Source organism: Streptomyces lasiicapitis (assembly GCF_014646335.1).
Classification (GTDB): Bacteria; Actinomycetota; Actinomycetes; order Streptomycetales; family Streptomycetaceae; genus Streptomyces; species Streptomyces lasiicapitis.
The window spans coordinates 173,015-230,685 of sequence record NZ_BMNG01000003.1 but is presented as its reverse complement, the minus strand read 5'-3'; the positions used below and the strand labels follow the sequence as shown (position 1 = coordinate 230,685).

37 protein-coding genes and 1 pseudogene (2 of these 38 running past the window's edge) are annotated in these 57,671 nt (G+C 70.4%); 14 read left to right on the top strand and 24 right to left on the bottom strand.

Annotated elements, in window-relative coordinates; genetic code table 11:
* Both IEY91_RS06795 and IEY91_RS06790 read right to left on the bottom strand, forming a co-directional pair.
* Window positions 1-7,493 carry the beginning of a non-ribosomal peptide synthetase gene (locus IEY91_RS06795; protein WP_189173232.1) on the bottom strand. It extends 8,908 nt beyond the left edge of the window, so the window shows 7,493 of its 16,401 coding nt (coding positions 1-7,493); the start codon lies at window positions 7,491-7,493; its stop codon lies off the left edge, out of view.
* Between the two features lies 1 nt (window position 7,494).
* Complete coding sequence (locus IEY91_RS06790; protein ID WP_189173231.1) at window positions 7,495-14,013, bottom strand: non-ribosomal peptide synthetase; 6,519 nt, start codon at window positions 14,011-14,013, stop codon at window positions 7,495-7,497.
* Window positions 14,014-14,752: 739 nt separating this feature from the next.
* On the opposite strand from IEY91_RS06790, the gene IEY91_RS06785 reads away from it, so the two are divergent.
* Complete coding sequence (locus tag IEY91_RS06785; protein WP_164319565.1) at window positions 14,753-15,148, top strand: TOBE domain-containing protein; 396 nt, start codon at window positions 14,753-14,755, stop codon at window positions 15,146-15,148.
* Between the two features lie 102 nt (window positions 15,149-15,250).
* On the opposite strand, the gene IEY91_RS06780 is transcribed toward IEY91_RS06785, so the two are convergent.
* Window positions 15,251-16,852, bottom strand: a complete 1,602-nt coding sequence (locus IEY91_RS06780) for a PucR family transcriptional regulator (protein WP_189173230.1) — start codon at window positions 16,850-16,852, stop codon at window positions 15,251-15,253.
* Window positions 16,853-17,136: 284 nt separating this feature from the next.
* Between IEY91_RS06780 and IEY91_RS06775 the strand changes: the two genes are divergently transcribed.
* Both IEY91_RS06775 and IEY91_RS06770 read left to right on the top strand, forming a co-directional pair.
* Window positions 17,137-18,021, top strand: a complete 885-nt coding sequence (locus tag IEY91_RS06775) for an FAD binding domain-containing protein (protein ID WP_189173229.1) — start codon at window positions 17,137-17,139, stop codon at window positions 18,019-18,021.
* Window positions 18,018-20,798: a molybdopterin-dependent oxidoreductase gene (locus IEY91_RS06770; protein ID WP_189173228.1), complete on the top strand. Its 2,781-nt coding sequence runs from the start codon at window positions 18,018-18,020 to the stop codon at window positions 20,796-20,798. Before IEY91_RS06775 ends, IEY91_RS06770 begins: the two co-directional genes overlap by 4 nt.
* A 39-nt stretch (window positions 20,799-20,837) precedes the next feature.
* Here IEY91_RS06770 and IEY91_RS06765 read toward each other — a convergent pair whose 3' ends face one another.
* A complete protein-coding gene (locus IEY91_RS06765; protein WP_189173227.1) occupies window positions 20,838-21,419 on the bottom strand; it encodes a TetR/AcrR family transcriptional regulator in 582 nt (193 codons plus the stop codon).
* A gap of 291 nt (window positions 21,420-21,710) precedes the next feature.
* On the opposite strand from IEY91_RS06765, the gene IEY91_RS06760 reads away from it, so the two are divergent.
* The 6 genes and pseudogenes from IEY91_RS06760 to IEY91_RS06745 all read left to right on the top strand — a co-directional run.
* The gene (locus tag IEY91_RS06760; protein ID WP_189173226.1) at window positions 21,711-22,808 is read left to right on the top strand and encodes an agmatine deiminase family protein; all 1,098 of its coding nucleotides are present in this window, start codon (window positions 21,711-21,713) and stop codon (window positions 22,806-22,808) included.
* A gap of 39 nt (window positions 22,809-22,847) precedes the next feature.
* Entirely contained in the window at window positions 22,848-23,138 is a 291-nt protein-coding gene (locus tag IEY91_RS42815) for a DUF4436 domain-containing protein (RefSeq protein WP_506005011.1), read from the top strand.
* Window positions 23,139-23,193: 55 nt separating this feature from the next.
* Complete coding sequence (locus tag IEY91_RS42810) at window positions 23,194-23,367, top strand: hypothetical protein (protein WP_491583899.1); 174 nt, start codon at window positions 23,194-23,196, stop codon at window positions 23,365-23,367.
* Between the two features lie 48 nt (window positions 23,368-23,415).
* Window positions 23,416-23,604, top strand: coding sequence for a DUF8686 domain-containing protein (locus IEY91_RS42805; RefSeq protein ID WP_491583900.1), 189 nt, complete (start codon window positions 23,416-23,418; stop codon window positions 23,602-23,604).
* Between the two features lie 81 nt (window positions 23,605-23,685).
* Window positions 23,686-24,000 (top strand): hypothetical protein, encoded by a 315-nt coding sequence (locus IEY91_RS06750; RefSeq protein WP_189173225.1) that lies wholly within the window; start codon window positions 23,686-23,688, stop codon window positions 23,998-24,000.
* Window positions 23,960-24,439: pseudogene (locus IEY91_RS06745) on the top strand (hypothetical protein); the annotation flags it as partial. The gene IEY91_RS06750 and the pseudogene IEY91_RS06745, both read left to right, overlap by 41 nt.
* 95 nt (window positions 24,440-24,534) lie before the next feature.
* Here the strand turns inward: IEY91_RS06745 and IEY91_RS06740 are convergent.
* The 5 genes from IEY91_RS06740 to IEY91_RS06720 form a co-directional block, all read right to left on the bottom strand.
* Complete coding sequence (locus IEY91_RS06740; protein ID WP_189173461.1) at window positions 24,535-30,627, bottom strand: hypothetical protein; 6,093 nt, start codon at window positions 30,625-30,627, stop codon at window positions 24,535-24,537.
* An 83-nt stretch (window positions 30,628-30,710) separates the two neighbouring features.
* Window positions 30,711-32,900 (bottom strand): hypothetical protein, encoded by a 2,190-nt coding sequence (locus tag IEY91_RS06735; protein ID WP_229696752.1) that lies wholly within the window; start codon window positions 32,898-32,900, stop codon window positions 30,711-30,713.
* Window positions 32,901-33,411: 511 nt separating this feature from the next.
* Window positions 33,412-34,743 (bottom strand): class I SAM-dependent RNA methyltransferase, encoded by a 1,332-nt coding sequence (locus tag IEY91_RS06730; protein ID WP_189173223.1) that lies wholly within the window; start codon window positions 34,741-34,743, stop codon window positions 33,412-33,414.
* A 180-nt stretch (window positions 34,744-34,923) separates the two neighbouring features.
* Window positions 34,924-36,981, bottom strand: a complete 2,058-nt coding sequence (locus tag IEY91_RS06725; protein ID WP_164319575.1) for an APC family permease — start codon at window positions 36,979-36,981, stop codon at window positions 34,924-34,926.
* Window positions 36,982-37,157: 176 nt separating this feature from the next.
* Window positions 37,158-39,437 carry an MMPL family transporter gene (locus IEY91_RS06720; protein ID WP_229696751.1) on the bottom strand — a complete coding sequence of 760 codons (2,280 nt, stop codon included), beginning with the start codon at window positions 39,435-39,437 and terminating at the stop codon, window positions 37,158-37,160.
* A 204-nt stretch (window positions 39,438-39,641) separates the two neighbouring features.
* Between IEY91_RS06720 and IEY91_RS06715 the strand changes: the two genes are divergently transcribed.
* The 4 genes from IEY91_RS06715 to IEY91_RS06700 all read left to right on the top strand — a co-directional run bounded on the left by IEY91_RS06715 (window position 39,642) and on the right by IEY91_RS06700 (window position 41,720).
* On the top strand, window positions 39,642-39,998 hold the full coding sequence (locus IEY91_RS06715) for an ArsR/SmtB family transcription factor (RefSeq protein WP_164319577.1): 357 nt from the start codon (window positions 39,642-39,644) through the stop codon (window positions 39,996-39,998).
* Window positions 39,995-40,234 carry a hypothetical protein gene (locus tag IEY91_RS06710; protein ID WP_189173222.1) on the top strand — a complete coding sequence of 80 codons (240 nt, stop codon included), beginning with the start codon at window positions 39,995-39,997 and terminating at the stop codon, window positions 40,232-40,234. Before IEY91_RS06715 ends, IEY91_RS06710 begins: the two co-directional genes overlap by 4 nt.
* Window positions 40,235-40,371: 137 nt before the next feature.
* Entirely contained in the window at window positions 40,372-41,040 is a 669-nt protein-coding gene (locus IEY91_RS06705; RefSeq protein WP_164319581.1) for a potassium channel family protein, read from the top strand.
* Window positions 41,040-41,720, top strand: coding sequence for a potassium channel family protein (locus tag IEY91_RS06700; protein ID WP_189173221.1), 681 nt, complete (start codon window positions 41,040-41,042; stop codon window positions 41,718-41,720). The genes IEY91_RS06705 and IEY91_RS06700 overlap by 1 nt, the downstream gene beginning before the upstream one ends.
* 87 nt (window positions 41,721-41,807) lie before the next feature.
* Here IEY91_RS06700 and IEY91_RS06695 read toward each other — a convergent pair whose 3' ends face one another.
* From IEY91_RS06695 to IEY91_RS06640, 12 genes are all read right to left on the bottom strand, one after another.
* Window positions 41,808-42,536, bottom strand: coding sequence for a DUF3159 domain-containing protein (locus tag IEY91_RS06695; RefSeq protein WP_189173220.1), 729 nt, complete (start codon window positions 42,534-42,536; stop codon window positions 41,808-41,810).
* Between the two features lie 3 nt (window positions 42,537-42,539).
* The gene (locus tag IEY91_RS06690) at window positions 42,540-42,938 is read right to left on the bottom strand and encodes an OB-fold nucleic acid binding domain-containing protein (protein WP_164319587.1); all 399 of its coding nucleotides are present in this window, start codon (window positions 42,936-42,938) and stop codon (window positions 42,540-42,542) included.
* Between the two features lie 69 nt (window positions 42,939-43,007).
* Window positions 43,008-43,691, bottom strand: coding sequence for a response regulator (locus tag IEY91_RS06685; RefSeq protein WP_164319589.1), 684 nt, complete (start codon window positions 43,689-43,691; stop codon window positions 43,008-43,010).
* Window positions 43,692-43,765: 74 nt separating this feature from the next.
* Window positions 43,766-46,312 (bottom strand): ATP-binding protein, encoded by a 2,547-nt coding sequence (locus tag IEY91_RS06680; protein ID WP_189173219.1) that lies wholly within the window; start codon window positions 46,310-46,312, stop codon window positions 43,766-43,768.
* Between the two features lie 222 nt (window positions 46,313-46,534).
* Window positions 46,535-47,752: an alginate lyase family protein gene (locus tag IEY91_RS06675; protein WP_189173218.1), complete on the bottom strand. Its 1,218-nt coding sequence runs from the start codon at window positions 47,750-47,752 to the stop codon at window positions 46,535-46,537.
* 162 nt (window positions 47,753-47,914) lie between these two features.
* The gene (locus IEY91_RS06670; protein WP_189173217.1) at window positions 47,915-48,628 is read right to left on the bottom strand and encodes a potassium-transporting ATPase subunit C; all 714 of its coding nucleotides are present in this window, start codon (window positions 48,626-48,628) and stop codon (window positions 47,915-47,917) included.
* 22 nt (window positions 48,629-48,650) lie between these two features.
* Entirely contained in the window at window positions 48,651-50,804 is a 2,154-nt protein-coding gene (gene kdpB / locus IEY91_RS06665) for a potassium-transporting ATPase subunit KdpB (RefSeq protein ID WP_189173216.1), read from the bottom strand.
* Window positions 50,801-52,465: a potassium-transporting ATPase subunit KdpA gene (gene kdpA / locus IEY91_RS06660; protein WP_164319600.1), complete on the bottom strand. Its 1,665-nt coding sequence runs from the start codon at window positions 52,463-52,465 to the stop codon at window positions 50,801-50,803. Before kdpA ends, kdpB begins: the two co-directional genes overlap by 4 nt.
* 8 nt (window positions 52,466-52,473) lie before the next feature.
* The gene (gene kdpF / locus IEY91_RS06655) at window positions 52,474-52,563 is read right to left on the bottom strand and encodes a K(+)-transporting ATPase subunit F (RefSeq protein WP_033264828.1); all 90 of its coding nucleotides are present in this window, start codon (window positions 52,561-52,563) and stop codon (window positions 52,474-52,476) included.
* Between the two features lie 339 nt (window positions 52,564-52,902).
* Window positions 52,903-53,691: a DUF3710 domain-containing protein gene (locus IEY91_RS06650; RefSeq protein ID WP_189173215.1), complete on the bottom strand. Its 789-nt coding sequence runs from the start codon at window positions 53,689-53,691 to the stop codon at window positions 52,903-52,905.
* A 2-nt stretch (window positions 53,692-53,693) separates the two neighbouring features.
* Window positions 53,694-54,224 carry a dUTP diphosphatase gene (gene dut / locus IEY91_RS06645; protein ID WP_229696750.1) on the bottom strand — a complete coding sequence of 177 codons (531 nt, stop codon included), beginning with the start codon at window positions 54,222-54,224 and terminating at the stop codon, window positions 53,694-53,696.
* Window positions 54,221-54,805 (bottom strand): PaaI family thioesterase, encoded by a 585-nt coding sequence (locus tag IEY91_RS06640; protein WP_164319605.1) that lies wholly within the window; start codon window positions 54,803-54,805, stop codon window positions 54,221-54,223. The genes dut and IEY91_RS06640 overlap by 4 nt, the downstream gene beginning before the upstream one ends.
* 58 nt (window positions 54,806-54,863) lie before the next feature.
* Between IEY91_RS06640 and IEY91_RS06635 the strand changes: the two genes are divergently transcribed.
* Entirely contained in the window at window positions 54,864-55,310 is a 447-nt protein-coding gene (locus tag IEY91_RS06635) for a DUF3093 domain-containing protein (RefSeq protein ID WP_164319608.1), read from the top strand.
* Window positions 55,311-55,348: 38 nt separating this feature from the next.
* On the opposite strand, the gene IEY91_RS06630 is transcribed toward IEY91_RS06635, so the two are convergent.
* The 3 genes from IEY91_RS06630 to IEY91_RS06620 all read right to left on the bottom strand — a co-directional run.
* Window positions 55,349-56,374, bottom strand: coding sequence for a hypothetical protein (locus IEY91_RS06630; protein WP_189173214.1), 1,026 nt, complete (start codon window positions 56,372-56,374; stop codon window positions 55,349-55,351).
* A gap of 11 nt (window positions 56,375-56,385) precedes the next feature.
* Complete coding sequence (locus tag IEY91_RS06625) at window positions 56,386-56,682, bottom strand: DUF4193 domain-containing protein (RefSeq protein ID WP_055544889.1); 297 nt, start codon at window positions 56,680-56,682, stop codon at window positions 56,386-56,388.
* Window positions 56,683-57,075: 393 nt separating this feature from the next.
* Window positions 57,076-57,671 carry the 3' end of a sensor histidine kinase gene (locus IEY91_RS06620; RefSeq protein ID WP_164319612.1) on the bottom strand. It continues 652 nt past the right edge of the window, so 596 of the gene's 1,248 nt are visible here — the last part of the coding sequence; its start codon lies beyond the right edge, outside the window; its stop codon occupies window positions 57,076-57,078.

The following is a 57,671-nucleotide window of genomic DNA, read 5'->3' as shown; positions in this document are numbered from 1 at the left end:
AAGGCCGAGGGCACCATGAACTCGGGCAGCTTGCCGGAGACGAACGCGCGCAGCTCGGCGACGTCCGGCTCGTCCGCGCCCGCGGGCACGACGTACGCCACCAGGCGCTTGTCGGAGGTCCCCTGCTGTGCGCGGGCGACGACCACGCCCTGGGCGACGGCCGGGTGTGCGGTCAGGGCCGCCTCGACCTCGCCGGGCTCGATGCGGAAGCCGCGCACCTTGACCTGAGAGTCGCCGCGGCCGACGTATTCGAGCTGGCCGTCGCTGTTCCAGCGGGCCAGGTCGCCGGTGCGGTACATCCGCGAACCCGCGGGGCCGTACGGGTCCGCGACGAAGCGGTCGGCGGTCAGGTCCGCGCGCCCGAAGTAGCCGCGGGCCACGTTCCCGGCGATGTACAGCTCGCCCACGACACCGACCGGGACGGGCGCGAGGCCCGAACCGAGCACGTAGGCACGCATGTTGCCGAGCGGGGCGCCGATGGGCGCGGAGCCCGCGCCCGTCCACTCCTGGCCTGCGGGCAGCGCGAAGGTGGTGGCGTAGAACGACTCGGTCTGGCCGTAGGCGTTGACCACGCGGACGCCCGGGATGGCCTCGCGCACCCGCTGCACCAGCGCGGCGGGCAGCGCCTCACCCGCGAACACCACGGAGTCCACGGCGAGTTCGCCGGTCACCTGGTCGAGCAGCTCGGCGAAGACCGACGGCACCGTGGAGACCACGCCGCCCGTCCAGCCGTTGCGCTCGCCGATGACGAGGACGTCGCGGACGACTTCGAGGGTGCCGCCCTGGGACAGCGTGGTGACGGCCTCGAAGACCGACACGTCGAAGTTCACGGAGGTGCCCGCGAGCATCCGCGTGGTGGAGTCGATGCCGACCGAGGCGGCCAGGCGCGTCACGCCGTTCACCACGTTGTGGTGGGTGATCGCCACGCCCTTGGGGGTGCCGGTCGAGCCGGACGTGTACATCACGTACGCGATGTGGTCGGGCTTGAGCGGGGCCTTGCGGTCGGCTTCGGTGAGCGGCGCGTCGGCGGCGGTGACGTCGAGGTCCACATCGCCCAGGAACAGGCTCGGTACGTCTGTCTCCGGCAGCACGCCGACCGTGTCGGCGTCCGTGAGGACCAGCGTCGGCCGGGCGTCGGACAGGATGTGCCCGAGACGCGAGCTCGGGTACTTCGGGTCGATCGGCAGGTAGGCGCCGCCCGCCTTGAGCACCGCGAGCAGGCCCACGATCAGGTCGGCGGAGCGCGGCAGGGCGAGACCGACCACCGACTCCGGGCCGACCTCGCGGGCGATGAGTTCCCGCGCGAGCTTGTCGGCGCGCGCGTTCAACTCCGTGTACGTGTACGACACGTCGCCGTACACCAGCGCGACCGCGTCGGGGCTCGCCGCGACCCGCTGCTCGAAGAGGCCCGGGACGGTGAGCGCGGGCGTCTCGGCGGCCGTGGCGTTGAGGCCGTACAGGACGTGCTCGCGCTCGTCGGCGTCCAGGATGTCGAGGTGTCCGACGGCGATCCGCGGGTCCTCGACGAGCTGGAGCAGCACGCGGCCGAGGCGGGCCGCGACGGCCTCGACGTCCGCGCGGTCGAAGAGGTGGTGCTGGTACTGCAGGGCGAGGCGCAGGTGCGGCTCGGCGTCGGCGGCGACGATCATCGGGTAGTGGGTGCCGGTGAGCGGGCTGATGCCCGTGACGGAGATGCCCGCCTCGGCGTACGCGTCGGTGATGCCGACGGAGTCCACCGGGTAGGAGTCGAACACCACGATGGTGTCGAACAGCGAGGTCACGCCGACGGCGTTCTGGATGTCGCTCAGACCGAAGTGCTGGTGGTCCAGGAGCGCGCCCTGCCGGCTCTGCAGGCCGGTGAGGACGTCGGTGAGGGAGTCGCCGGGCGCGCAGTCGACGCGCACCGGAAGGGTGTTGATGAACAGGCCGACGATGTGGTCGATGCCGGGCACGACCGGCGGGCGGCCGGAGACCGTGGCGCCGAACACGACGTCCTTGCGTCCGGTCAGCTCCGCGAGCAGCAGGCCCCAGGCGCCCTGGACGACGGTGTTCATCGTGATGCCGAGTTCACCGGCGCGGCGCGCGAGTTCACGCGCGGACTCCCCGGACAGCGGCACGTCGACCTGGCCGATGCCCTCCTGCCGGACGCCCGGCTTGGGGCTGGGCGCGAGCAGCGTGGGCTCGTCGACCCCGGCGAGCTCCTCGGTCCAGACGCGGGTGTCCTCGTCGCGGTCCTGCTGGCCGAGCCAGGCGAGGAACTCGCGGAAGCCGCGCACGCGCGCCAGCTCGGAAGCGTCGCCGTCGGAACCGTAGAGGCGAAGGAGGTCCTGCAGCAGCAGCGGCACGGACCAGCCGTCGAACAGGACGTGGTTGGCGGTGAACACCAGCTCGGAGCGGTCCCCGCCGAGCGTGATCAGGGTCATCCGCAGCATCGGCGGGTTGACCGGGTCGAAGTGCTTGGCGTGGTCGTCGGCGAGCAGCCGCTTCAGCGTGGCGGTGCGCTCGGCCTCGCCGAGGGAGCTCAAGTCGTGCTGCTCCCACGGCAGTTCGACCTCGTCGAGGACGAGGGAGACCTGGTTGCCCTCGGCGTCCGTGACGAACGCGGTGCGCAGGTTGGCGTACCGGTCGAGCAGGGCCTGCCCTGCCGCGCGCATACGGGCGGGCTCGACCTTGCCGGACAGGTGGAAGGTGAGCTGCATCTGGTACGCGTCGAAGGAGGCGTCCGCGAGCATCGTGTGGAAGAGCAGGCCGGACTGGGCGGCGGTGAGCGGCCACACGTCGGTGACGCCCGGGTAGCGGCGCTCCCACAGCTCCAGGTCGCCCTGGGTGACGTCGACGAGCGGCACGTCGGACGGCGTGAGGCCGCCCGCGTCCGGCCGGGCGACGTACTGGGCGAGGCCTTCGAGTGCCTGGCACCACAGGTCGGCGAGGTCCTGCACGTCGGCCTGCGCGAGGACGCCCGCGGGGAAGCCGATGCGGGCGTTGAGCTGCGGGCCCTCGTCGGAGTCGAGGACGAGCGCGTTCACGTCGAAGACCGACAGGGCGGGCATGTCCGCGTCGAGGTCGGCGAGGATGTCGGCCGTGCCCTCGGCCTGGCTGAAGCCGAGGCCGCGCAGGTGGTCGGGCATGTCCGTGGACGTGGAGAAGCGGCCCAGGTAGTTGAAGGCGACCTGGCCGGTGGAGTACCGGCGCAGGATCTCGGAGGCCTCCGGGTTGAGGTAACGCAGGAGGCCGTAGCCGAGGCCCTTGTCCGGGATGGCGAGGGACTGTTCCTTGACGGCCTTGACGGCGGCACCGGCGGCGGCGCCGCCCGCGAACGCCTCGTCGACGTCGATCCCGCCGATGTCGAGCCGCAGCGGGAACATGCTGGTGAACCAGCCCATGGTGCGGGACAGGTCCGCGCCCGGGATCGCGTACTCCTCGCGGCCGTGGCCTTCGAGGCGAAGGAGCACGGAGGACTCGTCGATGCCGCGGGCCTTGCGCCAGCGGGTGACGGCGAGCGCGAGGGCGGTGAGCAGTCCGTCGTTGACGCCGCCGCGGAAGGCCGCGGGCAGCTTCGTCAGGAGGGACTCGGTGACCTGCACCGGCACCTGGACGACGACGTGCTCCACGGTGGAGACGGTGTCCACGGCGGGGTCGAGGTGGCGGGCGCCGAGCACCGGGTCCGGGCCCTCCACGACCTTGCGCCACAGGTCGAGTTCGGCGGTGCGCCGCGGCGAGGACGCCTCGTCCACGAGGGCGTGGGCCCAGCGGCGCACGGAGGTCGACACGGGCGCGAGCTCCGGCGTCTTGCCGGCCTTGACCTGCTCCCAGGCCTGCGCGAAGTCGGGCAGGAGCACGCGCCAGGACACGCCGTCGATCACGAAGTGGTGCAGGACGACGTGCAGGCGGCCCGGCGCTTCGGTGCCCGCGTCGAACCACACGAACTGCGCCATCACGCCACCGGCGGCGTCCAGGCGGCCGGTGGCGGCGTCGAGTTCGGCGAACGCGAGCTCACGCCAGCCCTCGTCCCAGCGCCCGTCGCACGCGACGCGGTGGATGAGCGGGCCCACGTCGAGCGAACCGGCCGGGGCGACCTCCAGGCCGCCGTCGCCGTCCGTCAGGAGGCGCGAGCGCAGGATGTCGTGGCCGTCGACTACGGCACGCAGGGTCGCGGTCAGGCCCTGCTCGTCGATGCCGACGGGCAGGTCGAGCACCATCGACATGGAGAACCGGTCGCTGCCGCCGCCCAGTTCCTTCAGGAAGTGCCCGGCGGGCATGAGCGGCATCCAGCCGACGCCGCCGCCCTCCAGCTCCTCCAGGACGAGCCCGGTCCCGCTGGTCGCGGCGACATCGGCGAGCTCGGCCACGGTGCGGTGCTCGAAGATCTGCCGGGGGCTGACCTCGACGCCCTGGGCGCGGGCGCGCGAGACGACCTGGATGGAGCGGATGGAGTCGCCGCCGACGGCGAAGAAGTCGTCGTCGATGCCGACCCGGTCCAGGCCCAGGACCTCGGCGTAGACGCCGGTCAGGACCTCCTCGGCGGGGGTGCGCGGCGCACGGTACTGCCCGCCGCTGAACTCCGGCTCGGGCAGTGCGGCCCGGTCCAGCTTGCCGTTCGGGGCGAGCGGAAGCCGGTCGAGCATCACGAAGACGGCCGGGACCATGAACTCCGGGAGCCGCCCGGAGACGAACCGGCGCAGCTCGCGCGCGGAGACCACCATGGTGAGGTCGACGTCGAGGTCGCTGAGGCTCTCCACGTCGCCGGAGCCCACCGCGACGGACTCGTCGGAGCCCACGGGCACGACGTAGCCGACGAGTTGCTTGCTGCCGCGGCCCTGGTGGACGGTGACGACGGCCTGCGCGACGCCCGGGTGGGCGGTCAGGGCGGCCTCGATCTCGCCGGGCTCGATGCGGAAGCCGCGCACCTTGACCTGCGCGTCGCCGCGGCCGACGTACTCCAGCTGTCCTTCGGCGGTCCAGCGCGCGAGGTCGCCGGTGCGGTACATGCGCGAGCCGGGCGGGCCGTAGGGGTCGGCGACGAAGCGGTCCGCCGTCAGGTCGGGGCGCCGGTGGTAGCCGCGGCCGACGACGCCCGCGACATAGAGCTCTCCCGCGACACCGACGGGAGCGGGCTCCAGGCCCGGGCCGAGGACGTAGGTGCGGACGTTGCCGAGCGGGCTGCCGATGGGGGCGCTGCTCGTGCCGTGCCACTCGTCGGTGTCGGACACCGAGAAGGTGGTCGCGTAGAAGCTCTCGCTCTGGCCGTACGCGTTGACGACCCTGACGCCGGGGATGGCGTCGCGCACGCGCCGCACCAGGGACGCGGAGAGCGCCTCGCCTGCGAACACGACGGCGTCGGCGCTGATCTTCCCGGTGACCTGGTCGAGCAGCTCGCCGAAGACGGACGGGACGGTGGAGATGACCCCGCCGTTCCAGCCGCCGCGCTCGCCGATGACGAGGACGTCGCGCACCACTTCGAGGGTGCCGCCGGTCGCCAGGGTGGTGAAGGTCTCGAAGACCGACACGTCGAAGTTGATGGAGGTGCCCGCGAGCACGCGCGAGCCGGCCTCGACGCCCACGGCGGACGCGAGGCCCGTCACGTCGTTGACGACGTTGCGGTGGCTGATGGCCACACCCTTGGGGGTGCCGGTCGAGCCGGAGGTGTACATCACGTACGCGACGTTGCCGGGCTTCAGCGGGGCGAGCCGGTCGGCGTCGGTCAGCGGGACGTCCCCGGCGGCGGCGTCGAGGTCGACGTCGCCGATGAAGAGCCGCGGCGTGTCGTTCTCGGGCAGCACGCCGACCGTGTCCGCGTCCGTGAGGATCAGCGTCGGCCGGGCGTCGGACAGGATGAAGTCGAGGCGCGTGCTGGGGTACTTGGGGTCGATCGGCAGATAGGCGCCGCCCGCCTTCAGGACGCCGAGCAGGCCCACGACGAGGTCGGCGGAGCGCGGCAGGGACAGGCCCACCACGCTCTCCGGGCCGACACCGCGCGCGATGAGTTCCCGCGCGAGCTTGTCGGCGCGCGCGTTCAGCTCCGCGTACGTGAGGGACTCGTCGCCGAAGACGACGGCGACCGCGTCCGGGGTCCGCGCCACCTGGAGCTCCACCATGGCGGGCACGGTGAGCTCGGGGGTCTCCCTGGCGGTGTCGTTGAACGCGCCGAGCACCAGCGCGCGTTCGTCGGCCTCAAGGATGTCCACGAGGCCGACGGGGCGCGCCGGTTCGGCGATCAGCTGCTCGACGACCCGCAGGTAGCGCTGGGTGACGGCCTCGGCCGTGGCGCGGTCGAAGAGGTCGGTGGCGTACTCGAGGTGGATGAGCATCGCCCGCTTGGCGGGGTCGTAGAAGTAGTTGAACTCCAGGTCGAACTTGGCGGTCGCCGTGGAGAGCACTTCGAGCCGCGTGGTGAGCCCCGGCAGTTCGAGGTCCATCGCGGCTTCGGTCTCCCAGGTGAACATCACCTGGAACAGCGGGTGGTAGGCCGTGGAGCGCTCGGGGTTGAGGATCTCCACGAGGCGCTCGAAGGGCGCGTCCTGGTTGTCGTACGCCGCCAGGGCCTTGTCCTGGACCTGGGCGAGCAGCTTCTCGAAGGTCGGGCTGCCGGACAGGTCGGCGCGCAGCACCCAGGTGTTGACGAAGAAGCCGATGAGGTCGGTGAGGTCGTCGTCGGTGCGGCCCGCGACGGTGGAGCCGAGCGCGATGTCCTCGCCGGCGCCGAGGTGCTGGAGCGTGACCATCAGGGCGGCCTGCATCACCATCGGCACGGTGACGTCGCGCTCGCGCGCAAGGGCCTCGATCCTCACGATCAGTTCGGGGTCGACGGTGAGGCTCACGCCGTCGCCGTCGTGGCTGGCCACGGGCGGGCGCGGGCGGTCGGCGGGAAGCTGGAGCGGCTGCGGGACGCCGGCCAGCTCGCCGCGCCAGTAGTCGACCTGGGCGGACAGGACGCTCTCGGGGTCGTGCTCGTCGCCGAGCAGCTCGCGCTGCCACATCGTGTAGTCGATGTACTGGACCGGGAGTTCCTCCCAGCCGGGCTCCTCGCCCTTGAGGCGGGCGGAGTACGCCTCGGCCAGGTCGCGGGCGAGCGGGCCCATGGATTCGCCGTCGCTCGCGATGTGGTGGATGAGGAGCACCAGGACGTGCTCCTGCTCACCGGCCTTGAGCAGGGTGGCCCGCAGGGGGATCTCGGTGGCGAGGTCGAGGACGTACCCCGCCTCCTTGGCGACGGCCTCGTCCATTGCGGACGGCTCGACCTCGACGACCGGCATGCCGAAGCGGACGTCGGCCATCTCGACGACTTCCTGCGCCGGGACGCCGTCGGCGTTCTCGACGATGAGGGTGCGCAGGCTCTCGTGCCGCTCCAGCACGTCACGTACGGCCGACTCCAGGGCACCGGAATCCAGGGTGCCGGTGAGCCGCATGAGGAAGGGAAGGTTGTACGTCGCCGAAGGACCCTCGAACCGGCTGATGAACCACAGCCGGCGCTGCGCGAAAGACAACGGGATCATTTTACTGTCCACTCCTGTTCATCCTGCGCAGACGAGGTCGGCTCGTGGCCGATGCGTTCTTCACCGTGCGCGATAGTTCGGCGATGCTGTGCTGTTCGAAAATCGCCCTGATCGGCACGCTCACTCCGAGTGCCTTGCCGATGCGGCTGGTCAGCCGCGTCGCGAGCAGGGAATTTCCACCTAGGTCGAAGAAGTCGTCGTCGATGCCGACGCGCTCCACGCCGAGTACTTCGGCGAACAGTTTGCAGAGGGTCTCTTCCTGGCCGTTGCGCGGTGCCCGATAGGCGGCGCCCGCGAACTCCGGCTCGGGCAGGGCCTTTCGGTCCAGCTTTCCGTTGGGGGCGAGCGGCAGTTTCTCCAGGACGACGACGGCCGCGGGCACCATGAATTCCGGCAGCCGGCCGAGGATGAAGTCGCGCAGCTCCGTCATGTCGACGCTGCCGCCTGCCTCGGTGGGCACCACATAGCCGACGAGCCGCTTGCCGATCGCGGGGCCGCCGTCGCGGACGACGACCACGGCCTGCGAGATGCCGGGGAAGGCGGTGAGCGCCGCCTCCACCTCGCCCGGCTCGATGCGGAAGCCGCGCACCTTGACCTGGGCGTCGTCGCGGCCCTGGTACTCCAGTTGTCCGTCGGCGGTCCAGCGGGCCAGGTCGCCGGTGCGGTACATGCGCGCCCCGGCGGGTCCGTAGGGGTCGGCGACGAAGCGGTCCGCGGTCAGGGCGGTGCGGCCGTGGTAGCCGCGCCCGATGGCTCCGGCGACGTACAGCTCGCCGACGACACCCGGCGGCACGGGGGTCAGACCCGGGCCGAGGATGTAGGTGCGCATGTTCCCGATCGGGGTGCCGATGGGGGCGCTGCCCGTCGCGGTCCAGGCGTCGCCGGATTCGAGGGCGTACGTCGTGGCGTAGAAGCTCTCGCTCTGGCCGTAGGCGTTGACGATCCGGACGCCGGGCATGGCCTCGCGGATGCGGGCGACCAGGGCGGCGGGCAGTGCCTCGCCCGCGAACACCAGGGTCTCGGCCTTGGCCTTCGCCGCGATCTGGTCGAGCAGTTCGTTGAAGACGGACGGCACGGTGCTGATGACGCTGCCCGACCAGTCGTCGCGCTCGGCGAGCACGAGGACGTCGCGGACGACCTCGACGCTGCCGCCGGAGCACAGCGTCGTGAACGTCTCGAAGACGGACACGTCGAAGTTGACCGAGGTGCCGGCCAGCATCCGCGAGCCGGGACCGCCGCCGACGCGCTCGGCGAGCCGCGTGACGCCGTTGACGACGCCCGCGTGCGTGATGACGACGCCCTTGGGGGTGCCGGTGGAGCCCGAGGTGTACATCACGTACGCGATGTGGTCGGGCCGCAGGGCACTCGGGCGGTCGGCGTCGGTGAGCGCGGCGCCCTTCGCCGCGTCGTCGAGGTCGAGGTCGTCGATGTGCAGGAGCGGGAGGTCCGTCCTGGGCAGCACGTCGACGGTCGCGGCCTCGGTGAGCACGAGCTGCGGGCGGGCCTCGGCGAGGATCAGGTCCAGGCGCGCGCTCGGGTACTTGGGGTCGATCGGCAGGTAACCGGCGCCGGACTTCAGGATGCCGAGCATCGCCACGACCAGGTCCGCGGAGCGCGGCAGGGCGAGGCCGACGACGGCCTCGGGTCCCGCGCCGCGCGCGATCACCTCGCGGGCGAGGCGGTTGGCCCGTGCGTCCAGTTCGGCGTACGTCAGCGACTGGTCGCCGAAGACGACGGCGGGGGCGTCCGGGGTGGCGGCGGCCTGCCGCTCGAAGAGGCCGGGGACGGTCAGCTCGGGCGTCTCGGCGGCCGTGTCGTTGAGGCCGACGAGCAGCCGCTCGCGCTCGGCGGCGTCCAGGACGTCGACGGCGGCGACGGACCTGCCGGGGTCTTCTGCCATCTGGCCGAGGATGCGGGCGAAGCGGGCGGCGAGGGTGCCGGCCTCGTCGCGGTCGAAGACGTCCTGCTGGAACTGGACGTTCAGGGTGGGGTATTCGCCGTCCGGGTAGACGAACACGGTCACCGGGTAGTGGCTCGCGGTGAACGCGCGAATGCCGTTGATCTTGATTCCGGCGGCCGCGCCTGCCTCGGTGATGCCGCCGCGGTCCAGCGGGAAGGACTCGAACCCGACGAGGGTGTCGAACAGCGCCTTCAGGCCGGTGGCCTGGTGGATCTCGCTGAGGCCGTAGTGGTGGTGGTCCAGGAGCGCCGCCTGCCGGTCCTGGAGGCCGGTGAGCAGGTCGGCGAGAGTGTCGCCGGGGGTGCAGCGGACGCGCACCGGAAGGGTGTTGAGGAACATGCCGACGATCGAGTCGACGCCCGCGAGCGCCGGCGGGCGGCCCGCGACGGTCGAGGAGAGCACCACGTCCTGACGGCCCGTCAGCTGCCCGAGCAGGATGCCCCAGGCGCCCTGGACCAGGGTGTTCAGGGTGACCCCGAGGTCGGCGGCGCGGCGGGTCAGGGCGCGGGCGTCGTCGGCGGACAGCGGCACGTCGACCTGGTCGATGCCGGAACTCTGACTTCCGGTTTCCGCGCCGGGGGCCAGCATCGTCGGCTCGTCGATGCCGTCGAGCTCGCTGGTCCACGCCTGCGCGGAGACCTGCGGGTCCTGCTGGCGCAGCCACACCAGGTAGTCGCGGTAGGACCGCGCGCGCGGCAGGTCGGAGGCGTCGCCGCCGGTGCCGTAGAAGCGCAGCAGGTCCTGCACGAGCAGCGGGATCGACCAGCCGTCGAACAGCGCGTGGTGGGCGGTGAGCACCAGCTCGTAGCTCTCGGCCGCGCGCTTGACCAGGGAGAGCCGCAGCATCGGCGGCTTGACCGGGTCGAAGTGGGCCTTGAGGTCGTCGGCCATGAACTGCTCGAACGCCGCGTCGCGCCCGTCCTCGGGGGTGCCGCTCAGGTCGACGTCCTGCCAGGGCAGTTCGACGCCGTCCACGACGAGCTGGACCAGGTCGCCGTCGGCGCCGTTGACGAAGGCGGTGCGCAGGGCGGGGTGCCGGTCGAGCATGGCCTGGCCCGCGGCGCGCATCCGGTCCGAAGCGATCGCGCCGGAGAGCTGGAGGGCGTACTGCACCTGGTAGGCGTCGAAGCCCGATGCGCCGTCCGCCATCAGCGTGTGGAAGAGCAGACCGGACTGCAGCGGCGAGGCGGGCCACACGTCGGCGAGCCCGGGGTACTGCTTCTCCCAGGCCTCGATGTCGGCCTGCGCGGCCGGCACGAGCGGCACGTCGGACGGCGTGAGGCCGCCCGCGCCCGGCTGGGCGGCGTGCCGCGCGAACCCTTCGAGCGCGGCGCACCACAGGTCCGCGAGTTCGCGTACGTCCTCGGGCGCAAGGACGCCCGCGGGCGCCGTGAACAGGGCGCCCAGCTGCGGACCCGCCGCGCCGTCGATGACGGAGGCGTTGATGTCGATCTCGCCCGGGGCGGGCATCCGCTCGTCCTGGGCGGCGTCCAGCTCGGCCAGTTCGGCCACGTCGGTGGCCTGCGTGAAGCCGAGGCCGCGCAGTTCGGCGGGCAGTTCGGTGGCGCCCGAGAAGCGGCCGAGGTAGTTGAAGCCGACCTGGCCGTGGCCGTGCTGGGAGAGGACGGCCTCGGTCTCGGGGTTGAGATGGCGCAGGAGGCCGTAGCCGATGCCCTTGTCGGGGATCGCGCGCAGTTGCTCCTTGACGGACTTGATGACGCGTGCGGCGGCGGGGCCGCCCGCGAAGGCGTCGTCGAGGTCGGCGCCCGCGAGGTCCAGGCGGACCGGGAAGACGGACGTGAACCAGCCGACGGTGCGCGAGAGGTCGGCGCCGGGGGCGGCGGCCTCCTCGCGGCCGTGGCCCTCGAGACGGATGAGGGCGGACGACTCGTCGACCCCCCTGGTCCTGCGCCACTTGGCGAGGGCAAGCGCGAGACCGGCGAGGAGACCGTCGTTGACCTCGCCGTGGAAGGCGGCGGGAACGGTCGTGAGCAGCGCCTCGGTGACGGAGACGGGCAGCTCGACGCGGGTCTCCTCGATGGTGGCGATCACGTCGACGGCCGGGTCGAGGCGGCGGGTGCCGAGCACCGGGTCCGGGCCCTCGACGATCTTCTTCCACAGCTCCAGCTCGGCGACCCGCGCGGGGCTCGCCGCCTCGTCCGCCAGGGCGTGCGCCCAGCGGCGCATGGACGTGGCCACGGCCGGGAGTTCGGGGTCCTGGCCCTGCCGGATCCGGTCCCAGGCGACGGCGAGGTCGGGGGTGAGGATGCGCCAGGAGACGCCGTCGACGACGAGGTGGTGCAGGGCGACGAGGAGCCGCCCGGGAGCGGACGCGTCGGTTCCGGACGGGTCGAACCACACGAACTGGGCGATGGTCCCGGCCTCGGGGTCCAACCGCTCGGCGGCGGCGTCCAGTTCGGTACGCAGCGACGCGTGCCACTCCTCGCTGTCCCAGCGGCCGTCGCACGCGACGCGGTGGATGAGGGCGTCCACGTCGACCGAGCCCTCGGGCGCGACGACGAGGCCGCCGCCGTCCTCGTTGACGAGCTTGGCGCGCAGCAGGTCGTGCCGGTCGATGACGGCGCCGAGGGTCGCGGCGAGCCCGGCGCGGTCGATGCCCGCGGGCAGGTCGAGCGCCATGGCCTGGAGGAACCGGTCGAAGCCGGGGCCCCAGCCGCGCAGCAGGTGGGCGACGGGAAGCAGCGGCATCCAGCCGGTGCCGCCGCCTTCGAGCTCCTCCAGGACGACGGCCGCGCCGGCCTGCTTGTTGGCGACGGCGACCTCGGCGAGCCGGGCGACCGTACGGGACTCGAAGACCTCGCGCGCGCTGACCTCAAGGCCCTGCGCCCGCGCCCGCGAGACGACCTGGATGGACTGGATGCTGTCGCCGCCGACGGCGAAGAAGTCGTCGTCGATGCCGACGCGGTCCAGGCCGAGCACCGCGGCGAACGCGGCCGCGAGGACCTCTTCCTCCTCGGTGCCCGGCGCGCGGTACACCCCGCCCTTGAACTCGGGCTCGGGGAGCTGCTTCTTGTCGACCTTGCCGTTCGGGGTGAGCGGAAGGCGGTCCAGGACCATGACGGTGGCGGGCACCATGAAGTCGGGCAGGCGCTCGCCGAGGTAGCCGCGCAGCTCGCCGGCGGCGAAGCCGGAGTCGAAGGACATGTGTCCGGTGCCGCCGCCCTTGGAGGCGGTGTCGGTGTCACCGGCGCCGGCCGGGACGACGTAGCCGACGAGCTGCTTGCCGCTGCCGCGGCCCTCGTGGACGACGACGACGGCGTGCGCGACGCGCGGGTGGGCCATCAGCGCGGCCTCGATCTCGCGCAGTTCGATGCGCAGGCCACGGATCTTGACCTGGGTGTCGGCGCGCCCGTGGAAGACGAGCTGCCCGTCGGCGCCCCACTCCACCAGGTCGCCGGTGCGGTACATGCGCTCGCCGGGCTTGCCGAAGGGGCAGGCCACGAAGCGCTCGCTGGTGATGCCGGGGCGGCCGAGGTAGCCGCGGGCGAGGGGCGCGCCGGCGATGTACAGCTCTCCGGCGACGCCGTCGGCCACCGGCTTGAGGTCGTCGTCCAGGACGTGGGCCTCGGTGTTGGATATGGGCGCGCCGATGGGCGGGACCTTGCCGTCGCCGGCGAGCGGGGCGCTCATGGTCACGCCGACGGTGGTCTCGGTCGGGCCGTAGCCGTTGATCATGCGGCGGCCCGCGGCCCAGGTGGCGACCAGTTCGGGCGCGGTCGCCTCACCCGCGACGGCGAGGCTCCGCACGGTCGGCAGCGATCCGGTCGGCAGCGCGGCGAGCACGGCGGGCGACATGACGGCGTGGGTCACGCCGTGCCGGTTGATGGTCTCGACGAGCGGGGCGCCCGGGGAGAGCTGCTCCTTGTCGGCCATGACGAGCGTGGACCCGGAGAGCAGCGACATGCCGAGCTCGCCCACGGACACGTCGAAGCTCGGCGATCCGAACTGCAGGATCCGGCTGTCGGGCGTGACCTTCATCCGGTCGAGCATCGCGCCGACGAGGTTGGCGATGCCGGTGTGCGTGACGGTCACGCCCTTGGGGCGGCCGGTGGAGCCCGAGGTGTAGATGACGTACGCGGCGTTGGCGACGGTGAGCGGGCAGGCGCGCTCGGCGTCGGCCACGACGCCGTCCGGGTGCGCCGCGACCGCCGCGACGATCTCCGCGTCGTCCAACCGCACCATGGGCGCGGGCAGTTCGGGGAGTTCCGCGATCGTGCCCTCGTCCACAAGGACCATGGCGGCGCCGGAGTCCTCGACCATGAAGGCGATGCGGTCGGCGGGGTAGGCGGGGTCCACCGGCAGGTAGGCGCCGCCCGCCTTCATCACGCCGAGGACGGTCACGCACCACTCGGGCGTACGCCGCAGCGCCACGCCGACGACCGTCTCGGGGCCGACGCCGCGCCCGATGAGAAAGCGCGCGAGGCGATTGGCCCGCGCGTCCAGTTCCCCGAAGCTCAGCGAGTCGTCACCAAGGACGACCGAGGTCGCTTCGGAAGCCGCGGCGACCTGCCGCTCGAACAGTTCAGGAATCGTCCCCACCGGTACCGGTACCTCCGTGTCATTGAGCTCGCCCGACAACGAACCCTGCTCAAAAGAACACAAAGCGACCATCCCCCACAGTGGTTAGACGTTGAACCTGAAGCCGGAGTCATTGATTGATCCATGCCGCGGAGGCCGAGCGGCAAGCGCGCACGGGTGAGTAGAGCCCGAATACCCTATTCACCCACGCAATTGATCGCCCGCGTCGCTTCCTCGGTTCGGCCTAACGGCCAGAACCCGCTCGCTGGGCGGCTCTTGTACTCCCGTTGCTCCGACAGGCTCGTACCTCGGGGCGGCGGAGTCAACCGCCATCAAGAGCGCCCCGGTCGCCGTTGTCGCAGGTCCTTCGCGCGCCATTGCCCGCAGGTGTGGCGACGGCCACTTCACGGAAATGCCGAGTGAAATGGAGAACACCGGACGACAACCGGGCGATGTCATGTACTCAGTTGCCATCGGAGTCCGGGTATGAATTACCCCCGCCCCCGTGCACCGAGCTTATGAGGGCCCGTCCGGCGGGGGCAAGGCGGAGGAAATCCGCGACGTGTCAACATTGGGCGCCGGGCGCGCGAGGGTTTCTGGTGTCCTGTCGCCGGGACACCCCAGGTCGGACGCAAGGGCAGAGCGGCGGAGGGTACCCGAAAAACAACCGGAACTTCTCATTCCGCACTGCTTCCTTACGGCTTCCCTCCGCGTGCGGGCCTTCGCGCGGGCCTTACTCCCGTGCCCGTACAGTTCGGGGGTGCCGTCGTACAGCATTGGCCAGGCAGCGACACTCCTCGGCGTGAGCGCGGAGACCGTGCGCCGGTGGGCGGACGGCGGCCGGCTGCGGATGGAGCGCGACGGCGCGGGCAATCGCGTGCTTGACGGCGTGGGCCTCGCGGAGTTCGCGCGCGAGCGGGCGCGGGGCGCGCATCCGGTGCCGGAGCGCGTGGCCACCTCCGTGCGCAACGCGTTCACCGGGATCGTCACCGCGGTGCGCCTCGACGACGTGGCCGCGCAGGTGGAGATCCAGTCGGGACCGCACCGCCTGGTCTCCCTGGTGACGCGGGAGTCGGTGGAGGAACTCGGCCTGGAGGTCGGGGTCATGGTCACGGCGCGGGTGAAGTCGACGAACGTCCATGTCGATGTTCCCTGACCGCGTCCGCCTTCCCTGACCGCGTCCGCCTTCCCTGACCGCGTCGGCCCTCCCTGACCGCGTCGGCCCTCCCTGACCGCGTCGGCCCTCCCTGACTGCGCGTCAGCGGCAGAGCAGCGCGGCCCGCAGGTCGAGCTTGTGGTCGAGGCGGGACAAGTCCCGTCCGGTGAGGGCTTCGACGCGCTGGATGCGGTAGTGGACCGTGTTCACGTGCAGATGCAGGGCCTTGGCGGTCCGCGCCCAGGACCCGTTGTTGCCGAGGAACACTTCGAGGGTCTCCAGGAGCATGCCGTACGACGCCTTCGACTCCTTCAGGAGCGGGCCCAGCGTGCTGCTCCGATAGGCCGCGCGTACGTCGTCGGGGACCCCGGCGAGCAGCGCTTCGAGGGTGGACAGGTCGTCGACCGCGGTGACCCGGGCGGCACCCGGTGCGGTGTTCCTGGCCCCGGCGAGGGCGTAGCGCGCCTGCACGAGGGCGCGCCCCAGCTCGGCCGGGCCCTTGACGCGGGCGCTGACCCCGGCGTGCGGCACGGCGTCGGGGCGGCAGGCGTGCAGCAGCGGCCACACTTCCCGCAGCCGCTCGGGGAGTTCGTCGTCGGCGCCGGTGTGGACGACGGCCACGGCTTCGCCGCCGGGGCGTGGGGCGAGGGCGAAGTACGCGGAGGCCGCGGTGAACAGGGCGGAGGTGGCGGACGCCGACACAGGAGCGGAGGCAGCCGCGGCGCGCAGGTGCCGCAACGCCTCGGCGAGGAGGTCACGACCCGCGTCGGGATGTCGCCCACCGCCCTCCGGCGCGGCGACGACGACACGGTAGGCCCCCTCCCCCGGCAGCCCGCAGGACCGCACCGCCTCCGCCAGGGCGTCCGCGTCCGGCGCGGCGGTGTCGGCCAGGGCGATCAGCGCGATGAGCGCGTCGTGCGCCCGCGCCCGCTCCCGGGCGACGTCGCCGCCGCCGTGCCGGTGCCGGTGCTGGGCGAGCACCTCGGCTATCTCGTGCAGCACGCGGGGCGGCGCCGCGTCCTCCTCCCCCAGGTGCAGATGCCAGGCGTCGTACGCGGTGGCGTCGGCCTGCACGCGCAGGGTGGTCCCGGTCGCGCCGTGCAGTCGGCGGGCGGCCTCGGGGGCGGGCAGCGCCGGGGCGGACGAGGTGCGGGCGACGGTCCGGCCGCTGCTGGTCAGCAGATGGCAGGCGGGCGTACCGAGGTGGGCGAAGGCACTCTCCAGGAGCTCCGCGGGGCCCGCGCCGAGTTCGAGGAGCCGGCTGAGCTGGCCGCGTACGTTCTCCGGAAGGGCGTGGTGCGGGGCGGGGCGGCGGCTGAGGTCGCCCCACTGGCGCAGATACACCGCTTCGGTGACCGCGCGGAAGCTGGTGCGCGCGGGCACGGAGAGCAGGGCGACGCGGTGGGCACGGCAGGCGTCGACGAGTTCGCCGGGGACGGCGCCGTGGGTCTCCTCGCCGGCGAGCAACGCGACCGCGCCGCCCGCGCGGAGGGCCGCGACGAAGCGGTCGGCACGGGCGCGGCCGTCGTCGGGCCGCCACCACACGAGTCCGCTGAGGACGATCTCGCCCGGCTCCAGGAACCGCGTCGGGTCCTCCAGGTCGGTGGCGGTGACCCCGGCGATCTCCCGGCTCATCAGGTGCTCGTCGCCCCAGACGAGCGTGATGCCGAGGCCCTCGATCGTGAGGAGGTGGTCGACGTGCATGCGGTGGCTCCTTGCGCGGCTGCGGGAAGATCCCGCGCCTCACATTCACGAGGCGAATACGAGGTTGACCATCGTAAATGCCAAGGTGTTCGGCGAGAACGCCTCTTGGTTGAACATCCAAGGAGTGGGCCGCGGAGCGGTCGTTCTTCCGTGTGCGGGACCAGTCGTACGCGGCGCCCCCGGCGGGCTTCACTGGCTGGAAACCGATGGCTCGGACAGGGACCCGGGGCGCCTGGACGGGCTCCGGGCCCCGGGGCCGGACGACAGGGGAAGCAGGGGAAGCCATGGACCTCAACACCGTGCTCGACGTGCGCGACGCCCGGCGGCGCGAGCCCTGGCGGCCGGGCGACGCCTGGCTGGGCGGGGGCACGTACCTCTTCTCCGAACCGCAGCCGCACCTGCGCCGCCTGGTGGACCTGAGCCGGATGGGCTGGGAGCCGGTCGCCCTGCGCCCTGACGGCGCCCTGGAGATCGCGGCGACCTGCACCGTCGCCACGCTCGCCCGCTTCGCGGCGACGACGCTCCGCGCCCCGGCGGCACCGCTGTTCGAGCAGTGCTGCCGCGCGTTCCTGGCCTCGTTCAAGATCTGGAACATGGCGACGGTCGGCGGGAACCTCTGCAACGGGCTGCCCGCCGGGCCGATGATCTCGCTGACCGCGGCACTGGGCGGCGAGTGCCTGCTGCGGTCGCAGCGGGGCGCGGTACGCCGCGTCGATGTCGCGGACTTCGTCACGGGCGCGGGCCGAACGGTCCTGGACGAGGGCGAGTTGCTGCGCTCGGTGACCCTGCCGGCCCGCGCCCTGCGCTGCCGCACCGCGTTCCGGCAGGCATCGCTGTACGGCCTCGGGCGCTCCGGCGCACTCGTCATCGGCGCCCTCGACCCGGCGGACGGCTCCCTGACGGTGACGGTCACCGCCGCGACCGTGCGGCCCGTCCGGCTCTGGTTCCCGCTGCCGCCGGACGCGGCGGGGCTGCGGGCGGCGCTGACGGCGGCGGTCGGGGCGGACGAGTGGTTCGACGACATCCACGGACTGCCGGAGTGGCGGCGGCACATGGCGTTCCGGTACGCGGAGGAGGTGCGGCGCGAACTGAACCCGTACGGCGAGGTGCCCGCCCCGGCGAACCCCGAACCCGCCGCCGCACGCCCCACCGAGGAGCCCACCCGATGAGCTTCCACATAGCCATCAATGGCCGCCCCTGCTCCGCCGAACCCCGCCCCGGCCAGTGCCTGCGCACCTACCTGCGCGAGCGGGGCTGGTTCGGGGTGAAGAAGGGCTGCGACGCCGGGGACTGCGGGGCCTGCACGGTCCACGTGGACGGCGAGCCGGTGCACAGCTGCCTGTACCCGGCGGTGCGCGCCGAGGGCCGCGCCGTCACCACCGTCGAGGGCCTGGCCTCCCCCGACGGCGAACTCCACCCGGTCCAGCGGAAGTTCCTGGACGCGCAGGGATTCCAGTGCGGATTCTGTACGGCCGGATTCCTGATGACCTCGGCCGCCCTGGAGGCCGAGCGGGGCACCGCGCACGACGACGGCAAGCTCGACGACCTGCCGCGCGCCTTCAAGGGCAACCTGTGCCGCTGCACCGGCTACCGCGCCATCGAGGACGCCGTACGCGGCGTCACCCACACCGAACGCCCCGCCGCCGGGCAGGCCGTGGGCCGCAGCCCCGGCGCCCCGGCGGGCCCCCAGGTGGTCACCGGCACCGCCCGCTACACCTTCGACGTCGACATCCCCGGCCTGCTGCACATGAAGCTGGTCCGCTCCCCGCACCCGCACGCACGCATCGTCGCCGTCGACACCGGCACGGCCCTCCAAGTCCCGGGCGTGCACGCGGTGTTCACCCACGAGGACGCCCCCGCCCGCCGCTACTCCTCGGCCCGCCACGAGCACCCCACCGAGGACCCCGACGACACCCGCGTCCTCGACGACACCGTTCGTCACGTCGGCCAGCGCGTGGCCGCCGTGGTCGCGGACAGCGAGCAGGCCGCGGAGGAGGGCTGCCGGCGCGTCGAGGTGACGTACGAGCAACTCCCGTACGTCACCGACCCCGAGGAGGCGATGCTCCCCGGCGCCCCCGCCCTGCACGCCGACAAGGGACCGGAGTCCCGCATCGCCCGGCCCGACCGCAACGTCGTCGGCGAGGCGCACGGCGAGATCGGCGACGTCGAACGGGGCTTCGCCGAGGCGGACTTGGTCGTCGAGGAGACGTTCCGCACGCAGCGCGTGCAGCACGCGAGCCTCGAAACGCACGGCTGTGTGGCGTACTTCGAACCGAAGGCGGCCGACGACGAAGCCAGCCAACGGCTGACCGTCCGCTCCTCCACCCAGACCCCCTTCCTCACCCGCCGAGCCCTCTGCGCCCTGTTCGACCTCCCGGAGGACGAGGTGCGGGTGATCGCGGGCCGGGTCGGCGGCGGGTTCGGCGGCAAGCAGGAGATGCTGACGGAGGACATCGTGACGCTGGCGGCGCTGCGGCTGCGCCGCCCGGTGAAGCTGGAGTACACCCGGGCCGAGCAGTTCTACGGCGCGACGACCCGGCACCCGTTCAAGGTGACGATCAGGATGGGCGCCCGCGCGGACGGCACCCTGACGGCGTTCAGCTTCCGGGTGGTGTCGAACACGGGGGCGTACGGCAATCACGGCCCCGCGGTGATGTTCCACAGCGTGGGCGAGTCGATGGCGATGTACCGCGCCCCGCACAAGAAGGTCGAGGCGTACTCCGTCTACACCAACTGCGTGCCCGCGGGCGCCTTCAGGGGATACGGCCTCGGCCAGGTGACGTTCGCGGTCGAGTCGATGCTGGACGAGCTGGCCCGCCGCCTCGGCCTGGACCCGCTCACCGTGCGCGAGCGCAACATCATCGGCCCCGGAGAGCACATGCTCACCCCGCTGGGCGAGGAGGAGGACCTGCACATGGCGTCGTACGGCCTGGACCAGTGCCTGTCGGTGATACGAAACGCGACCGCGGACACCGAGGCGGACGAACCCCCGAAGGGCTGGCTGGTGGGCCAGGGCACAGGTCTTGCAATGATCGCGACAGGCCCGCCGGGCGGCCACTACGCCGACGCGAGGGTACGACTGCTGGCAGACGGAACGTACGAAGTAGCCGTAGGCACCGCCGAGTTCGGCAACGGCACCACCACCGTGCACCAGCAGATCACGGCGGGCGCCCTGCACACGACAGAGGACAAGGTGACGGTCCGTCAATCAGACACCGACGTCGTACGTCACGACACGGGCGCCTTCGGCTCGGCGGGCACGGTGGTCGCGGGCAAGGCGGTGCTGCTCGCGGCGACGGCGCTGGCCGAGCAGCTGCGGACGTTCGCCGCCCGGCACACGGGAGTCGCCCGGCACCTGTGCCGCCAGGGAGCGGAGGCGTTCGACTGCGCGGGCCGGACGGTACCGCTGAAGGAACTGTTCGAAGCAGCCCAAGCAGCAGGCGCGGAAGGGGAGTTGGTGGCGGACGGCCACTGGGGCGGCTCACCGCGCTCGGTGGCGTTCAACGCGCAGTGGTTCAAGGTGGCGGTGGACCCCGGCACGGGCGAGATCCGCATCCTGCGCAGCGTGCACGCGGCGGACGCGGGCAAGGTGATGAACCCGATGCAGTGCCGCGGCCAGGTGGAGGGCGGCGTCGCCCAGGCACTCGGCGCGACGCTCTTCGAGGAGGTCCGCGTGGACGACCGCGGCGAGGTCACCACGGCCGCCTTCCGCCGCTACCGCCTCCCCCAGTACGCGGACGTCCCGCGCACCGAGGTCCACTTCATGAACACGACGGACGCCATCGGCCCCCTGGGCGCCAAGTCCATGAGCGAAAGCCCCTTCAACCCGGTCGCCCCCGCCCTCACCAACGCCCTCCGCGACGCCACCGGCATCCGCTTCACCGAACTCCCGGTGACGCGGGACCGGGTGTGGGTGGCGCTGCGGAGCCTGCCTCCGAGACATTGAGCCGCAGTCCCCGCGCCGCCGCCGGAGAGCAACCGGGGGCTACTTCTCCCGCAGTAGCGCCAGCTCGGCGTCGATCGCCCCGCGCATCAGATCACGCGCATGATCGATCTGCAGCCCGCCGCTGAGCCAGCGCATGCTGAGCCCTTCGAGCAGGGCGGTGAGCCGCTCTCCCGCCGCGGCGAGGGCAGGCGCCGGGGTCGTCGGCTGCACCTGACCGAGAAGGGCCGCGACCTCCTGCACCCACGTCAGGGTCGCCCTGGCGAGGTCCTCGCGCAGCACTTCGTCGAAGACCGCGCTGGCCCGCAGCTCGCCCCAGGCGGAGCTGTTCTCCCTGACTTCCGGGGTGTCCTGAAGTTCCAGGAGGAGGGTCTCTTCCAGTTCCTCGCGCGGAGCCAGGGGTTCGGCGTCCGCCGCGCGGCCGGCGGTGTAGCGCTCGGCGCGGTCGTTGATGAACTCGAGCGTGTGGCGCAGGATCCCGGTGCGGTCCTTGAAGTGGTAGTAGATCAACCCGGTCGAGACGCCCGCCTCGGCGGCGAGCTCTTCGACGCGCAGGCCACGTACACCGCGACGGGCGATGAGCCGTGCGGCCGCTTCGAGGATCTGAGTAGTGCGTGGCGCCATGATTCCGAACCCTATCGGGCCGATACCGACGCACAGCGCCCTCCCTTTGACTGAATTTTCAGTTCATGCCACAGTCGAGACGGGACAGCGAGGAGCGGCCCGTCCGCTCACACCCTGCTCCCCTGTCACGCGCCCTTCACGTGTCACGCGCCGTCCGCGCGCTCGTCGAGCGTCGCGCCATGCCGACGGCTAGCTTGATCCCCATCACGATGATCGGAGTTCACCGTGTCCCTGCCCCTCCCCTTCCCCTCCCGCCGCTCAGCGCTCCGCGCAATCGCCGGTATCGGCGCCATGGCCCTTGGCGCCTCGGCCTGCGGACCCGGCGACCAGATCGCGGGTGCCGCGAGCACCGCCGGTGACGAGGACACGGCGGCGAAGGGGCTGCGCATGGGTGCCGAGTGGGAGAGCCACGCGCGCACGTTCATGTCATGGCCGGCGCTGGAGTCGGTGTGGGGGGAGGACCTCCGCTACGTGCGCGAGGACATCGCGCGCATCGCCCGCGCCATCGCGGAGTACGAGTACGTCGTGATGATGGCCAGGCCCGACCAGCAGAAAGCCGCGCAGAAGGCGTGCGGGCGCGACGTGGAGGTCATCCCGCTGGCCGTCGACGACCTGTGGGCGCGCGACACCGTGCCGGTGTTCGTGGAGCAGGACGGCGACGTCATCGGCGTCGACTTCAACTTCAACGGGTGGGGCAACAAGCAGGAGCACACGAACGACGGCCAGGTGGGCCGCGCCCTCCTGTCGAAGTACGACATCCCGCGCAGGAAGGCCCCCCTGGTCGCCGAGGGCGGCTCCTTCGAGGCCGACGGCGAGGGCACGCTCCTCATCACCGAAAGCTCGATCGTCAACGACAACCGCAACCGCGGGAAGAGCCGGGACCAGATCGAGGCCGAGCTCAAGAAGACCCTGGGCATCAAGAAGGTGATCTGGCTGGCGGGCGTACGCGGCGAGGACATCACCGACGCGCACGTGGACAGCCTCGTACGCTTCACCGCGCCGGGCGTGGTCCTCCTGGACAGGGCGCACCCAGACACTCCTGCCGACTCCTGGTCACGCGCAGCAGACCAGGCAAAAGCGGTCCTCACCAAGGCGACGGACGCCAAGGGCCGCCCCTTCGAGGTCATCGACCTCCCCCAGCCGGACCTGTACGAAATCACCGGCGAGGGCGACGACTTCGTCTCCACGTACGCCAACTTCTACGTCGCCAACGACTCCGTCTTCCTCCCCAGGTTCGGCGACCGCAAGGCCGACAAGCGCGCCCGGAGCATCCTGCAGGAGCACTTCCCCAAGCGGGACGTCGTGCAGGTGAGCATCGACACCATCGCGTCGGGCGGCGGCGGCATCCACTGCTCGACACACGACGAGCCCGGCAAACCGGCCGACTGAGCCCGGGGGATCTGGCCCCAGTTCGGAGAGCGCGAGGCCATGGACACCCGGAACCGAGCGGGGGGTGCGGCTCCCGACCGGGTGGACATCGACGCGTCGGTCCAGCGGGTGGACGCCGCGTGCCGGGAACTGGTCCTGCGCGTCCTCGTCACCCCGCGCGGAACCCTGGCGGAAGCGGACGGCTTCTCCCCGGCACGGACGCTCACGATGCAGAACTCGTCCTCAATCCGCCGCGATCTCACGTTCCCGGCCCACAGCCGCATCGCGACCGTGGACGTACCCGTCACCCTGACGTCCGGATCGATCACGGACTACCCGTTCGACGCCTAACGACGCGGCGCTGGAGTTCAGCGCCGTACAGGGCGACGAGCCCGTACCCGTCCGCATGACACTGTCCAACACCGACGCCCTGTTCGCGGCGACGGTCGACACAGCCGAGACAGACGGCGCCGCGGTCTTCCACGCAGCCCTCGTCCGCTCCACCAGCGTCCTCATCTTCGCCGTGTTCATGATGGCGGCCATGTGGGCCCTGGCCCTGGCGGTCCTGATCGGCGCCTGATTCCTGATCACCCGCCACAAGGGCCTGACCTGGCCCGCCCTCGGCTGGATGGCCGCCACCCTCTTCGCCCTGGCCGCCTTCCGCAACACAGCCCCCGGCACACCCCCCATCGGCTCACTCCTGGACTACGTGGCGTTCCTCTGGGCGGAAACACTGATCGCGTTCTGCGCCATCACGGTGGTGGTCATGGGGTTGCGCCGGGAGGCCGCCCTGTCAGGCCTGCCGGACCACTCCTGACGGACGTCGCCTGCGAGGCCCACACTGCACCTCACGCACTCCACGTGTTGCAGCTCCCCCGGCAGGGTCGACTCGCGCCTCATGCCCCGCGCCAGTTCTCCGGCCACCAACTCGGGAGCGGACGCCGCGGACCTCGCGCTGTACCGGGAGAAGTTTCGACGGCGCCTGCCGAAGTCGCTGGACGAGTTGCAGGGCCCCGCCCAGGGGGTCGTGGAACTGCCGCTGCACATGGCCTGGTCCGGGACGACCTCGTACGACATGGCCAAGCCACGTCAGCGCATGGGCCTGTACCGCACCGTGCGCGCTGTATGGGAAGACGTCTTCCCCCAGCTCGCCCCCGCACGCGGGCGGCCGCGTGACGGACATGCCGGAGCTGCACACGCGGCTCCTGGCTGACGCCATCGCATCAGCTCCCCGTATCCGCTGGTCGTCACGGGCGGATACACCGTGCGGGCCCACCGCCTCTGTGCACGCGCTGGAGACCGCCCCACTGTCCGCCCGCTTCACCGTGTCCGACCCGGCCACCGGGCAGGAATGCGAGGTCGACATCCTCAAGGAGACCTTCTGGCGGCCTGTCACCCAGAGCCCGTACGGGCCCGTCCTCGCGGAGGAGGGCGTGATCGGGATCAAGGTCCGCGCCCTGGCCGACCGTGGAGCACCACGCGATCTCCTCGACGTGTTCACAGCATCCCGCCGCTGGACCAATGCCGAGCTTGAAGAGTTCGGCCGCCGCCACGCCCGTGGCCGCTTCGAGCGCGGGGATCTGCAGTCGAACCTCACTGGCGCCGAGTGGGCCGATGACCTCGCTACCCGTCACCTCGAAGAGGCCGGCGACGTACTCGGTGTCTGGCCGGCTTTCGGCAAGGTGATCGTGAAAGGCGACCGACCGCCCGGACATGCAGGCGGCCGGACCGGGTGTCACACACGCTGTCACACGCGAAGCGCCACGCACTGGCGCAACAGCGGCTCCAGGCGCAATTGGTTGTCCTCGCGATCGAATACCTGAAGAGCGTCGAGGCAGTTGACGATCCACCGCGCCTCGTCCTCGTCCTCGATCTTGAGCGCCACAGCGGTCACCGCGCCCTCCAGATCGAACGGGCCGTCCTTGAACTCTTCGTCGAGGGCCCGATACCCAGCAGCAAGCAGCGGGTCCGCGTACATGCCGGTCGCCTCCGCGAAGGCACGGGCTTCAGTCCGGTCCGCGCGGAGGCCCGCCAGGCGGCGCAACACGTCGTCGGCGTCGCCCAGTTCGCCGTGCAGTCGATGTGCTCGACCGACCAGGAGCGGCCAGCCGCCGGTCAGCTCGTGGAGACGGTCCAGGCGGTCCTCCGTGTGGAACATGTTGACACGCTGAGCCCAGCCGCGCAGGCTGCGACGGTCGTGGCGGCGCAGCACCACCGGGGCGGCCGAGGTGGCTTCGGTTCCCGTCAGCAGGGTTCGCCACAGGGCCAGCTGTGTGGTGTCAGTGACAAGGACGACCGCGCGGGTGACCCCCGGCGTGACGGGCAGCAGTGTCTCGGCCAGGTCGACGGCCTCCCGGCAGGTCTCAGGCCGCACCGGGTCCCGATAGTTGACGAAGTCGCTGATGACAACACGTCGTTCACGAGGGCGTCCGCCGGTGAGTTCCTGCTTGTAGACGCTGGGCTTGCCAACCGGCGGCAGCGTCCAGCCATCGATCGGCCCGGCAATCGTACGCAAGGTCCGGGTGACGTCGGTGACTCCGGTGGCGGATGTGCCAAGGACGACTCTGGTTCGGCTGGACCGCTCGCCCAGAAGGTCGTCGAGCTGGGTGTTGGTCAGCGGAGCCGGCTGGCCGTCGGGCAGCTCGGGGCGGCCCTCCTGCACGATGCTCTCCTGGAGTTCACAGTCCTGTTCGGCCCTGAGCAGGCGAGCCTCCACCTCGTGGGAGGTACCGATCATGCGCAGGGCGTTGGGGCCGCGCAGATGCCAGCCCAGTCCGTCGTGGTTGGGCGCGAGGATACCGAGGCCGACCATCTCGGAGAGGTAGGCCCGGAAACCCTCGGTGTCGAGCTGTTCGAACCCCTTGCGCCAGTACGTCTCGCACTCCTCGCGCAGTTCGGTGTCGCTCAGCCGCACCTCCAGGCCATGATGGCGGGCGTGGTATGCCAGAACGTTGGCGATTACGTCGTAGCGGTGGTCGAGGCTCAGCGTGTCCTTGAAGGCCGCCGAGATGCCGTCTCTGAGAGCGGCGTCCGACTCCACGACCTCGATGTCGGTCACCTCCACCTTGTAAGGGGGTCCCTCGGCTCCGCGCCGCGCCCGCTTACGGTGCATCAGCTCAACCAGCCGGTGCCCGAACATCTGGAGCAGGAAGGGCTGGTAGGAGCAGTAGCCGAGCACTCGGTTGACGAGATCCAGATCCTTGAACTCGAACCCGAGCGCCCTCATCGGCTCGACCAGCAGTTCGGCGGCGGACTGGGGAGCCAGCGGGCCGATCACCTTGGGAGTCTGCGCGAGGTGGCCGAACGGCCCGTTGCTCGCGAGCTTGGAGAAGCGCTGCACAGAGTGCAGTCCGGCGAAGACGACCTTGGCGCGGTCCTTGGTGTCGGACCCGAGGCCCTTGAGCTTCTTGGTCTGGTCGAAGCGCGGGGCGTCCGCCTCGAAGAACTGGTCGCATTCGTCGAGCAGGATCAGCAGTCGGCGGCGCGAGTCCCCGTCCAGCCAGGCCCGGATGCCGGCGCGAACCCGCTCGGAGATCTCCTGCCGCTTCCTGCGCGCCTGCGGCTGGTCGTCGAGTACGTGCGCCTCGGTCAGCTCCCGCTCCAGGACGCTCCACAGCGTCTCCGGTCCGAACGAGCTGCCCTTGCCGATGTTCTCCTGGTCAAGGTTGACGTACACCGCCTGGTAGTAGGTGGGTCGTTGCTCCGTGAACCGTTCCCCGGCGTCGGCGAGCAGTGCCGACTTGCCGAGTCCCCGGCCGCCGTAGATGACCTGGGTACCGCGCGGGTCAAGGATGCTCTTGCGTTCGGCGTCACGGCCATAGAACATCTCGCCGCCGATCCGGCCTCGCTTCTCCCTGATATACGGGTTAACGCCGGAGAAGGGCAGCAGTGTCTGCGTGGAAGTGCTGACCTGGCGGTCGCCGCGGGCAGCGAGATAGGCGAGAGCGGCGTCGTCCACGACCAGCAGCGGTTGCAACCGGCCGGAGCCGACGGCGAGTTCGACGCGAGCCTCCCGGCTCAGTGTGCCGAAGTAGACGACGAGGAGGCTCGCGTCGCTGGTGTCACGCTCTGCCCAGCTCATGACGACCTTGGCGGGCGGCCTGCCCCAGACCATCATCACCCGCAGGTTGCCGCCCTGCTCCGAGATCTGCGAGCCGAACGCGGGCGCCTTCGCCCTGCCGTTGACTTCCACCCCGGTTGCTTCGAAGAGACGGTACTCGCGCCGGTGCTGGGACCGGTCGTCGAGCGGCCTGGCGCTCTTGGCGTCGTAGCCGAGGAGCTTCAGGAGCGGCGGCACCTGTCTGGTCGGAGCAACTTGGAGCCGGTCCTTCCGTTCGGTGGCGGCCAGTGCGCGCCACTCTTCGAGGGCGTCGGCCGCGAGTGCCGCTTCTTCGGTGGAGAGGCCTCCGTAGTCCAGGACGGGAAGCGTCGGATGCATGCCGCCGGACCGGACCAGGTCGACGAGGTCGTGGCCGATGCCTCCTGGCAAGCCGTCGGGCACGGCAGGGAAGAAGTCGGGCAGGTGGGACTCGCCTCCTTCGATCTCCGGTACGGGTTCGCCGATCTCCAGGAAGTAGACGAGGTCGGCGGCGGTGGCCAGGTCGTTCGTCTCCAGGCGCCGCAGGACCTGAGCCCGCTCCTCCGAAGTGGGGTCCAGGGCGTCGAGCCGGGCGCGGATCCGGTCGGCCGCCTGCTGCCGGAAGGCGGGCAGGTCACTCCGTACCGTATCGAGCGCCCGGCGCACGTTCAGCAGGTCTTGCCGCTCGGGGCCTTCGAGGCTGTCATGGGCGTCGGCCAGCAGCTCTTGAAGGCCGAGGTCCTGGTCCTCGGTCACGGCACCGTCCGCCTGCGCGCGATGCAGCTCGGCGACGAGTTCGCCGTGTGCCTTGCGCAGCTGCGTGCGCCGGACGCCCTGCCGGTCGTCGATCTCGGTGTCCGTGGGCGGGACGAACTCCCCGGCCCGCGCTGCAGGCAGCAGCCCTCGTCCGGCCAGGTCGACGATGGTACGGGCCGCGGTGAAGGCGTCGTGGGAAAGCCGCTCGTCGAAGGCGTCATGCCAGCTCCGGTCGACCACCCTGAGAAGCGCGTCGAGTGACGGCCGCTCGTCAAGGGTGTCGCACACCTTCAGCAGTTCCGCGTTCAGCACGAGTTCCGGGTCGACCTGACCGCCGGAACGTGTGGTCACGGTGTCACCGGCGAGCAGAGCGAACAGGTCTTTCATCGAGGCGCGTGCCGCCCAGACCGTCGCGGCCGAGATGGCGTCCGAGCGCCGGGCCAGCTGCTCGAGATCACCCAGCGCCGCCACCCTCCCACGCAGCAGGTACTGGCGCAGGGAGGAGATCTCCTTGGCCGCACGGTTGCCGTCGGAACGGTCCCCGCGGCGGGTGCCATCCACCGCCAGACACCACTCCTTGACGAGGCCGACGGCCCGCTCCACGAGATGCACCAGATCCTGCCGCCCGGAGCCTTGCAGCGGCTTGCCGCTGGACGAGCGGTGTTTGCGGTCCATGCGGTCGATCTCGCTGTTGACCTCGGCCAGTTTCGACAGCCGCTCGGCCTGCTCGCGCACCTGCTGCATCGCGTCACGGTTGTCGCCGACGACGGTCATGAGCAGCGATCCGAGCATCCCGTCCTCGGGGGCCAGCCAGCGCTTGGCGATCTCCGTCGCCCGCGCGAACCGCAGCCTCTGCGGTGCGAGCAGGGCACGGCTCTGCTCGCACAACTCCCGTAGCCGGACTGCGCTTTCGGAGCCGTCGGCAGCCAGCGGGGAAGCGATCATCAGAGCACCGCTGAGGGCACGGTCGGCGACGGCGGTCGCCGCCTCTCCGAGCCGGTCCGGGAGCCGAGGCACCAACGCCTTGAGCTGAGCGCCTGCCGAGGGGTCGCCAGTGATCAGTGCGGTACGCAGCAGGGCGGGCAGCAGGAGGAGTTCACTGCCCTCGGTGTCCTGGCCCGCGTATCCGCCATACTCTTGGAGCAGGTCCGCCGTCAGCCGGGCGCCCTGGCTGTCACCAGAGATGAGCAGCGCGGCGGCACCTGCCAGGCGGAGCGCCGCCACCTGGGGCTCGGGGTAGCCGGCAGCCCTCGCCAGATGGTGGGCGAGTCCGAAGCGTCGGTCCACGACCAGTTGCACCAAGGCTCGCTCGGCTACGGCCTCGTCGGTGTCGTCACTCACGGACGCGACTGCTTCCCGGACGGGCGCGCCCTCGGTGGGACGGTTGGTGAGTGCGAGGGGCGCCTGCACAAGCGCGTCCGGGTCCGTGCGGGGTACCGAGTTGCTGTCGGCAGGAAGCGCGGCCTGTGCATCGGTGACGTAGACCGGATCGGGGGCTGCCGACCGGGCGGGCGCGGAGACTTCCGGTTCGGAGACGGGGTGGGGCGCGGTCTCCTCGGTGGAGTGGCCGACAGCCTCCTCTGGCTGGTCGGCCGGTTGTACGGCTCCGGAATCCACAGCCGTCTCGGCGTCTGCAGGATCGCCATCCGCCTCGGCCCCGGCGAGTTCGCGGCCGCCGTCCTCCGGCTGGGCCAACGTCAGTTCAGGGGCCATGACCACCGCCATGGCACACGTGGGCAGCACCCTCACGACCTGCTCCTGCAGAGCCAGGATCTCCGCCGCGGCATCCGCCTGTCGACCCAGCCTGATGAGACGGGCCAAGGCGGCCAACGCGGCGCTTTCCTCCCGTTGCGGCTCCTCCCACACCGGTGTGTCCAACAGACGGCGGGCCGCGCCGCGCACGGTCTCGGCGGCAGCGGCGGCACCGGCGGAGTTGCCCGGACGAGAAGCGACATCCAGCAGTTCCCGCAGCGGCTCCCGTGCCTGAAGATCACGTTCGTGCGCCACACGGTGCGCACGTGCGGCGCGCGTCAAGTCCTCCAGGCGGCGAGGTACTCCCTCGACCCCCGCTGCGCGCAGCACCGCGTGGACGCTGTCGAAGGCGGCACCCAGCGCGGCCAGCAGAGCCAGGTCCTCGTCCGGCGGAGGGCAGCCGTCCACGACCGCGCTGGTCACTTTCTCCGCGGATTGCCGGGCTTGCGCGAGGGCCGACTCCAGCTGTCGGCAGGCCGCCTCTGGATTCGCCCCGTCGTCGGTTCGGGCGCCATCGGACGCCGTGGCGGTCATACTGCGGGAGCTGTCGGGGGTGGAAGCCACGATCTCGGAGGCGGGGGTATTCGTGCCCGGCCGGTCAGCGGCGGAAGCGTGCACAGGCTTTCCGTCGCCCGCGAGTGGCGGCTCATTGTCTTCCGCTGCGCCGGGGGCGAAGTCCGGGTTCGTCTCCATGATGAACCGCGCCATGGTACCGACAGCGGCGAGCTGAGCCGTCTCCTCGTCGTCAGCCGTCACCGCGAACCAGTCCTGGTCCGCCGCCCAGGCGAGGATGTGCGCGTCGGCGACGGAGGCGTTGCACCACGCGAACACCGTGGCCCGCACGAGCGTCGCGCCCCACCGGGTAACGGGGTCGGGAACCGTATCGCCCTCCTGCGCGAAGACCAAGTTGCCCACCTGATTCATCACGGTGACCGTGAGTCCTTTGATCCCGCATGTGCAGCTGTGCTGCCGCGACTCACGGCGCAGCCGGGCAAGAACGTCCCGGCACAGGGCACTGCTCACCCGTCGAGGGGCCGCCATGCGGATGCCCAGGCTGCCGAGCAACTCCTGCCGGTCTCTTGGCCGCAGGGAGTTGAAGGCCAGTTCCACCATGTCGACCGTGAGATCGCTCAGGGCGGCGACGGCCGGGTGCTCCAAGGCGTTGAGCGCGGCGGCCAGGCCTTCGAGGTCCTGGGCCGAGACGCTCGACGGGGACCACGGCGGCCCCGTGACAACGCGGTAGCGGTCCTGCATGTACACATACTCCGTTTCTGTAAACACCAATAAGAAAGGGGAGAGGGCTGGCCGACCCCGCGGACACGCAAGAGCCACAAAGATCAGCGGCCGCGTGTGTGCTCAGTGACGAACGTGTATCCGTAGGGCAGTTCCCAACCGTCCGCCTTGCCGAGCCTGCCGCAGTACTCACGAAAGGCCGCGCGTTGAACGTCGCTGGGCGAGCACCCCGGTCGCAGGCGGCGCAGATGACCGGGTACGAACTGGATGCTCCGCAGCCCCTCACCACTCGGATCGGTACCGCCCCAGGGACGTATCACCCGCGGCCGGGCGGGGCAGTAGCCGATGAGAAGGATGGTCCGCTGTCCGTCACGCGGCGGGAAATGCGGCTGGCCCCAGACGTCTCGGCTACCGAAGGCCGCTTCCAGGAACCGTTCCGCGAGCAGTTCCGCGACAGCCGATTCCAGAGCGGCGGCCTGTGGCCGGGTCGGTCGACGCCCGTAGACCGCGCTGGGCAGGACCGAACGGTCCATCAAGGCATGGCCATCCAGGGTGAGCAGGCCGCAACGACGCACCGTGCGTATCACCAGCTGCCGAGGGCCGAGCCCGACCGCGCTGTCACCATGGCGGTCACTTCCCGGCACGTCCTCCCTGGTGAGCACACGAGGGTCGTAGCAGTGCCCAGTCTCGCGGTCGCCGACCTGCACCCGTTCGCTGAGCCTCGTCGTGACCAGGCGGATCACCAAGTCGCCACGGAGCTGGCGCAGCTCAATCATGAGGCCAGGGAAGAAGTCGCGGGGCCAGGCTATTCCGGTCAACCGGCCCGATTCGTCGCCGAGTTCGGCGGTGACGTCCTGCACCGCCTCCCTCATGTCCAACACCTCGTCGGCATGGTCGAGTTCGAGCCGGACCGTGGGACGCTCACCGTGAGACCGGAGGAGTTCCTCGACGACGTACGGATGCAGCGGGAACCAGCCCTCGATGAGCTGCGCCAGCCGCAGAGGCGCCCGCCAGACGATCTCCTGCGCATCGCTCCGCAGGAGTTCGCCGGTGCCGAGAGAAGCATCGTCGGCCAGGGGCAGATCGACAGGGTCCAACTCTGTCTCCGGCTCCACTGGCGCGGGCAACGTGGACATCCAGCCGCGTCCGGACGGGACCAAGGGGTCTCCGGGCTCTTCTGCGTCACCGGGATGATGGGACCGCCACACGCCTCCGCTCTCGAAGGCGTCGTCGAGCGTGACCCGAGAGCCATTCGCGAACAGGCCCTGGTCGCTCTCGCCTTGGACGACATCGGCGAGCGCCACGTTCGCCCGGCACACGGCTGCGGCGTACCCCACTCCCCTCAGCAGTTCCGTCGCCCCCGGGAACCTGCGAAGCCGCGGCCCGACCGCTGTGTATACGGTGACCGGCGTGGTGAGGCCGTAGCGCCGCCTCCCCGGGGTGGCGGCGCGTTCGACCGCCGTGGCAAGCGATCTGAGGTCATTACCGCCCAGCGGCCCGGTGTCCCGCCAGCAGTCGGCGAGGGAGGTCCGAGTCATGGCGTAGCCACCCCATGTGCGCAAGGCGGCGCTGGAGTTGAGCGCACCCCGCACTGTGTCGAGCAGGCCGAGCAGCCCCGCCCGCAGATCGTCGTCGTGGGTACCGCCCACCAGCGCGGCGAGGGACACCGGGACGAAGGGGCTGAGCAGCTGCTCCCGTGCCGTCGTCAGAAGATGGTCCGCATAGGCCGTCAGGTCGTCGCGGCGGGCCGCCTCCGGGGACGGGTAGCACACGTCGACCACGACATGGCCATCCTCGTTGATCCAGCGCCGACGCGTGCGTAATCGGTGGAGCTGGGCCGGTGACAGGCTCAGGGCCGGGCCGAAGGCATGGAGGTCGGGTACCAGTAGTTCCCTGCGCCGTGGAGCGGTGACGTTCCCCGGCCTGCCCGGTCCCTCGGCGCCCGCGGGCGCCCCCGACACCCAGGCCGGTATGTCACCGAGGCCTCCCGCCTCCGGGTGAGCACCCTCCCGGTAGACGATCTCGGCATAGAGAGGGTCCGAGCCGGTGGCGACACACACCATGGCACCGACCGGGAGCACAGGAGCGCACTCACCGAAGGTGATCACGGGGAAGTCGTCGAGGCGCAGCGGGCTGCCACCGTAGCCGTCGCCGCCGAGGTCGTAACCGAAGTACACGGCGTTGAAAGCGACAGCGGTGTGCACCGGCGCCGGGCGAGCCGCAACCACCGCTTCGAGGTAGCGGAGCAGCCGATCCCGCTCCTCGTCAGGTACGGCGTCGTAACCCCGTGCCATGGCAGAGGTCAGAAGAGCCCGTCCCCCATACGGATCAGGCACCTCCGTCCCGTCGCGACGCGCCGGTGACGCCTCCGGCCGGCCGCCGGCCTCTCCCGAGGCATACGTGTCCCCACCCATGACACCTCCGCTGCATTACAGGCCGCCCCAGCCTGGATCGCGGTTATTCCGGCAGCCTATGCCTGCGCATGGCGTTCCGCGGCTCTTTCGTCACTTTGTGATGGCTAGGTAGCTGCTCACAGCGAGCCAGACCCTGAAGTGGGAAAACCTCAAAGGCGGAGACTGGTCCACTCTCAGAAGACCGTCGGCACCTTCAGATGCAGCGTCTGACGAGTGCCACGAATCACCAGTTCCTCACCCGACGTCGAAACGCCGGACGGGCGCTGCACATTGCACGCTGGTAAAGCCGCAGCTCAGCATCTTTCATGGCAGATACAGGAGCGCAGCGTGCTCTGTCCCATGGTGCTCCGAAAACAGTCGAACGCGGTCTCACCTTGAGAAGAACCGCAGGTCAGCGCCCCTTCTCAGCAGGCTCCAAAATCGCCACACACTCGACATGGTGCGTCATCGGAAACAAATCAAAAGCCCGAAGCATCCGCACCCGGTACCCGCCCTCCCGGAAGTACCCCAAGTCCCGTGCCAGCGCGGCCGGATCGCAGGCCACGTACGCGATGCGGCGGGCGCCCAGGCTCGCGAGATGGCGGACCGTCGACTTGCCCGCGCCCGCGCGGGGCGGGTCCAGGACGATGAGGTCGACCTCGGTGATGCCGGTGCGCGGGAGGACCGACTCGACCTTGCCCTGTTCGATGCGGACGCGGTCGAAGGAGGCGAGGTTGTGGCGGGCGTCCTCTACGGAGCGCTTGCCGGACTCGATGCCGAGGACGGCGCCCTCGTCGCCGACGCGGTCGGCGATGGCGCCCGCGAAGAGGCCCACGCCGCAGTAGAGGTCGAGCGCCGTCTCGCCCTTGCGCGGGAGGAGGCCCTGCATGACCGCGGTCACGAGGGTGTCCGCCGACTTCGGGTGGACCTGCCAGAAGCCGCCGTTGCCGACGCGGTACGTGCGGCCGTCGGCCCGTTCGCGTACGAAGGGGCGGCCGTGGACGCGGTGTACGCCGCCGTCCTTCTCCTCCACACGGAGGACGGACACCGGCTTGTCGAGTTCGACCAGGGGGAGGCGGGCGCCCGGCCGCGGGGTCAGGATGACCTGGCGGTCCTGCGAACCCGTCGCCGCGATCGCCTCCACCGACTCCATGCCCGACCAGTCGCGCTGCTCGATGCCCAGTTCGGTGACGCCCTCCGCCGCGATCATGCAGTGGTCGATCGGCTCCACCTCGTGGGAGCGGTGGCGGCGCAGGCCGGCGCGGCCGGTGTCGGGGTCGACCGCGTACTGGACTCGGGTGCGCCAGGCCGGGACCTCCCCGGCGGGGAGCTTGTCGCCCTCCGCCGGCATCACCGTGCCGTCCCAGCCGGCCTCCTCGGGCGTCAGCCCGGCAAGGTGCTTCAGCTGCTCGGCGATCACCTCGCCCTTGAGGCGGCGCTGCGCGCCCGGCTTCGCGTGCTGCCAGTCGCAGCCGCCGCAGCGGCCCGGTCCGGCGTACGGGCACGGGGCCTCGACGCGGTCCTTGGACCGGTCGAGGATCGTCACCGCGTCCGCGCGCAGGAAGCGGGACGACTCGTCGCCCTCGGTCACCCGCGCCACGACCTTCTCCCCCGGCAGCGCGTGCCGTACGAAGAGGACCTGCCCCTCCGCCGTACGGGCGACGCAGTGGCCGCCGTGTGCGACGGGGCCCACCTCGACCTCGTACTCCTGGCCCACCAGCGAGTTCTTCGGTTCAGCCTGCATGGCGGGGTGACTCCACAACGTAAGGGGATGTGAGGGGTGTGCGGGGTGTGCGAGACGGCCGCCCTCGCGGACGGCCGGACGCCAGCCGTCCAGTCTACGTGCCGGACCCCCGTCCGCCCGCCAGGAGGGAGGGGGCCGGGAGGGGGCGCGACGCGTACGCCGCCCCCGCCCGTACGCCCGCTACCCCTTCTTCCCCGACTTGCTGGGCTCCTTGGCCCGCTTCTCCACCGGCCCCCGCCGCACCGCCCCCGGCGCGTTCCACTCCTGGCGCCTGCGTGCCCGCTTCTTCGCGGCCTCGGAGGACTCGAGCTGGTAGGGGACGGACGTGACCATCACGCCCGGCGTGAACAGCAACCTCCCCTTGAGGCGCAGCGCGCTCTGGTTGTGCAGCAGGTGCTCGTACCAGTGGCCCACCACGTACTCGGGGATGATCACGCTGACGGCGTCGCGCGGGCTCTCCCGGCGCAGCGACTTGACGTAGTCGATGACGGGGCGCGTGACCTCGCGGTAGGGCGAGTCGAGGACCTTCAGCGGCACGCTGATGTTGCGCCGCTCCCACTCGTCGCGCAGGGCCTTGGTCTCGGCCGCGTCGACGTTGACGCTGAGGGCCTCCAGGGTGTCCGTACGCATCAGCTTGGCGAACGCGAGCGCCCGCAGCGTCGGCTTGTGGATCTTGGAGACGAGGACGATGGAGTGCACCCGGGAGGGGCGCACGCTGTCGTCGGAGGGGCCGTCGGCCGCCGCGATCTCGCCGGCGACCCGGTCGTAGTGGCGGCGGATCGCGCTCATCGTCGCGTAGAAGATGACCATGCCGAGCAGCGCCACCCACGCGCCGTGCGTGAACTTCGTGACGAGTACGACGATCAGGACCAGGCCGGTGAAGAAGGCGCCGAAGGTGTTGATCGCGCGGGAGCGGATCATGTGGCGGCGCTTGCCCGGGTCGCGCTCGGTGGCCAGGTGGCGGTTCCAGTGCCGGACCATGCCGATCTGGCTGAGCGTGAAGGAGACGAAGACGCCGACGATGTAGAGCTGGATCAGCCGGGTGGAGTCCGCGCCGTAGATCCAGACGAGCAGCGCCGCGGCGCCCGCGAGGAGCACGATGCCGTTGGAGAAGGCGAGGCGGTCGCCGCGGGTGTGCAGTTGGCGCGGCAGGTAGCGGTCCTGCGCGAGGATCGAGCCGAGCAGCGGGAAGCCGTTGTACGCCGTGTTGGCGGCGAGGAAGAGGACAAGCGCGGTGGCCGCGGCGAGGACGATGAACAGGAAGCTGCCGTTGCCGAAGACGGCCTCGGCGACCTGGGAGATCACCGGGTTCTGGACGTAGTCGCCACCGAGGGCGGCGCCGTTGTCGAGGAGGTCCTTCGCGGGGTTCTCGGCCATGTGCACGTTGGTCGCCATGGCGAGGCCGATGATGCCGCAGAACATGGTGACGGCGAGGCCGCCCATCAGGGCCAGCGTCGACGCGGCGTTCTTGGACTTCGGCTTGCGGAAGGCGGGGACGCCGTTGCTGATCGCCTCGACGCCGGTGAGCGCCGCGCAGCCGGAGGAGAAGGCGCGCAGCAGCAGGAAGACCATGGCGAAGCCCGCCAGGCCCTCGTGCTCGGCCTTGATCTCGAAGTCCGCGGTCGGGGCCTTCATGGTGTCGTCGAGGACGAAGCCCCGGTAGGCGCCCCACGCGATCATGATGAAGACGCCGGCCACGAAGACGTACGTCGGAATCGCGAAGAGCTTGCCGGACTCCTTCACGCCGCGCAGGTTCATCAGCGTCAGGAGCACGATGACCGCGACCGCGCAGAGCACCTTGTGCTCGACGACGAAGGGGACGGCGGAGCCCAGGTTCTCGATGCCCGAGGAGATCGACACGGCGACGGTCAGGACGTAGTCGACGAGCAGCGCGCTCGCGACGGTCAGACCGGCCTTGGGCCCGAGGTTGGTGTTGGCGACCTCGTAGTCGCCGCCGCCGCTCGGGTACGCGTGCACGTTCTGGCGGTAGGACGCGACGACGGTGAACATCAGCACCACGACCGCGAGGGCGATCCAGGGGCTGAAGTGGTACGCCGACACGCCTGCCACGGACAGGACGAGCAGCACCTCGCCGGGGGCGTACGCGACGGAGGACAGCGGGTCGGACGCGAACACGGGGAGGGCGATGCGCTTCGGCAGGAGCGTTTCTCCGAGCCGGTCGCTGCGCAGTGCGCGCCCGATGAGGATCCGTTTGGGCACGTCGGTCAGTTTGGACACGCAGAGGATCGTAAGCGCTCCGTCAGCGCGCCGCCCACCCAGTACCCCGGACCTGTCAAGAGCTTCTGGCCAGAAGCTTAAAGAGATGTTCAAAAGGTGAGTGGACGGACCGGGCGGCGTGCTTGCACCGTCCGGTCCGCCCACTCAGCGTTCGCGGCTGCGCGCCGCGTCTCCGCTCACCGCTCGCGGGCCGTTCCCGCCCCCGCCAGCGGCGGTTCCGCGCTCTCGCCGGCCGGGGCCGCGTACCCGCGGGTCAGTCGCTCCTCGGCCCGCCGCACCGCCTTCGACGGCCACCACGTCGCCCGGCCGAGCAGCAGCAGCGCCGCGGGCAGGATCATGACGCGGATCACGAAGGCGTCGAGCAGGACGGCCACCGCGAGCACGAAGCCCATCTGCTTCATCTCCAGGATGTGCAGCATCACGAAGCTCGCGAAGACGGTGACCATGACGATCGCCGCGCTCGTGACGACCTTGGCGGAGGCCGCGATGCCGTCGATCACGGCCTGCCGCGTGGGCACGCCGTTCAGCGCGGCCTCGCGGATCCGGCTGACGACGAACACCTGGTAGTCCATCGAGAGCCCGAAGAGGATCACGAAGAGGAAGAGCGGCACGCGCGAGGAGATGCCGTGCAGGGAGACGAAGGACAGCAGGTCCTCGGCCCACTCGCCCTGGAAGACGAGCACGAGCAGCCCGAGCGCGGAGGCGGCCGAAAGGAGGTTGAGGCCGATGCCGAGCAGTCCGAGGACGACCGACCGGAACGCGTACACGGTCATTGCGAACGTCATCAGGAGCAGCAGCCCGAGCACCAGCGGCAGCTTCTCGCTCTGGTGCTCCACGTAGTCCACACCGCGCGGCACATCACCGCTGACACCCGTCTCGACGCCGTCGAGCTTGCCGACGGTCGCGGGCAGGTAGTCGTCGCGGATGTGGTCGAGGGCGTCGACGGCCTCTTCGGAGTACGTGGCGTGCCGGGCGCCCAGCTCCAGGGTGCTGACGCGGCCGTCGCCGGAGGTCTTGATCACCGGCTTGTCGTGGCGGGCGAGCAGCGGGTCGGCCGCCGCCTTGCGGTCGAGTGCGCGCAGCGCGCCGACGACCTGGTCCCGCTGTCCGGCCTCGGAGCCGACCACGACCTGGTAGCGGATGCGCAGGTCGGGGAAGGCGGCGAGCATCCGGTCGTAGCCCTGCATGGCGGGGATCTCGCGGGAGAAGCTGTCGCGGGCCGGGTCCTTGAGCTTCATGGTCGCGGCGGGCAGCGCGAGGCCGAGCATGACGAGGACCGACACGCACAGGGTGGCCACGGGGTACTTGCGGGCGGGCGTGAGCAGCGCGTTCCACACGCGGCCCGGCGGCTTCTCGATGTCGGCCTTCACCGTCTTGCCCTGGGCGCGGCGCTTCTCCGCCCGACGTTCCGCGCGCTTGCCGAGCTTGACGAGCATGGCGGGAAGCACGGTCACCGAGCTGATCACGGCGACGGCCACGACGAGGATGGTGCCGGTGGCCAGTGAGTCGAAGATGACGTCGCCGGCCAGGTAGAGCGCGGCGGTGGAGACGATCACGGCGAGGCCGGAGACCACGATCGCGCGCCCCGCCGTCGCCGCGGCGGCCTCGACAAGCGCCTCCGAGGAGAGCCTGCCGCCCGCGCGGGCCCGCTCCTCGCGCTCCCGCTTGAGGTAGAAGAGCGTGTAGTCGACGCCGACGGCCATGCCGATGAGCAGGATCATGTTCATCCCGATGCCGGTGTCGGGCAGCAGGTGCGAGGCGAGCATCGCCAGGCCCATGGTCGCGATGATCGAGGTGATGGCGAGCAGCAGCGGTACGCCGACCATCAGGACCGAGCCGAACACCAGGGCCAGCGTGATCAGTGTCACCGGCAGCGTGATCATCTCGGAGAACGCGAGGTCCTTGCCGCGCTGGTCGTTGACGCCCTTGCTCACGGACGCGGCGCCGGTCTCCTCCACCACGACGTCCGGGTGGGCCTTCTTGACCTTCTCGGTCTCTGCCCGGAGCGGGACGACGTTCTTCTTGCCCTCCTGCTCCGGGCCCTTGAGGGTCACGGGGACGCGAACGACCTTGCCGTCCTTGGAGCGGACGGGCGCCTGCACCTCGGCGACCTCGGGCAGGGCCCGCATGCGCCGTGTGACATCCGCGACGGCCGCGTCGGCGGCGCGTGCGTCGAGGCGCCTGCCCGGCTCGGCGCTGATGAGGATCTGCTCCAGGGGCTTGATCTGGAGGTCGCCCTCGGCGGCCAGGGCCTCGGCGCGCCCGGCCTCGCCGACGCGGAAGTCCTCCGAGGCCGCCTGATTCATCCCGGCCGTGATGCCCGCGCCCAGGCACAGCACCACGAACACGAACCACCCGACGATCGCCCGCCAGGGGTGCAGCGCGCTCCATCGCGCCACCCGCACCGTCATCGACTGCCTTGCGCCGCGCCCCATGTCCGGCCCCCTCGCTGCCATAGCGACCCTCCTACCTTCATGTGTAAGTTGAGACTGACAGGTGAAGGCTGAAGACGTCAACTGTCAGATGACAAAGCACAGAAGGGGAGAATCCGTGAGGGGAAGGGAAGAGTCCGGTGGACGGAGGGTTTGACAGTGGTTCAAGCCATGCGTAAGCCTTGGCTGACAGGTTTCGGGACGGCGCGAAGGCGGGCCATGCAGGCCATGAACAGCGAGGAGCTGCTGGCCTTTCTGGCGGCCGTCGGACACGCGCAGCGCCTGAGGATCATCACGGAGCTCGCCACCGGATCCTTGTACGTCAGCGAACTCGCCCGCCGCCTAGGGGTCTCCCGGCCGCTGCTCTACATGCATCTGGAGCGCCTGGAGAAGGCCGGACTTGTGATCGGCAGGCTGGAGCTCTCCGACGACGGCAAGGCTCTCAAGTACTTCGAACTGGCGCCCTTTGACGTGCAGTTGAACGTCGATACGATTCTCACGGCTGCCCGCCTCGACGAGGCGGACGCCCAGCAGGACAGGTCGGGCGAAGCCGGAAAGCACTCACCAAAGGGGACGCCCCAATGAGCGACGCGATCATCCCGATCGCTTTCTTCCTGATCCTTGCCGGCGCAATCGTCGCGGTGGCCAAGTTCCAGACGGAGCGCAGCCGCGAGCGGGACCGCGAGTACGCGGCAGCGATGGAGAGCTACCGCAAGGCGCTCGACGCCACCACGGCCCAGCAGGAAGCCATCCGCACCCAGCTCACCGAGCTGAATGTCCGGGTCCAGTCGATGGAGAGCATGCTGCGCGCCGTGGACTGAACGCGCACTCGGCCCCTGGCCTTGACGGCAAAGCCGTTAACGTGGACTCGAGCAATGACGGGGAACACCGAGGGCGAGAGTCATGAGTAGGGCATTTATGCAGGTCACGAGGGCCATGAGGAGCGCGGGGTAACGACGTGCACATCGTCATCATGGGCTGCGGGAGAGTCGGTTCCGCTCTCGCGCAGACCCTGGAACAACAGGGGCACACGGTCGCCGTCGTCGACCAGGACCCCACCGCATTCCGCCGCCTGGGCTCCGGTTTCGGCGGCCGCCGTGTGACCGGCGTCGGCTTCGATCAGGACACCCTGCGCGAGGCAGGCATCGAGGACGCCGGTGCCTTCGCCGCGGTCTCCAGCGGCGACAACTCGAACATCATCGCCGCCCGCGTGGCCCGCGAGATGTTCGGCATCGAGAACGTCGCGGCCCGTATCTACGACCCGCGGCGCGCGGAGGTCTACCAGCGCCTGGGCATCCCCACGGTCGCCACGGTCCGCTGGACCGCCGACCAGATGCTGCGCCGGCTGCTGCCCTCCGGGGCCGAGCCGCTGTGGCGCGACCCCACCGGCGGTGTGCAGCTCGCCGAGGTGCACGCGTCGGCCGCCTGGATCGGCCAGAAGATCAGCCGCCTGCAGGACGAGACCGGCGTGCGCGTCGCATTCCTCACCCGGCTCGGCGAGGCGGTCCTGCCGACGTCGCAGACGGTGCTCCAGGAAGGCGATCTGGTGCATGTGATGATGCGCACCGACGAGGTCGAGAAGGTCGAGGCGGCCTTCGCCGAAGGCCCCGAGGAGGGCGGTCACTGATGAGGGTCGCCATTGCCGGAGCGGGCGCGGTGGGCCGTTCCATCGCCGGTGAGCTCCTGGAGAACGGCCACGAGGTCCTTCTCGTCGACAAGGCGCCGACGGCCATCTCCGTCGAGCGCGTCCCGCAGGCCGAGTGGCTGCTCGCCGACGCCTGCGAGATCACGTCCCTGGACGAGGCGGCGCTGCAGCGCTGCAACGTCGTGATCGCCGCGACCGGCGACGACAAGGTCAACCTCGTCGTCTCCCTGCTCGCGAAGACCGAGTACGGCGTCCCGCGGGTCGTCGCGCGCGTCAACAACCCCAAGAACGAGTGGCTCTTCAACGAGTCCTGGGGCGTAGACGTCGCGGTGTCCACGCCGCGGCTGATGTCCGCGCTCGTCGAGGAGGCGGTGAGCGTCGGCGACCTGGTCCGGCTGCTGCGCTTCAGCCACGGCGACGCGAACCTCGTCGAGCTGACGCTGCCGCCGGAGTCGACCCTCGCGGGCACCCGCGTCGGCGACGTCCAGTGGCCCGAGGACACTTCGCTCGTCACGATCATCCGGGGCACGCGCGTCCTCACGCCGACGCCGGACGACTCCCTGGAGGCGGGCGACGAGCTGCTGTTCGTGGCCGCGCAGGCGCGGGAGGAGCAGCTGGAGGACCTGCTCTCGGCCCGAAGGGACAGCCCGTCCGGCGTTTGAGGACGAGGCCCGAAGGGCCGATAGACGGCAACGCAGGTGGGGGCGCCCGGAGAGTTCCGGGCGCCCCCACCTGCGTAAAGCCTGCGGCTAGCTGGCCGCGGCCTTGCGCTCCTCTTCCGCCTTCTCGGCGGCTTCCATCTCCGCGAACACGTCGATCGGCGGCGGCGCCTTCGCCAGGAAGATCCAGGTGAAGTACACCGCGAGGACCATCGGCGGGAGCTTCAGGGCGATCAGGACCCAGCCGAGCTGCTCGGTGTCCGCCCACCAGTACAGCGGGAAGAGGATGGCGTACTTGGCGAGGAAGACCAGGCCCCAGGCCAGGGACGCCTTGGTGTACGCCTTCTTGCGGCCGGGGTTGCGGGTGCGCCAGGAGAGGTTCTCGCGGAACACCGGGCCGAGGAGCAGGCCGAGCAGCGGATAGCCCACGAGCGCGGAAAGGAAGAAGGCCGCGCCCAGGCCGGTGCCGTAGATCATGCCGGGCAGGTAGAAGTCCTTGGCGTTGCCCGTGAACATGGCGAAGGCCACGCCGAACGCGACGCCGAAGACACCGCTGAAGGCGTGCTTCACGGTGTCCCTGCGGGCCAGGCGGACAACGACGAGGATCACCGCGACGGACAGCGCCGCGATCGCCGACAGGTGCAGGTCCTTGTTGATCGTGTAGATCAGCACGAACAGCAGGCCGGGCACCATCGTCTCGACCGTGCCGCGGATTCCGCCGAAGGCGTCGAACAGCGCGGCCTGGGTCAGAGCCCTGGTGTCCGTTTCGGGGGGGTGCTCCCCCACGGCCTGGTCGGTCGGCTTGTCGACTGACGTCACCGGCTACTCCCGTCCGAGCGGTCTGAGTTCGTACTTGGGATTGAAGAGCACTCTGCGGCCTCGGTCTATGGAGATCCGGCCCGACGCGATCAGGCGGCGCCCCGGCTCGATGCCCACGATGGAGCGCCTGCCGAGCCATACGACGTCGAGCGCGGCGGAGCCGTCGAACAGCTCCGCCTCCAGGGCGGGGACACCGGCGCGCGGCCGCAGGGTGACCGTGCGCAACGTACCAGTAACCGTGACTATCTGGCGGTCGTGGCAGTCGCCGATGCGCGTACACCCGGCCGTCTCCGCGTCCTCGCGCAGCTCCTGCGACTCCAGGTCCTGCTGGGAGGACGACAGGCGGTCGAGCATGCGCCGGAAGCGACCGGTCTGCTTGCCGGATCCAGGAACAGCACTCATACCGGAAGGGTACCGGTGGGCACCGACGCCCCCACAATGGGTGCGCTCACCTGTGCATATGCCCGTTCGCTACCGCTCGAACCGGTATCCCATCCCGGGCTCCGTGATGAAGTGCCGCGGGTGCGCGGGGTCCGCCTCCAGTTTGCGGCGCAGCTGTGCCATGTAGACGCGCAGGTAGTTCGTCTCCGTGCCGTACGAGGGGCCCCACACCTCCTGCAGGAGCTGCTTCTGGCTGACGAGACGGCCCGCGTTGCGCACCAGGACCTCCAGGAGGTGCCACTCCGTGGGGGTCAGGCGTACGTCACGGCCGTTGCGGTTGACCTTCTTCGCGGCCAGGTCGACCGTGAAGTCCTCGGTGTCCACCATCACGTCGTCCTCGCCGGCCCCGGTGGGCTCGGCGCGGCGCACGGCGGCGCGAAGCCGGGCGAGGAGTTCGTCCATGCCGAAGGGCTTGGTGACGTAGTCGTCGGCGCCGGCGTCCAGGGCCTCGACCTTCTCGTCCGAGCTGTGCCGGGCCGAGAGGACCAGGATGGGCACGCGCGTCCAGCCGCGCAGCCCCTTGATCACCTCCACGCCGTCCATGTCGGGCAGACCGAGGTCGAGCACGATCACGTCGGGGTGGCGGGCGGCGGCGAGCTGGAGGGCGGTGGCGCCGTCCGGTGCCGCGTCCACGTCGTACTTGCGCGCCTTCAGATTGATCACGAGGGCGCGTACGATCTGCGGCTCGTCGTCGACCACGAGCACCCGGGTCATTCCTACCTGCCTTTCGGGCTTGTCAGCGCCGCTCACGCGGCTTTCGGTGCCACGTGCGCGGCCGGCGGTGGCGGTCATGAGGTCATCTGGGCGGTCAGGTCGGGCACGACGGGCGGTCGCCCGGCCGCCGCCTTCAGGGTGAGCACCATCGTGAGGCCACCACCGGGAGTGTCCTCCGCGTTGAGGGTTCCGCCCATGGATTCCACGAAGCCGCGGGCAACCGCAAGTCCGAGGCCGACGCCGCTTCCACGTGGAGCGTCACCGTAGCGCTGGAATGGCTCGAAGATGCGGTCCTTGGCGTCATCGGGGACACCGGACCCCCGGTCGACGACCCTCAGTTCCACGCGGTCGCCGAGCGCGCTGGCCGAAACGAAGACGGGTTCATCCTCGGGCGCGTACTTGACGGCGTTCTCCACGATGTTGGCGACGGCGCGCTCCAGGAGGCCCTTGTCGACGGCGACCATCGGCAGCGCCTCCGGGATGTCGAGGTCCACGCTGCCGTCGGGGACGCCGCCGAGCGCCATCGGCACCACCTCGTCGAGGTCGATCTCGCGGATCAGCGGGGTGACCGTGCCGGTCTGCAGGCGTGACATGTCCAGGAGGTTGCCCACGAGGTGGTCGAGGCGGTCGGCGCCGGCCTCGATGCCTTCGAGGAGCTCCGCCTGGTCCTCCTCGGACCACTCCACGTCCTCGGAGCGCAGCGAGGACACCGCGGCCTTGATGCCGGCGAGCGGGGTGCGCAGGTCGTGGCTGACGGCGGCGAGCAGGGCGGTGCGGATGCGGTTGCCCTCGGCGAGCGTGCGGGCCTGGTCGGCCTCGGACTGCAGGCGCTGGCGGTCCAGGACCACGGCGGCCTGCGCGGCGAACGCGGCGAGGACGCGGCGGTCCTCGGCGGGCAGCACGCGGCCGGTCAGGGCGAGCGCCATGTGGTCGCCGACCGGCACGTCCACGTCGGCGTCCTCGGGGCGGCCGACGTGCGCGCGGGGGCCGACGCTGCCGGCGCAGGTCCACGGTGTGACGTCGCTCTCGCGTTCCAGCAGGGCCACGGCCTCCATGGCGAAGGTCTCGCGCACCGTCTCCAGGAGGGCCTCCAGGCTGTTCTCGCCGCGCAGCACGCTGCCCGCGAGATGCGAGAGGATCTCCGACTCGGCGCGCAGCCGCGCGGCCTGATGGGTGCGGCGGGCGGCGAGGTCCACGACGGACGCCACCGAGATCGCCACGGACACGAAGACGACGATCGCGACGATGTTCTTCGCGTCGGAGATCGTCCACTGGTGCAGCGGCGGGGTGAAGTAGTAGTTGAGGAGCAGCGAGCCGAACGCCGACGACGCGAGGGCCGGCATCAGACCGCCGAGCAGCGCCGCCGCCACGGTCAGCGTCAGGAACAGCAGCATGTCGTTCGCGAGACCGAGGTCCACGTCGATGCTCGTGAGCAGCAGCGTGAGCAGCGCGGGCCCGCCGATGCCGACCAGCCAGCCAGCGATGATCCGGGAGCGGCCGAGCCGGGCGCCGCGCGCCACGGGCAGCCCGCGCCCCTTGGCGACCTCACCGTGCGTGACGATGTGGACGTCGAGGTCGGGCCCGGACTCACGGGCGACGGTCGCGCCGACGCCGGGTCCGAAGATGTACTGCCAGGACTTGCGGCGCGAGGAGCCGAGGACGATCTGGGTGGCGTTGACGCCCCGCGCGAATTCGAGCAGGGCCGCCGGAATCTCGTCGCCTATGACGTGATGGAACGTTCCTCCCAGGTCCTCCACGAGGGTGCGCTGGACGGCCAGTTCCTTGGGCGAGGCCGCGGTGAGGCCGTCGCTGCGGGCGATGTAGACGGCGAGGATCTCGCTGCCGGAGCCCTTGGCGGCCATCCGGGCGGCGCGGCGTATGAGGGTGCGTCCCTCGGGTCCGCCGGTGAGGCCGACGACGATGCGTTCGCGCGCCTGCCAGGTGGAGCGGATGTTGTGCTCGCCCCGGTACTGCTGGAGGTATTCGTCGACCCGGTCGGCCACCCAAAGGAGCGCGAGCTCCCGCAGGGCGGTGAGGTTTCCGGGGCGGAAGTAGTTGGAGAGGGCCGCGTCGACCTTGTCGGCCTTGTAGATGTTGCCGTGTGCCATCCGCCGGCGCAGCGCCTGCGGCGACATGTCGACCAGCTCTATCTGGTCCGCCCGGCGCACGACCTCGTCCGGGACCGTCTCGCGCTGCCGGACGCCGGTGATCGACTCGACCACGTCGCCCAGCGATTCCAGGTGCTGGATGTTGACGGTGGATATGACGTCGATGCCCGCTTCGAGCAGTTCCTCGACGTCCTGCCAGCGCTTGGCGTTGCGCGAGCCGGGCACGTTGGTGTGCGGCAGTTCGTCGACGAGCGCGACGGCGGGGGCGCGGCGCAGCACGGCGTCGACGTCCATCTCGGTGAACTGCGAGCCGCGGTACTCCAGGTCCTTGCGGGCGATCTGCTCCAGGCCGTGCAGCATCACTTCCGTACGAGGACGGTTGTGGTGCTCCACGAAGGCCACGACGCAGTCCGTGCCGCGCTCGATACGTCGGTGCGCCTCGGCGAGCATGGCGTATGTCTTGCCGACGCCCGGTGCCGCACCGAGGTAGATCCGAAGCTTGCCGCGTGCCATGGCCCCATTGTCTTCCTGAAACTGCTGTGTACGCAGCGTCGACCTTACGGCCAATATTTGCGGCAAAGAGGACGAGGCCGACCTTCCTGAAGCTCCTTGACGCAACCCTGATGCCCTCGATTGCGTCCGCTGTGGGACACGACACACGATTTTCGGCCGCGACAGCACGGCGGGGCCGCCCCGCCGTGGCGGAGCGGCCCCGGTGCGGTCCGGGAGCCCGGGTCAGCGCGGGTTGTCCCCGTGCGTCAGGGTCTCCCAGGCGACGAACAGGTTGTTGGAGGCCGCCGGGCGCTTCTGCTCGGTGAGCCGCTGGGTGTTGTCCATCGGTATCCCGAGACGGTTGTGCAGGGCGTTGTAGCCGACCTCCGTGACCGGCCCGAGGCCGCGCTCGAGCGAGCCCTTGCACAGCCAGCTCGGCGGCGCCTCGCCGAGTTCGTACTTGGCCTGGAAGCCGAGCGCGTGCCGCAGCCGCTCGCCGACGTCCGTGCCGTACAGGTCCTGGCCCTGGATCCGGCTGGTCTCGGCGATGTGCGAGATCGCGGAGATGCCGTAGCCCGTGTGTGTGAAGTCGCGGCAGGTCTCCTGGGTGAGACCGTTCACGAAGGTGCCCTGGCCCTGCCAGTACTTGACGATCTTGTCGCGGGTGTCGAGGTTCTGGCTCGGCACGGTCTTGGGCAGCGCGCCGTCCGAGGTCAGATAGACGTACGCGGCGGTGCGCGTGCGGAACTTCGCCATGGCCTTGTCGTACGACGCCTTGTCCTCCAGGAAGACGGAGATGCCGACCGCCGCCTCCATCATCGACAGCTCCCAGTTGCCGTTGGAGTTCGAGCCGTTGATGAGCTTCGGCAGATAGACGTTGCGGAGCATGGTGGCGAAGCGGCCGGAGTTCGCCCAGTTCCCGGTGTACGTGTGCTTGATGATCTCCGCGGCCTTGGGCCAGGAGGAGCCCGCCCAGCCGGTCTGCAGCGGGGCGTTGCTGTTGGTGTGGTCCTTGATCGTGGCCGACCAGGCGTCCATCAGCTCGATCGACTTCTTCGCGTACCGCTCGTCACGGGTGACGTACCAGGCAAGGGCGGTGGTGTACGCGGCGATCGCGTCCTCGCGCTCGTCGGTGCAGCCGTAGTTGGGGTTGGAGTACGAGCCGCACTCGACGATCGCGCGGGGCTTCGGGGTGCGCGAGAGGGAGGCGTACTTGCTCCCCATCATCTGGTCGTACGCGCCCTTCCAGGGCTGGGCGCCGGCGTTCACCTTCTCGCGGGTGAAGTCCAGCTGCCCCTTGGAGACGGTCACTCCGGGGTGCGCGAAGGCGGCGGGGGCCGCGTCGGCGCGGTCGCCGCCGGGCCAGGCGAGCAGGGTGGCGACGAGGGCGGTGGCGGCGGCCGCGAGGAAGGCCGGGCGTGGTCTGCGGCGGTGGCGTGTGGGGGTGGGGGTGGGCGCCATGAAGAGGCCATCCGTTCGTGTATGTGAACCTCAAGTGCCTTTCTGAACACGCGTGTTGAACGGTGACCATAGGTACGGACCAGACTTCCGTCAAGGCATGAAGAAGGCCCGCGGTGGTTCGGGGAACCGAACCACCGCGGGCCGTGAACAGCCGGAAGAAGGTCAGCCCTTCTCGGCCACCAAGTGCTTCAGCGCGATGTTCAGCTTGAGGACGTTCACCCGGGGCTCACCCATGAAGCCGAGGATCCGGCCGTCGGTGTGGTCGTCGACCAGCTTCTGCACCTGCTTGACGTCCAGGCCGTTCTTCTCCGCGACGCGGTGGACCTGGATGTCGGCGTAGTCGGGCGAGATGTGCGGGTCGAGGCCGGAGCCCGAGGACGTCACGGCCTCCGCCGGGATGTCCCCGACCTTGTAGTCGGCCGTCTCGTTGTCCTTGATGACGGCGTCCCGCGCGGCCTTGACCTGGGCGCACAGCCCTTCCTCGGCCTTGGGGTCGCAGACCTCCGAGTCGCCCTTCTTCATGGACCCGGAGTCGCCCGACAGGTTGGTCGCACCCGACAGGATCAGCTTGTACTGCGTGTTCACGCTGTTCGCGCCGAGCCCGTTGGACGGCCGGGGCTGGAACCACTTCAGGTCCGGCGCCGGGGTCTCCTCGCCCTTCTTCAGCGGCAGGTCGTAACGCTGTCCGATGAGCTCGGAGCCGACGACCTTGCCGCCGTCCTTGATCTCGGAGCCGTTGGCCTTGTTGTTGAACAGGGCCTGGGCGACGCCCGTCACCGCGAGCGGGTAGATCACGCCACAGATCACCGTGAGCACGATCAGGGCCCGCAGCCCGGCGCCGAGCAACCGCGCCGTGTTTCCTACGGATTTGTTCATGGCGATCAACACGCTTTCTGGTTCAACGCAGCCCGGGGATGAGGGAGATGATCAGGTCGATGATCTTGATGCCGATGAACGGCGCCACCAGACCACCGAGCCCGTAGATGCCGAGGTTGCGCCGCAGCATCTTGTCCGCGCTCATCGGCCGGTACTGCACGCCCTTCAGGGCGAGCGGCACCAGGGCCACGATGATCAGCGCGTTGAAGATGACGGCCGACAGGATCGCGGACTTGGGGCTGGACAGGTCCATGACGTTGAGCTTGTCCAGGCCCGGGTAGACCACCGCGAACATCGCCGGGATGATCGCGAAGTACTTCGCGACGTCGTTGGCGATCGAGAACGTCGTCAGGGCACCACGGGTGATCAGCAACTGCTTGCCGATCTCCACGATCTCGATGAGCTTGGTCGGGTTGGAGTCCAGGTCCACCATGTTCCCGGCCTCCTTGGCGGCCGAGGTACCGGTGTTCATGGCCACGCCGACGTCGGCCTGCGCGAGCGCCGGGGCGTCGTTGGTGCCGTCACCCGTCATCGCGACGAGCTTGCCACCGGCCTGCTCGCGCTTGATGAGCGCCATCTTGTCCTCGGGCGTGGCCTCCGCGAGGAAGTCGTCCACGCCCGCCTCGTCGGCGATCGCCTTGGCCGTCAGCGGGTTGTCACCCGTGATCATGACGGTCTTGATGCCCATGCGGCGCAGCTCGTCGAACCGCTCCCGCATGCCCTCCTTGACGACGTCCTTGAGGTGGATGACGCCCAGGACGCGGGCGCCCTCGGTGTCCTCCAGGGCGACGAGCAGCGGCGTGCCGCCCGCCTGCGAGATCTTGTCGGTGAGCTCCTGGGCCTCGGGCGTGACCGTGCCGCCGCGCTCCACGACCCAGGCGGCGACCGAACCGGTCGCGCCCTTGCGGACCTTGCGCCCGTCCACGTCCACACCCGACATCCGGGTCTGGGCGGTGAAGGCGACCCACTCGGCGTCGACCAACTCGCCCTGGTGACGCTCGCGAAGCCCGTACTTCTCCTTCGCCAGTACGACGATGGAGCGGCCCTCGGGAGTCTCGTCGGCCAGCGAGGAGAGCTGGGCCGCGTCGGCCACCTCGGCCTCGGTGGTCCCGCTCACCGGCACGAACTCGGCGGCCTGACGGTTGCCGAGCGTGATGGTGCCGGTCTTGTCGAGCAGCAGCGTCGAGACGTCACCGGCGGCTTCCACCGCACGCCCTGACATCGCGAGGACGTTGCGCTGGACCAGGCGGTCCATGCCCGCGATGCCGATCGCGGAGAGCAGGGCGCCGATGGTCGTCGGGATCAGGCAGACAAGCAGGGCCGCCAGCACGATCATGGACTGCTCGGCACCCGCGTACACCGCGAACGGCTGCAGCGTGACGACCGCGAGCAGGAAGACGATGGTCAGCGAGGCGAGCAGGATGTTCAGCGCGATCTCGTTGGGCGTCTTCTGCCGGGCGGCGCCCTCGACCAGGTTGATCATCCGGTCGATGAAGGTCTCGCCGGGCTTCGTCGTGATCTTGATGACGACGCGGTCGGAGAGGACCTTCGTACCGCCGGTGACCGCCGAGCGGTCGCCGCCGGACTCGCGGATGACCGGCGCGGACTCACCGGTGATCGCCGACTCGTCGACGCTCGCGACACCCTCGACGACGTCGCCGTCGCCGGGGATGACGTCGCCGGCCTCGCAGACGACCAGGTCACCGATCTTGAGCTCGGTGCCGGGCACCTGCTCCTCGGACTTGCCGTCGGTGGAGAGCCGGCGCGCGACGGTGTCCGTCTTGGCCTTGCGCAACGTGTCGGCCTGGGCCTTGCCGCGGCCCTCGGCCACCGCCTCCGCGAGGTTCGCGAAGATGGTGGTCAGCCAGAGCCACGCGGCGATCGCCCAGCCGAACCAGTCGCCCGGGTCCTTGACGGCCAGCACGGTGGTGAGCACCGAACCGATCAGGACCACGAACATCACGGGCGCCTTGACCATGATCCGCGGGTCGAGCTTCTTGATGGCGTCCGGGAACGACTTCAGCAGCTGCTTGGGGTCGAACAGACCGCCGCCGACCTTGCCGTCTTCCGGCTTGTGCCCGGTGGGCACATCCTGGTGCGGCGCCCGCGTGGGAGTGGCTGTGGACGTGGGAGTCATGGAGCCGGGCTCCTCTTGCTTCCTGGTGTCGGTGGTCATGACGCGAGACCCTCTGCGAGGGGCCCGAGCGCGAGCGCCGGGAAGTACGTCAGACCGGTAATGATCATGATGGTGCCGACCAGCAGACCCGTGAACAGCGGCTTCTCTGTACGGAGCGTGCCCGCCGTGGCCGGAATCGGCTTCTGCTCGGCCAGCGATCCTGCGAGCGCGAGGACGAACACCATCGGCAGGAACCGGCCGAGCAGCATCGCGAGACCGATGGTGGTGTTGAACCACTGCGTGTCCGCGTTCAGACCCGCGAAGGCCGAACCGTTGTTGTTGGCGCCGGAGGTGAAGGCGTACAGGATCTCGGAGAACCCGTGGGCCCCGCTGTTGGTCATCGAGTTCTTCGGCGTGTCCATCGCCATGGAGGCACCGGTGAAGCCGAGCACGAGCGCGGGCGTGACGAGGATGTAGCAGGCCGCGAGCTTGATCTCGCGGGTGCCGATCTTCTTGCCCAGGTACTCCGGCGTACGGCCGACCATGAGCCCCGCGATGAAGACCGCGATGATCGCCATGATGAGCATGCCGTAGAGACCGGAGCCGGTACCGCCGGGCGCGATCTCGCCGAGCTGCATGCCGAGCAGGTCGATGCCGCCGCCGAAGCCGGTGTTCGAGGAGTGGAAGGAGTTGACCGCACCGGTCGAGGTGAGCGTCGTGGAGACCGAGAAGATCGCCGATCCGCCGATGCCGAACCGCGTCTCCTTGCCCTCCATCGCGCCGCCGGCGAGGTCGAAGGCCGGGCCGCCGTGGTGGAACTCGGTCCACATCATCAGGGCGATGAAGCCGAGCCAGATCGTCGCCATCGTGGCGAGGATCGCGTAGCCCTGCTTGACCGAGCCGACCATCTTGCCGAAGGTCCGCGTAAGGGCGAACGGGATCACCAGGATCAAGAAGATCTCAAAAAGGTTCGAGATCGGGTTCGGGTTCTCGAACGGGTGGGCAGAGTTGGCGTTGAAGTAACCGCCACCGTTCGTGCCCAGCTCCTTGATGACTTCCTGGGAGGCGACCGCGCCGCCGTTCCACTGCTGCTCGCCGCCCATGAACTGGCCGACCTCGTGGATGCCGGAGAAGTTCTGGATGGCGCCACAGGCGACAAGGACGATCGCGCCGATGACAGAGATCGGAATGAGGATGCGTACGACGCCACGGACCAAGTCGGACCAGAAGTTGCCGAGTTCACCGGTGCGCGAGCGCGCGAAGCCGCGCACCAGGGCCACGGCGACGGCGATGCCGACGGCGGCGGAGACGAAGTTCTGCACCGCGAGGCCGCCGGTCTGCACGACGTGGCCCATGGCCTGCTCGCCGTAGTACGACTGCCAGTTGGTGTTGGCGACGAACGACGTGGCGGTGTTGAACGCCTGGTCCGGGTCGATGGCCTTGAAGCCGAGCGAGCCCGGCAGCGAGCCCTGGAGGCGCTGCAGCAGGTACAGGAACAGCACGCTGACGGCCGAGAACGCCAGGACGCCGCGCAGATAGGCGGGCCAGCGCATCTCGGTGTTGGGGTTGGCGCCGATGCCCTTGTAGATCCACTTCTCGACACGCAGATGCTTGTCGGAGGAGTAGACCTTGGCCATGTAGTCGCCGAGCGGACGGTATGCGAGGGCCAGCGCGGCGATGAGCGCGAGCAACTGGAGCACACCAGCGAGGACGGGGCTCATTTCTTGACTCAGAACCTCTCCGGGAACACAAGGGCGAGGACGAGATAGCCCAGCAGGGCGACGGCCACGACGAGGCCGACGATGTTTTCGGCGGTCACAGCTTCGCCACCCCCTTGGCGACGAGTGCCACCAGCGCAAAGACCGCGATCGTGGTGACGACGAAGGCCACGTCGGCCATCGTGTGCTCCTAGATGAGATTCGGAATTACTGACGTGTCGAGGAAACCGCCTCGCCGGCGGGTTTCGATCGCCGTTGACGCCTCCCTTACGGGCTTTGGCATCGCATTGACGACTCTCTTACGCGTCCCGTTTCAACCAGGGAAAACACCGATGGGCCGCACCCCCAATAAGGGAGTGCGGCCCATCGGCTCGCAACTTTTTCACGCGGCTCGGCCCACCGATCGGGGACCTCTCCGGCGGCCCTGCCGGGCCGGAACGTCAGCGCACTTCGGTGATTTCCGGTCCGCGCGCCAGCTGGCCCATGCCGCCGGAGAACCGGGACGTCTCCTGGTCCTCCTGCTGGACGCCCTCGGGCACCATCTGGGCGTCGTCGGGCAGCTTCAGGACGATCGGGTCACGGGGGGCCATCGGGCCATCGCCGCGGACCACGACCGTGTCCCGGAAGATCTGCTCAAGCAGGCCCGCGGCCTGCGGCTGCACGGCCCCCTGGCCGGAGATCACACCGCGCAGGAACCAGCGCGGCCCGTCCACACCCACGAACCTGACCACCTGGAAGCCGCCCGTGCCGTCCGGCAGCTGCACCGGCACCTGCGCGCGCAGCTCCCAGCCGAGCGGGCCCTCGACCTCGTCGATGACACCGCCCTGCTGGGTGATGCCGGAGGCGATCTCCTCGCGGACCTCGCCCCAGATGCCCTCGCGCTTGGGAGCCGCGAAGCCCTGCAGCTGGACGGCGCTGTCCTGGAGCACGACGGTGGCCGCGACGATGGCGTCACCGGCGACCTCCACCCGGAGCTCCATGCCCTCCACCCCTGGCACGAACAGACCGCCCAGGTCCACCCGGCCCTCGCCGGGCTCACGGACCTCGGAGGCGTCCCAGGGGCCGTCGGGGCGCGGCTCCGGCTCAAGGCGCACGCGATGCGACTCGCCGCCCTCGGCTTCTCCCCCACCCTCGGCACCCTCGGCTTCGTTCCCGGTGCCGTCGACGACCTGCTCGGCCTCGCCCGCCGCGTCCTCGGCGGCACTGCTCTTCTTGCGACGTCCGAACACCGTCACTGTCCTTCCCGGTCGGATACGACCGACGCGTATCGATTCCCACCCGTTTGTTCACCCGAGCTGACGCCCACGGAGGCATGGCCGCCGGTGGACCCGAAGCCCCCCTCGGCCCGCACCGAGCCGGGAAGCTCCGCCACCTCCTGGAAGCGCACCTTCTCGACCTGCTGGACGACCAGTTGGGCAATCCGGTCGAAGCGCTCGAACCGCACGCTCTCGCGCGGGTCGAGATTCACCACGATCACCTTGATCTCCCCACGGTACCCGGCATCAATCGTCCCCGGGGCATTCACCATGGCGACACCGCAGCGGGCGGCGAGGCCCGACCGGGGGTGCACGAAGGCCGCGTACCCCTCGGGCAGCGCGATGGAAACCCCCGTCGGCAGCACCGCCCGTTCACCGGGCGCGAGTTCGCACGCCTCGGTCGTGCGCACATCGGCACCGGCGTCGCCGGGCTGCGCGTACGCCGGCAGCGGTACTTCGGGGTCGACGCGCCTGATCAGCACGTCCAAAGGGGCAGGGTGGGTCACGGGTTCACCTCGAAGGCGCGGGCGCGCCGGATCTGGTCCGGGTCGTTCATGGCCGCACGGATCTCCTCCGGGCGGCCGTTGTCGATGAAGTGGTCCACCTTGACCTCGATGAAGAGGGCGTCGGCGCGCACGGCGACGGGACCCTCGGGTCCGCCGATCCGTCCGGTGGCGGTGGAGTAGATCTTCCGCCCGGACACGGCGGTCACCTCCGCCTCCAGGAAGAGCACGGTGCCCACCGGCACCGGCCGCCGGAAGTCGGTCTCCAGACGTCCGGTCACGGCGATCACCCGCAGCAGCCAGTTCAGGGAGCCGAGCGTCTCGTCGAGCGCGGTGGCGAGCACGCCGCCGTGCGCGAGGCCCGGAGCACCCTGGTGCGCCTCGCGCACCGTGAACTCGGCGGTGATGGCGACGCCTTCACCGGCCCGCGCCTCCAGGTGCAGGCCGTGGGTCTGTCCCGCGCCGCATCCGAAGCAGTGTTCGTAGTGCGCGCCGATGAGCTCGCCGGGCGCGGGCGCGTCCGGGTGGCGGACGGGCGGTATGGCGTCCGCCGGGGGCGTCAGAGCTGCTGATGTACCACTCACAGGCGCAGACCTTACCTCCGCGTCAGCGGCGGTCGCGCACCGTGCCAAGCTTGGGTTCATGCAGCCTTACGAAGAACGCCTGACCGCGCCCCGTTCGTGGTGGCTCGTCTCGGTCCTGGTCGGTGTCGGGGCAGGCCTGACGATGCTCCCGTTCGGCACCCTGCCGCTCCTGGGCGGCCTGGTCGGCGGGACGGCCCTGGCGGCGGTCCTCACCAGCGCGTACGGCTCGGTGCGGATCCGCGTCGTGGCGGGCTCGCTGGTCGCGGGCGACGCGAAGATCCCGGTGACGGCCCTGGGCGAGGCCGAGGCGCTCGACGAGGCCGAGGCCCGCGCCTGGCGTACGTACAAGGCGGACCCGCGCGCGTTCATGGTGCTGCGCAGCTACATCCCGACGGCGCTGCGGGTGCGGGTGACGGACCCGGAGGACCCCACTCCGTACGTGTACGTGTCCACTCGGAACCCCGAGGCGCTGGCCGCAGCCCTGAACGCCGTACGCGCGGCGTAGTCCCCCCGAGGCACGCGCGGCGTAGTCCCCCGCGCGCCTCAGCTCCCCAGTTCCTTGGGCTTGTGCCCCATGCGCAGGGGGTTGAGGGGCGCCTCAAGGGGCGGAAGTTCCGGCAGGGCGTCCCACGGCACCTGAGCCCGACGCAGGTCGGCTCGCACCCGCTCGGCGAGCTTCTTGGTGTCTCTGCGGTTCATCACGGCGCCGACGGCCGCGCCGACCATGAAGGGCAGCAGGTTCGGAAGGTTCCGCACCATGCGCTTCATGATCTGCTGCCGCAGTTCGCGCTTCATCTGGCTGCCGAGCGCCGCGTTGATCGACGCGGGCTTGACCACGTCGATGCCGCGCTCCTCGGTCCAGGCACGCAGATAGGCCGTGCTGCGCTCCTTGAGGTTGCCTTCGGGACGGCGCCCGTAGACCTCGTGCAGCTCGGCGATGAGCTTCAGCTCTATGGCCGCGACGCCGGTGATCTCGGCGGCGAGCTCGGCGGGCATCGCGGGCGGCACGGGCAGCATCGCCGCCGCGCCGACTCCGGCGCCCACCGTGGAGCTCGCGTTCGCGGCGCCCGCGACGAGCTTGTCCGCGAGCTGCTCGGGGCCGAGGCCCGGGAACTGCTTGCGGAGCGTCGCCAGGTCGCGGACGGGCACCCGCGGCGCGTTCTCGATGATCCGGTCGGCGAGGTAGCCGATGCCGGCCTTGGCGCTACGCCCGCCGCGGCGCGCCCCGTTCATCAATCCGTTCGTGACGGCGGCGAACCTGCGGCCCTTGGTCGAGGGCCCCTGGTCTTCCGCCGCCGCGCCGTCGCCGTACCGCAGGGCGTCCGCCGCTTCGAGGGCGGACGTCTCCGGCACGTCCGGTGCGGAACCGCGCACCAGCGCGGGGACCGCTTCATATGCCGCCTCAGCGGCCCTGTGCGCCCCTGCGGGGTCGTCGCCCCGCTCTGCCGCGCCGGCCGACTCGAGCGAGGCCTCAGGGCCCCGCTCGTCGTCCGACGCGCGCTCGGGCACGTCCGCGTCCGCTCCCTGGTCCTGGAAGCGGTGCTTCCTGGGCGGGGTCGAGCCTGTCACCCGACCCTGCCTCAGTCGCAGTCGCGGCAGATGGGCTGGCCGTTCTTCTCCCTGGCCAGCTGGCTGCGGTGGTGCACCAGGAAGCAGCTCATGCAGGTGAACTCGTCCTGCTGCTTGGGGAGCACGCGCACGGCGAGCTCCTCGTTGGACAGGTCGGCGCCGGGCAGCTCGAGGCCCTCGGCGGCCTCGAATTCGTCGACGTCGACCGCCGAGGTGGACTTGTCGTTCCGCCTCGCCTTGAGTTCCTCGATGCTGTCCTCGTTGACGTCATCGTCGGTCTTACGTGGGGTGTCGTAGTCCGTTGCCATGTCGCTCTCCCCCTCTGGGTGTCTGCGGTGTCTCAGCGCACGTAACGCGTGAGAGGCCGGACTTGTGCCCGACCTGAGGCGGAGATTTTGCCTCACATCAAGGTCTGTTACTCAATCGACACCCAACCGCACCCCTGAAGAGGTGATCGGTTTGGATGGCGATCGGGACCGTACACGGTCCGAATGTCGCACTTCACGGGCGCCACCCCGTGTACTTCCCGTGATCAAGACCCCTGAAAACCCGGATTTTCCCGGCTTTCCGGCAACTTTGACGGTCACGGAGAGTAGATGGCCGAAAAATCGTCGCTGTGATCGATCACACAGGAAACTTCAGGGACCAGGTCCCGAAAATTCCGCGTAAAGCGAACATCCTGACGCTTCCGCGGCAGCATCTCAGATCGGCAGGGTGACTCGCATCACGAGCCCACCCCCCTCGCGCGGCTCCGCGATGATACGGCCCCCGTGGGCGCGCGCCACCGACCGGGCGATGGACAGGCCGAGGCCCACGCCCTTGTCGCTGCCGGTGCGCTCCGTACGGAGCCTGCGGAAGGGCTCGAAGAGGTTGTCGATCTCGTACGCGGGCACCACGGGTCCGGTGTTGGTCACCACGAGGACGGCCTGCCCGTGCTGGGCCTCCGTGGTGACCTCCACCCACCCCTCTTCCTTGACGTTGTAGCGCACCGCGTTCTGTACGAGGTTCAGCGCGATGCGCTCCAGGAGGACGCCGTTGCCCTGGACGACCGCGGGGCCGCGCTCGCCGCGGATCTCGACACCCTTCTCCTCGGCCTCCGCGCGCGCCTGGTCCACGGCGCGGTCGGCGACCTCGGCGAGGTCCACGGGCTTGCGCTCGACGAGCTGGTTGTCGCTGCGGGCGAGCAGCAGCAGGCCCTCCACGAGCTGCTCGCTGCGCTCGTTGGTGGCAAGGAGCGTCTTGCCGAGCTGCTGCAGCTCCACGGGTGCGCCGGGGTCGGACAGGTGCACTTCGAGGA

Bases quoted from the DNA above. Each gene is read 5' to 3' on its own strand.
- IEY91_RS06780 (WP_189173230.1), bottom strand. From the start codon at position 16,852: ATGCACGTCGACCACCTCCTCACGATCGAGGGCCTCGGCATCACGCTC.
- IEY91_RS06775 (WP_189173229.1), top strand. From the start codon at position 17,137: ATGGACCTCAACACCGTGCTCGACGTGCGCGACGCCCGGCGGCGCGAG.
- IEY91_RS06770 (WP_189173228.1), top strand. From the start codon at position 18,018: ATGAGCTTCCACATAGCCATCAATGGCCGCCCCTGCTCCGCCGAACCC.
- IEY91_RS06765 (WP_189173227.1), bottom strand. From the start codon at position 21,419: ATGGCGCCACGCACTACTCAGATCCTCGAAGCGGCCGCACGGCTCATC.
- IEY91_RS06760 (WP_189173226.1), top strand. From the start codon at position 21,711: ATGGCCCTTGGCGCCTCGGCCTGCGGACCCGGCGACCAGATCGCGGGT.
- IEY91_RS42815 (WP_506005011.1), top strand. From the start codon at position 22,848: ATGGACACCCGGAACCGAGCGGGGGGTGCGGCTCCCGACCGGGTGGAC.
- IEY91_RS42810 (WP_491583899.1), top strand. From the start codon at position 23,194: ATGACACTGTCCAACACCGACGCCCTGTTCGCGGCGACGGTCGACACA.
- IEY91_RS42805 (WP_491583900.1), top strand. From the start codon at position 23,416: ATGGCCGCCACCCTCTTCGCCCTGGCCGCCTTCCGCAACACAGCCCCC.
- IEY91_RS06750 (WP_189173225.1), top strand. From the start codon at position 23,686: ATGCCCCGCGCCAGTTCTCCGGCCACCAACTCGGGAGCGGACGCCGCG.
- IEY91_RS06740 (WP_189173461.1), bottom strand. From the start codon at position 30,627: ATGCAGGACCGCTACCGCGTTGTCACGGGGCCGCCGTGGTCCCCGTCG.
- IEY91_RS06735 (WP_229696752.1), bottom strand. From the start codon at position 32,900: ATGGCACGGGGTTACGACGCCGTACCTGACGAGGAGCGGGATCGGCTG.
- IEY91_RS06730 (WP_189173223.1), bottom strand. From the start codon at position 34,743: ATGCAGGCTGAACCGAAGAACTCGCTGGTGGGCCAGGAGTACGAGGTC.
- IEY91_RS06720 (WP_229696751.1), bottom strand. From the start codon at position 39,437: ATGGCAGCGAGGGGGCCGGACATGGGGCGCGGCGCAAGGCAGTCGATG.
- IEY91_RS06715 (WP_164319577.1), top strand. From the start codon at position 39,642: ATGAACAGCGAGGAGCTGCTGGCCTTTCTGGCGGCCGTCGGACACGCG.
- IEY91_RS06710 (WP_189173222.1), top strand. From the start codon at position 39,995: ATGAGCGACGCGATCATCCCGATCGCTTTCTTCCTGATCCTTGCCGGC.
- IEY91_RS06700 (WP_189173221.1), top strand. From the start codon at position 41,040: ATGAGGGTCGCCATTGCCGGAGCGGGCGCGGTGGGCCGTTCCATCGCC.
- IEY91_RS06690 (WP_164319587.1), bottom strand. From the start codon at position 42,938: ATGAGTGCTGTTCCTGGATCCGGCAAGCAGACCGGTCGCTTCCGGCGC.
- IEY91_RS06685 (WP_164319589.1), bottom strand. From the start codon at position 43,691: ATGACCCGGGTGCTCGTGGTCGACGACGAGCCGCAGATCGTACGCGCC.
- IEY91_RS06680 (WP_189173219.1), bottom strand. From the start codon at position 46,312: ATGGCACGCGGCAAGCTTCGGATCTACCTCGGTGCGGCACCGGGCGTC.
- IEY91_RS06675 (WP_189173218.1), bottom strand. From the start codon at position 47,752: ATGGCGCCCACCCCCACCCCCACACGCCACCGCCGCAGACCACGCCCG.
- IEY91_RS06670 (WP_189173217.1), bottom strand. From the start codon at position 48,628: ATGAACAAATCCGTAGGAAACACGGCGCGGTTGCTCGGCGCCGGGCTG.
- kdpB (WP_189173216.1), bottom strand. From the start codon at position 50,804: ATGACCACCGACACCAGGAAGCAAGAGGAGCCCGGCTCCATGACTCCC.
- kdpA (WP_164319600.1), bottom strand. From the start codon at position 52,465: ATGAGCCCCGTCCTCGCTGGTGTGCTCCAGTTGCTCGCGCTCATCGCC.
- IEY91_RS06635 (WP_164319608.1), top strand. From the start codon at position 54,864: ATGCAGCCTTACGAAGAACGCCTGACCGCGCCCCGTTCGTGGTGGCTC.
- IEY91_RS06625 (WP_055544889.1), bottom strand. From the start codon at position 56,682: ATGGCAACGGACTACGACACCCCACGTAAGACCGACGATGACGTCAAC.